The 57671-nt window shown below is 57.5% G+C and carries 44 protein-coding genes and 2 pseudogenes; 17 read left to right on the forward strand and 29 right to left on the reverse strand.

Translation table 11 applies throughout. From position 1 onward, the window contains the following. The 4 genes and pseudogenes from ACURWW_RS00005 to ACURWW_RS00020 all read left to right on the forward strand — a co-directional run. A partial coding sequence (locus tag ACURWW_RS00005; protein WP_445614955.1) for a hypothetical protein occupies nucleotides 1–634 on the forward strand: 634 nt, incomplete at its 5' end. Next, a pseudogene (locus ACURWW_RS00010) lies at nucleotides 627–1001 on the forward strand (TniQ family protein); the annotation flags it as partial. The gene ACURWW_RS00005 and the pseudogene ACURWW_RS00010, both read left to right, overlap by 8 nt. A gap of 120 nt (nucleotides 1002–1121) precedes the next feature. Next, nucleotides 1122–2231, forward strand: coding sequence for a hypothetical protein (locus tag ACURWW_RS00015; RefSeq protein WP_445615390.1), 1110 nt, complete (start codon nucleotides 1122–1124; stop codon nucleotides 2229–2231). Between the two features lie 52 nt (nucleotides 2232–2283). After that, the gene (locus ACURWW_RS00020; RefSeq protein ID WP_445614956.1) at nucleotides 2284–2703 is read left to right on the forward strand and encodes a hypothetical protein; all 420 of its coding nucleotides are present in this window, start codon (nucleotides 2284–2286) and stop codon (nucleotides 2701–2703) included. Nucleotides 2704–2806: 103 nt separating this feature from the next. On the opposite strand, the gene ACURWW_RS00025 is transcribed toward ACURWW_RS00020, so the two are convergent. Genes ACURWW_RS00025 through ACURWW_RS00045 form a run of 5 tightly spaced genes read right to left on the reverse strand, consistent with a single transcriptional unit; the run spans nucleotide 2807 to nucleotide 10699 of the window. Continuing rightward, complete coding sequence (locus ACURWW_RS00025) at nucleotides 2807–4147, reverse strand: APC family permease (protein ID WP_445614957.1); 1341 nt, start codon at nucleotides 4145–4147, stop codon at nucleotides 2807–2809. Between the two features lie 16 nt (nucleotides 4148–4163). Then, nucleotides 4164–4622, reverse strand: coding sequence for a hypothetical protein (locus tag ACURWW_RS00030; protein WP_445614958.1), 459 nt, complete (start codon nucleotides 4620–4622; stop codon nucleotides 4164–4166). A 40-nt stretch (nucleotides 4623–4662) separates the two neighbouring features. Then, nucleotides 4663–7830, reverse strand: coding sequence for an efflux RND transporter permease subunit (locus tag ACURWW_RS00035; protein WP_445614959.1), 3168 nt, complete (start codon nucleotides 7828–7830; stop codon nucleotides 4663–4665). Next, nucleotides 7827–9374, reverse strand: coding sequence for an efflux RND transporter periplasmic adaptor subunit (locus ACURWW_RS00040; protein ID WP_445614960.1), 1548 nt, complete (start codon nucleotides 9372–9374; stop codon nucleotides 7827–7829). The genes ACURWW_RS00035 and ACURWW_RS00040 overlap by 4 nt, the downstream gene beginning before the upstream one ends. Then, nucleotides 9371–10699: a TolC family protein gene (locus tag ACURWW_RS00045; RefSeq protein ID WP_445614961.1), complete on the reverse strand. Its 1329-nt coding sequence runs from the start codon at nucleotides 10697–10699 to the stop codon at nucleotides 9371–9373. Before ACURWW_RS00045 ends, ACURWW_RS00040 begins: the two co-directional genes overlap by 4 nt. 722 nt (nucleotides 10700–11421) lie before the next feature. On the opposite strand from ACURWW_RS00045, the gene ACURWW_RS00050 reads away from it, so the two are divergent. From ACURWW_RS00050 to ACURWW_RS00065, 4 genes are all read left to right on the forward strand, one after another. After that, nucleotides 11422–12690 (forward strand): hypothetical protein, encoded by a 1269-nt coding sequence (locus ACURWW_RS00050; protein ID WP_445614962.1) that lies wholly within the window; start codon nucleotides 11422–11424, stop codon nucleotides 12688–12690. Between the two features lie 189 nt (nucleotides 12691–12879). Continuing rightward, a complete protein-coding gene (locus ACURWW_RS00055) occupies nucleotides 12880–13668 on the forward strand; it encodes a MauE/DoxX family redox-associated membrane protein (RefSeq protein WP_445614963.1) in 789 nt (262 codons plus the stop codon). Nucleotides 13669–13758: 90 nt separating this feature from the next. After that, on the forward strand, nucleotides 13759–14313 hold the full coding sequence (locus tag ACURWW_RS00060) for a c-type cytochrome (RefSeq protein WP_445614964.1): 555 nt from the start codon (nucleotides 13759–13761) through the stop codon (nucleotides 14311–14313). A 41-nt stretch (nucleotides 14314–14354) separates the two neighbouring features. After that, nucleotides 14355–15254, forward strand: a complete 900-nt coding sequence (locus tag ACURWW_RS00065) for a DUF305 domain-containing protein (RefSeq protein ID WP_445615384.1) — start codon at nucleotides 14355–14357, stop codon at nucleotides 15252–15254. A 107-nt stretch (nucleotides 15255–15361) separates the two neighbouring features. Here ACURWW_RS00065 and ACURWW_RS00070 read toward each other — a convergent pair whose 3' ends face one another. Further along, nucleotides 15362–16135: a copper resistance protein B gene (locus ACURWW_RS00070; protein ID WP_445614965.1), complete on the reverse strand. Its 774-nt coding sequence runs from the start codon at nucleotides 16133–16135 to the stop codon at nucleotides 15362–15364. Next, a complete protein-coding gene (locus ACURWW_RS00075; RefSeq protein WP_445614966.1) occupies nucleotides 16132–17961 on the reverse strand; it encodes a copper resistance system multicopper oxidase in 1830 nt (609 codons plus the stop codon). Before ACURWW_RS00075 ends, ACURWW_RS00070 begins: the two co-directional genes overlap by 4 nt. 330 nt (nucleotides 17962–18291) lie before the next feature. Between ACURWW_RS00075 and ACURWW_RS00080 the strand changes: the two genes are divergently transcribed. The 4 genes from ACURWW_RS00080 to ACURWW_RS00095 all read left to right on the forward strand — a co-directional run bounded on the left by ACURWW_RS00080 (nucleotide 18292) and on the right by ACURWW_RS00095 (nucleotide 23056). Then, complete coding sequence (locus ACURWW_RS00080; protein ID WP_445614967.1) at nucleotides 18292–19752, forward strand: vitamin K epoxide reductase family protein; 1461 nt, start codon at nucleotides 18292–18294, stop codon at nucleotides 19750–19752. Nucleotides 19753–19817: 65 nt separating this feature from the next. Then, nucleotides 19818–20804 carry an SDR family oxidoreductase gene (locus ACURWW_RS00085; RefSeq protein ID WP_445614968.1) on the forward strand — a complete coding sequence of 329 codons (987 nt, stop codon included), beginning with the start codon at nucleotides 19818–19820 and terminating at the stop codon, nucleotides 20802–20804. 31 nt (nucleotides 20805–20835) lie between these two features. After that, complete coding sequence (locus ACURWW_RS00090) at nucleotides 20836–22641, forward strand: glycoside hydrolase family 15 protein (protein ID WP_445614969.1); 1806 nt, start codon at nucleotides 20836–20838, stop codon at nucleotides 22639–22641. A 76-nt stretch (nucleotides 22642–22717) separates the two neighbouring features. Further along, nucleotides 22718–23056, forward strand: a complete 339-nt coding sequence (locus tag ACURWW_RS00095; RefSeq protein ID WP_445614970.1) for a four-helix bundle copper-binding protein — start codon at nucleotides 22718–22720, stop codon at nucleotides 23054–23056. Between the two features lie 417 nt (nucleotides 23057–23473). Here ACURWW_RS00095 and ACURWW_RS00100 read toward each other — a convergent pair whose 3' ends face one another. The 3 genes from ACURWW_RS00100 to ACURWW_RS00110 are packed head-to-tail and all read right to left on the reverse strand — an operon-like array spanning nucleotide 23474 to nucleotide 29557. Further along, complete coding sequence (locus ACURWW_RS00100) at nucleotides 23474–25591, reverse strand: copper-translocating P-type ATPase (protein WP_445614971.1); 2118 nt, start codon at nucleotides 25589–25591, stop codon at nucleotides 23474–23476. A 49-nt stretch (nucleotides 25592–25640) separates the two neighbouring features. Continuing rightward, nucleotides 25641–26516: a universal stress protein gene (locus ACURWW_RS00105; RefSeq protein ID WP_445614972.1), complete on the reverse strand. Its 876-nt coding sequence runs from the start codon at nucleotides 26514–26516 to the stop codon at nucleotides 25641–25643. Continuing rightward, a complete protein-coding gene (locus ACURWW_RS00110) occupies nucleotides 26513–29557 on the reverse strand; it encodes a beta-phosphoglucomutase family hydrolase (protein WP_445614973.1) in 3045 nt (1014 codons plus the stop codon). The genes ACURWW_RS00105 and ACURWW_RS00110 overlap by 4 nt, the downstream gene beginning before the upstream one ends. Nucleotides 29558–29725: 168 nt before the next feature. On the opposite strand from ACURWW_RS00110, the gene ACURWW_RS00115 reads away from it, so the two are divergent. Both ACURWW_RS00115 and tal read left to right on the forward strand, forming a co-directional pair. Then, nucleotides 29726–32110 (forward strand): phosphoketolase family protein, encoded by a 2385-nt coding sequence (locus ACURWW_RS00115; RefSeq protein WP_445614974.1) that lies wholly within the window; start codon nucleotides 29726–29728, stop codon nucleotides 32108–32110. Nucleotides 32111–32137: 27 nt separating this feature from the next. Then, nucleotides 32138–33235 carry a transaldolase gene (tal, locus tag ACURWW_RS00120; RefSeq protein ID WP_445614975.1) on the forward strand — a complete coding sequence of 366 codons (1098 nt, stop codon included), beginning with the start codon at nucleotides 32138–32140 and terminating at the stop codon, nucleotides 33233–33235. 5 nt (nucleotides 33236–33240) lie between these two features. On the opposite strand, the gene ACURWW_RS00125 is transcribed toward tal, so the two are convergent. From ACURWW_RS00125 to ACURWW_RS00140, 4 genes are all read right to left on the reverse strand, one after another. Beyond that, nucleotides 33241–34332, reverse strand: a complete 1092-nt coding sequence (locus ACURWW_RS00125; protein ID WP_445614976.1) for an acetate/propionate family kinase — start codon at nucleotides 34330–34332, stop codon at nucleotides 33241–33243. 73 nt (nucleotides 34333–34405) lie between these two features. Beyond that, the gene (locus ACURWW_RS00130; protein WP_445614977.1) at nucleotides 34406–34681 is read right to left on the reverse strand and encodes a DUF5676 family membrane protein; all 276 of its coding nucleotides are present in this window, start codon (nucleotides 34679–34681) and stop codon (nucleotides 34406–34408) included. After that, on the reverse strand, nucleotides 34678–34884 hold the full coding sequence (locus tag ACURWW_RS00135) for a hypothetical protein (protein WP_445614978.1): 207 nt from the start codon (nucleotides 34882–34884) through the stop codon (nucleotides 34678–34680). Before ACURWW_RS00135 ends, ACURWW_RS00130 begins: the two co-directional genes overlap by 4 nt. 140 nt (nucleotides 34885–35024) lie before the next feature. After that, nucleotides 35025–35648, reverse strand: a complete 624-nt coding sequence (locus tag ACURWW_RS00140) for a methyltransferase family protein (RefSeq protein ID WP_445614979.1) — start codon at nucleotides 35646–35648, stop codon at nucleotides 35025–35027. 210 nt (nucleotides 35649–35858) lie between these two features. On the opposite strand from ACURWW_RS00140, the gene ACURWW_RS00145 reads away from it, so the two are divergent. Beyond that, nucleotides 35859–37544 carry a BCCT family transporter gene (locus ACURWW_RS00145; protein ID WP_445614980.1) on the forward strand — a complete coding sequence of 562 codons (1686 nt, stop codon included), beginning with the start codon at nucleotides 35859–35861 and terminating at the stop codon, nucleotides 37542–37544. Between the two features lie 92 nt (nucleotides 37545–37636). On the opposite strand, the gene glgP is transcribed toward ACURWW_RS00145, so the two are convergent. Next, nucleotides 37637–39313, reverse strand: a complete 1677-nt coding sequence (gene glgP / locus ACURWW_RS00150) for an alpha-glucan family phosphorylase (RefSeq protein ID WP_445614981.1) — start codon at nucleotides 39311–39313, stop codon at nucleotides 37637–37639. Nucleotides 39314–39930: 617 nt separating this feature from the next. On the opposite strand from glgP, the gene cls reads away from it, so the two are divergent. Continuing rightward, nucleotides 39931–41418 carry a cardiolipin synthase gene (cls, locus tag ACURWW_RS00155; protein ID WP_445614982.1) on the forward strand — a complete coding sequence of 496 codons (1488 nt, stop codon included), beginning with the start codon at nucleotides 39931–39933 and terminating at the stop codon, nucleotides 41416–41418. Between the two features lie 97 nt (nucleotides 41419–41515). Next, on the forward strand, nucleotides 41516–42169 hold the full coding sequence (locus ACURWW_RS00160; protein ID WP_445614983.1) for a DUF6629 family protein: 654 nt from the start codon (nucleotides 41516–41518) through the stop codon (nucleotides 42167–42169). Between the two features lie 50 nt (nucleotides 42170–42219). Here the strand turns inward: ACURWW_RS00160 and ACURWW_RS00165 are convergent, their stop codons facing one another. From ACURWW_RS00165 to ACURWW_RS00230, 14 genes and pseudogenes are all read right to left on the reverse strand, one after another. Beyond that, a complete protein-coding gene (locus tag ACURWW_RS00165; RefSeq protein ID WP_445614984.1) occupies nucleotides 42220–43323 on the reverse strand; it encodes an ABC transporter permease in 1104 nt (367 codons plus the stop codon). Then, entirely contained in the window at nucleotides 43323–44417 is a 1095-nt protein-coding gene (locus tag ACURWW_RS00170; protein ID WP_445614985.1) for an ABC transporter permease, read from the reverse strand. The genes ACURWW_RS00165 and ACURWW_RS00170 overlap by 1 nt, the downstream gene beginning before the upstream one ends. Beyond that, nucleotides 44414–46204 carry an ATP-binding cassette domain-containing protein gene (locus ACURWW_RS00175; protein ID WP_445614986.1) on the reverse strand — a complete coding sequence of 597 codons (1791 nt, stop codon included), beginning with the start codon at nucleotides 46202–46204 and terminating at the stop codon, nucleotides 44414–44416. The genes ACURWW_RS00170 and ACURWW_RS00175 overlap by 4 nt, the downstream gene beginning before the upstream one ends. Further along, nucleotides 46147–47106: an HlyD family secretion protein gene (locus ACURWW_RS00180; protein WP_445614987.1), complete on the reverse strand. Its 960-nt coding sequence runs from the start codon at nucleotides 47104–47106 to the stop codon at nucleotides 46147–46149. Before ACURWW_RS00180 ends, ACURWW_RS00175 begins: the two co-directional genes overlap by 58 nt. 18 nt (nucleotides 47107–47124) lie before the next feature. After that, nucleotides 47125–48480 carry an MBL fold metallo-hydrolase gene (locus ACURWW_RS00185; protein WP_445614988.1) on the reverse strand — a complete coding sequence of 452 codons (1356 nt, stop codon included), beginning with the start codon at nucleotides 48478–48480 and terminating at the stop codon, nucleotides 47125–47127. 4 nt (nucleotides 48481–48484) lie between these two features. Further along, entirely contained in the window at nucleotides 48485–49531 is a 1047-nt protein-coding gene (locus ACURWW_RS00190) for a ribose-phosphate diphosphokinase (protein WP_445614989.1), read from the reverse strand. Further along, a complete protein-coding gene (locus ACURWW_RS00195; protein ID WP_445614990.1) occupies nucleotides 49416–50936 on the reverse strand; it encodes a thymidine phosphorylase family protein in 1521 nt (506 codons plus the stop codon). Before ACURWW_RS00195 ends, ACURWW_RS00190 begins: the two co-directional genes overlap by 116 nt. Nucleotides 50937–51083: 147 nt before the next feature. After that, entirely contained in the window at nucleotides 51084–51533 is a 450-nt protein-coding gene (locus ACURWW_RS00200) for a hypothetical protein (RefSeq protein WP_445614991.1), read from the reverse strand. 16 nt (nucleotides 51534–51549) lie between these two features. Then, nucleotides 51550–51834 carry a methyltransferase family protein gene (locus ACURWW_RS00205; protein ID WP_445614992.1) on the reverse strand — a complete coding sequence of 95 codons (285 nt, stop codon included), beginning with the start codon at nucleotides 51832–51834 and terminating at the stop codon, nucleotides 51550–51552. Between the two features lie 27 nt (nucleotides 51835–51861). Beyond that, nucleotides 51862–52320, reverse strand: a complete 459-nt coding sequence (locus ACURWW_RS00210; RefSeq protein WP_445614993.1) for an ATPase — start codon at nucleotides 52318–52320, stop codon at nucleotides 51862–51864. 51 nt (nucleotides 52321–52371) lie between these two features. Next, a complete protein-coding gene (locus ACURWW_RS00215) occupies nucleotides 52372–54921 on the reverse strand; it encodes a heavy metal translocating P-type ATPase (protein ID WP_445614994.1) in 2550 nt (849 codons plus the stop codon). Between the two features lie 156 nt (nucleotides 54922–55077). Next, nucleotides 55078–55827, reverse strand: a complete 750-nt coding sequence (locus ACURWW_RS00220; protein WP_445614995.1) for a ZIP family metal transporter — start codon at nucleotides 55825–55827, stop codon at nucleotides 55078–55080. A gap of 34 nt (nucleotides 55828–55861) precedes the next feature. Further along, nucleotides 55862–56221 (reverse strand): annotated as a pseudogene (locus ACURWW_RS00225) (efflux RND transporter permease subunit); the annotation flags it as partial. 818 nt (nucleotides 56222–57039) lie between these two features. Next, nucleotides 57040–57528, reverse strand: coding sequence for a hypothetical protein (locus ACURWW_RS00230; RefSeq protein WP_445614996.1), 489 nt, complete (start codon nucleotides 57526–57528; stop codon nucleotides 57040–57042). Nucleotides 57529–57671: the final 143 nt, after the last annotated feature.

Here is a 57671-nt window from a genome sequence, read left to right on the forward strand (position 1 = left end):
TGCTGAGAAAAAAGTTGGATGCCCTCCGGGGAGAGGACAGCGGGGAAGATTAACCCCGGCCTCGGAGCGGCGACAGCCTCAACATGTGCTTCCCGAGCATTCGCATAGGCGCCTTCAGGAGAATCGGGACTTCTTCAAGTCCCTTCTCGATCAGTCGGGCGTACCCATGGTGTTCGTTGGCTTGCCGAAGTCATTGGGACTGCTGGAAACGCCGCGGCTCGACGCAGAGAAACGCTCGAAGAAGCGCCTAACTTTCTTAACCGGGCATGAGGAGGACCAGCTCAAGGATCGGACTTTGGCGGGCTTCAGAATGCGCCCGTATCCAGTCGATTCTGACGCGTGGAAGAAAGTGCTTCGTGCGTATCGAAGTGCCATGGATGTACCGTGTATCAACCTCTCGGAAGAGGAACTGGCGGTCCGGTGCTGGCTGGCGAGTTATGGACGGTTGTCCAACATTCTCGGCGAAGCAATTGAGATCACGGAGGGCGAAAGGGAAATCAGACTGAAGGATTTAGCGAAAGCCTATTCAAATAGCGAACCTGCGGATGAACGGAGGGGGAACCCATTTTTGATCTCTTCCCGCGAAGTGGAAAAGCAGCTTGGACAGATCCTGGAGGCCAAAGAACGTGCTTAACGTACTTCCTATTCGACCCTACCGCAGTTCCGATGAATGTATGGCCGGCTATGCCCTACGAATCGCTTCGCAAAACAGCTGGCCAAATCCCAAATCCATGTTTCGTGAGATGCGCCTAGGTCCATTCAGGCCTGATCCTCAGGATCAGGCGCAGCTAGCCTGGAAGCTCAGTGGCATTACCGGACACCCGGTTAGCCGGCTGACGAGAACTGATCGACTTGAACTGTTCGCATTCGAATTCGACAAGAACCGGTGCTTCCGACGCCTGGAAGCTGAAAAACCCAGAGTCTGCGTCGACTGCCTTCGGGAGAGCCCTTATCTTCGCCAATCCTGGCGGTTCTCAGGTTTGGACTACTGCGAAGCCCACGGGAAGAAGCTAACCCGCAGCTGTGGGCGCTGCGGCGAGTCATTCAGATGGGAGTCTCCCCTGCTCCACGCCGTGTGTACGTCGTGTAGTCACCCCCTAAGCCCAGAGCCGTCCACCCCTATGCCGCAGTACCTGCACTATTTGCGACGCCAGATCGGAAACGCCCAAACCCAGCGGCTCGCGGATCTCTTCCTGGCGGCCCAGCGTGTCTGCCGCCCCTATGATTCCCTGTTCGAATCACGGGAACGGCTGCCAGCCGGTGAAGACTGGAGCGATATCCTTGAGCAGGCGTACACGCTGCTGACGGATCCCGCTGTTTGGCACGGCTGGCGAAAAAGCTGCGAGTTCGAACGTGGACACCTGGCTGTTCTGGGGACGAATGCCGTCCTGTTCCCTCTCCTCACGCTCCGCGGCCAACTGAATTGCAAATGGCCCGCGGTAGACGCTCGGACTGCCGCTGTATCGAGATGCCAGTTCACGGAGCGGGCAGACTTTGCCTTCCGGCAACCTAGGCTTGCTGGCGCGGCAACCAATGAAGCACTCCGCTACCAGGTTGAGCGCCAGCATATGGCTGAGATCATCGGGCTGCCTGAGGGGTGTAGCGTCCAGACAGCGATGGACCGAGACCTGGTCAAACCGATCAAAGAAACTCGGATTTCCCGAGATGCGTTGTTCAATCTTGACGAATTGGCGAACAGTTTCGAGCCCAGGCCAATGGCCGGTGCTTCCGCTCGCCGTCTTCGCTGGGGGCAGTATGCTCACCTTCTCCCGCTTTTCGATGTCGACGCGATCGACCTGGCGAGATGGATCCAGGATGGTCGCCTTACCGGCTTCATGGACAGCCAGGCCGCGACGCTGTTGGAGGGCTTCGAACCGACGTTATCGTCTCTATACAAGAATCTGGTCAGATCCCTGAGGGCGAAGGCGGCCAATCGGTATACGCCCGAGCAATGGCGGGTTCTTTTCGGTATCTACAAAGGAGATCTGGTCGATCTGGTCGAGGCGATGAAGCCAGATCTGGATGTTGACAATCTCTTTACTGGGAAAGGCATGATCGAGGTCGAGAAGCGCTTCGTCGCGTTGCCTCGCTTTTGCAAAATGCACCTTGTCCGGCTGCCGCAAGCCCGCAAGGCCTTGCAAGCCAACGGAATCAGCCCAGTAGTAGGTAGAAACTTCTATAAGCGAAATCCAGAAACCCTGAAGGCACTACGAAAATGCCGGAAAAGCTAGTGATCTGGCCCATTCGGAAAACACCAGCGATCAAGCAACCGGGAGACTACGCATGAATCAATACACTTATACTTTGTTTTTATTCACACAAAAACAGTGTGCCGAACTGCAACCGGCCCCAAAACGAGTAGACGACGAGGTCAATCAACTGATGACTGACTTCATCAGGAAGCTTCACATCGAAAAGTCGACCAGTGTACAGTTTGCCTACGCACGCTTCCTGGAGGAACATTACAGGCTCGACTATCAGTGCTATGCGCCAAGTGAGTCGACGTTTCGCCGCCGGGCGAAAGCTTTGCAACAGGAAATCATCGAGGCTAGAAAGGCGCGTCGAGCGGCATACGCTGCCGCGAGATACAGACGGCGCGTTCGGTCCGGCGCTTTCCGCAGCCACTTCAGGGTAGATCCGCCCTGCACGCCTTCCGTGGGGTTTCGCCGTCGGCGCGAATTGAACAATTTCGTGGACACCTAATCTTCAACGACAAGGTGTACGTAGGAGTAGTACGCCAGATTTGCCTAGTCCCACGGGGCGTATCAGAGGGAGGCGGGGCGCTGGAACGCCCTGCCACAAGTCTTTAGTGCTGGTGCGCAGCCGATCGCTGGTCAGCGCGTCTGAGAAAAAAGAATTCCGCAACAAGAATGATGAACATCCCGGCTGCCGCGACGACCAGTACGAACCAGTCTGTCTGAGCCTTTACCCAAATGAATCCACCGAGCACCACAAGGTCGAGCACGATCGCTGTGAGCAGGATGCTGCCCTTCGCCTTTACTTCTTGTCGCAGGTGACGCCATACGCCCCAATGGATCGCAATATCCATGACCAGGTAGAAGACGATTCCGAGTGCCGCGATGCGGCTGAGGTCGAAAAACGCGGTTAACAGCAGCCCAAGCGCGACGGTGTAGACCAAGGTGTGCCGCTGGATGCTGCCGGGCATGCCGAAATGGCTGTGAGGAACAAGTTTCATTTCGGTGAGCATGGCCAGCATCCGGGACACCGCGAAAATACTGGCGATGATCCCACCGGCCGTGGCGATCATGGCAAGTACGACCGTGAACCACAATCCGTAGTCACCCACTGCGGGTCGGGCTGCGGCTGCGAGCGAATAATTCTTGGTGTCGATGATCTCCGGGATGCTCAGATTACTTGCCACCGCAAAACCAACCAGAGCGTAGATGACAACGCAAACGAGAATGGAGATAACAATTGCACGTCCCACGTTCCGGTGGGGATCGACCAGCTCCGAACCGCTGTTGGTGATGGTGGTAAAGCCTTTGAACGCGAGAATTCCGAGCGCGGTAGCCGCGAGAAAAGAACTGATGGGACCAGCTTCCCTGTGTTCTCCCAGGGTGCCAGTGAAGTCGGTGGCTATGCCCTCGGACACCCAGATGCCCGCAAGCCCGAAGACAATGATGCCTCCGATTTTGATCACTGCCATCCACCAGGCGACTTGCTCAATCACCCGGTTTCGCGCGAGGTTGATAAGGAAAGCCACGATCAGCAAAGCCACCCCGAGGATTGGAACCCAGTGACTACCGTCGTCGCCATCGAAAAGCTGCACCGTGTAGGCACCGAAGGTGCGGGCCAAAAAGCTCTGCGCAATAACCATGGAAAAGTACATCAGCAGCGCATGAAAGGCGGTTGGCAGGCTGTGGCCATAAGCCTTCGCCAGATACATGCCGATGCCGCCGGCCGAGGGATAGCTTTGGGACATTTTGACGTAAGAATAGGCACTGAAGGCAACCACCAGCGCAGCGGACAGAAATGCCAGCGGGAACAGTGACCCGGTCATCTGTGCCATCTGACCGGTCAAGGCGAAAATGCCGGCACCAATCATGACTCCCGTCCCCAGCGCCACTGCGCCCAGAAGGGTGAGACTATTCTTCCGGTACTGCGGACTGCGATCTGAACTCTCCACTTTCCCTCCTGTGCAACTACTCACTTGTATGGCGACGAAATTTCATCCTGATCAGGGCGAGCGAAATCAGGGGTACGAGAATCCACTGTACAAGAGGCAGCACTCCTGTTCCCAAAACTGGGAGCACCGGCATCATGTCGCTGTACTGCCAGCGGCCCCAGGTTTTGGTCGCCAAGTGTTCGAACACAATGGTTATGGCGATCCCAACAAACAGATAGACTGCCAGAGCCAAACGGGACGCTGCCGCGGGCCAACGCCAGTTTCGAGCAGCCAGCGCGGCCAGTGTGTAGGCCGCAAGCGCTATGTTCGCGTCACCGAACGCCGCCCTGGTACACAGCCAGACAGCCTCGGCGTGGCGAGCATCGGCCATTCCCCGATAGAAGAGTATTTGCCAGTTTTCCCATGCTACATGCAAGAAGAAATTAGCAGTCCAAAAAAACGTCAGGTCACCGATCGTGGTCGATCTCTTAAGCACCGCGTTTACTCTCCTCCACCGCTTACGATAAACGATGTTGTTAACTTGCGCGAACAGGCTGCCCGTCTTCTTCGTGCTCTGTTGCCGCTTCCTCGCCGAGCGAGCGCGATTTCCAGACGAAGTAAACGGCCGGCAACACCAACAAGGTCAGAACCAAGGCGCTGGACATGCCGCCCACCATGGGTGCTGCGATCCGGCTTACCACTTCCGATCCGGTGCCTGTTCCGAGCATCACAGGCAGCAGACCGGCGATCGTGGATATGGTCGTCATCATCACCGGTCTCACCCGCAATCCAGCGCCCTGTGTTACCGCGTGCAACAGATCAGAGCGCGTCATCGCCGCCCCGCTCTGCCTGATTCGTTTCCGCATCTCTTCGTAGGACTGGTTCAGATAGGTGAGCATGATGACTCCAATCTCCACCGCCACGCCCGCAAGTGCTATGAAACCAACACCGACGGCAACGGAAAAGTTGTAGCCGAGCAGGTACATCAGCCAGACAGCGCCCACCACTGCCAGGGGCAAGGTCCCGAGGATAATGGCGACCTCCGCAAAGCGGCGGAAATTCATGTAGAGCAAGACGATAATGATGGCCAGCGTGAGTGGGACGACATAGGTCAGCTTTTCCTTCGCACGAAGCATGTACTCGTACTGGCCGGACCAGGTAATCGAATAGCCAGGAGGCAACTCCAGTTCGCTGGCGACCACCTCGCGTGCCACCTTCACATAGCGACCTACATCCGTATTGATATCCACGAAGGTCCAGCCGTTGATGCGTGCGTTTTCGCTTTTGATAGCGGGCGGTCCACCTTCGATCACGATGCGGGCAACATCCGCCAGTGCGATGTGCTCGCCGTCCGGCGTCATCACCGGCAATTGTCCCAGCGCTTCCGGGGACTCACGGTATTCCTGCGGATAACGAATGTTGACGGGGTAGCGTTCCAAGCCTTCTACCGTCTGCGCCACATTCCTGCCGCCGATTGCCGCGGCGACTACTTGTTGGACGTCGTCCACATTGAGCCCGTAGCGCGCGGCCTTTGCCCGGTCGATGTCTACTTTGATGTAGCGGCCACCCGCTACACGTTCCGAGTAGACAGAAGCGGTGCCCGGCACATCTTCAAGGATATCTTCCAGCTGTTTGCCGATCTGTTCGATGGTTTTCAGTTCCGGCCCAGCCACCTTGATGCCCACTGGCGTCTTGATACCGGTGGCCAGCATATCGATGCGTGTTTTGATCGGCATCACCCAGGCATTGGTCAGCCCCGGGAACTTGACCAGCGCATCGAGCTCACTTTTCAGCTTTTCGGTGGTCATGCCTTCGCGCCATTCTTCACGGGGCTTAAGCTGTATGAATGTCTCCACCATCGTGAGCGGCGCCGGGTCGGTAGCGGTCTCGGCGCGGCCAATCTTGCCAAACACGGTTTCCACTTCGGGAACTGTACTGATCAGCTTGTCCGTTTGCTGCAGGAGTTCACGTGCCTCGCCGATGGACAATCCCGGATAAGTGGTTGGCATGTACATCAGATCACCTTCGTCGAGCGGCGGGATAAACTCGCTCCCGATTCGGGTGGCGGGCCACAATCCGACCAACAGAATGCCCGCCGCCAAGGCCAGGGTTGTTTTCGGGTAACGAAGTACCTTGTCCAATACTGGCCGGTAGCTTCTGATCAAAAGACGATTTACCGGGTTCTTGCTCTCCGGAAGAATCTTGCCGCGAATAAAGTAGCCCATCAAAACGGGCACAAGCGTTACGGCAAGGGCCGCACTGGCGGCCATGGCATAGGTCTTGGTGAAGGCCAGCGGCGAAAACATCCGCCCTTCCTGTGCTTCCAGAGCAAAAACCGGTATAAAACTTACGGTGATGATCAGCAGGCTGAAGAACAGGGCCGGTCCTACCTCGCTCGCCGACTTGGCAACCACCTCCCACCGGTTGGCGGCAGTCAGCGGGGTACGTTCCATGTGCTTGTGAAGGTTTTCAATCATCACGATGGCGCCATCGATCATGGCACCGATGGCGATCGCGATGCCGCCCAAAGACATGATGTTGGCATTGATCCCCTGCCAGTGCATCACGATGAATGCCACCAAGATCCCCACAGGGAGACTAACCATTGCCACCAGCGATGATCGCACGTGAAATAGAAAGATCACGCAAACCAGTGCCACGATTGCAAGCTCTTCCAGTAAGCTCTTCCAGAGATTGGTGACTGCGCTACTAATCAGATCCGAACGATCGTAGACGGTGACCACTTCCACGCCGTCGGGCAAGCCGGCCTTGAGTTTTTCCAGCTTTGCCTTGACACCATCAATGGTTTCCTGGGCGTTCTCGCCAAAGCGCATCACAACGATGCCGCCCACTACTTCGCCTTCACCATTGAGTTCGGCGATGCCGCGGCGCATTTGTGGTCCAACCACGACGTCCGCAACATCCTTCAGTAACAACGGCGTTCCGTTCTGGTTTTGGCCTAGCGGAATATTTTCGAGATCTTCGATCCCTTCCAGATACCCGCTGGCGCGCACCATGTATTCCGCTTCCGCCATTTCGATGACGGACGCTCCCACTTCCTGATTACCCCGCTCGATAGCTTGCTGAATGTGCGTCAACGGAATGTGAAAAGCGCGCAGTTTTTCGGGATCCACATTGACTTGGTATTGCTTGACCATGCCGCCCAGCGCCGCCACTTCGGACACCCCGGGAACCGTCTGTAACTCGTACTTCAGAAACCAATCTTGAATACTGCGCAACTGACTCAGGTCGTGCTGACCGCTGCGGTCCACCAGCGCATAAAGATAAACCCAGCCAACGCCGGTCGCATCGGGACCCAGCTGCGGTCTGGCACTGGCCGGTAGGGTGGGCGCCACCTGAGATAGGTATTCCAACACGCGCGAACGCGCCCAATATGCGTCCGTGTCTTCGTCAAAGATGACGTAGACGTAGGAATCGCCAAAGAACGAGTAGCCCCGCACCGTCACCGCTCCCGGCACGGATAACATCGCCGTGGTGAGCGGGTAGGTAACCTGGTCCTCCACTACCTGGGGTGCCTGCCCCGGATAACTGGTTTTGATGATCACCTGCACATCCGACAAGTCGGGTATGGCGTCGATGGGGGTATTGCGCACTGAGTAAATGCCGACCCCGACCAGAATCAGGGTGGCGAGCAGAACGAAGAAACGATTGTCAACGGACCAGCGAATAAGAGCTCCAATCATTGATGCGCTCCATGTTCATGGTCCGCGTGATCACGTCCGGATATGGGTTCCGACGGCTGCGGATGAACTTCTGCGTCGGTGTCGGATTTGGGGCGTACCGCAGTTACCAGGTAATCACCCTCCCCAACTTGGAACAGTTGCACTTCCACGCGCGCACCAGTAGTGAGTAGTGCCGGATCCACATCCTCGCTCAGGCTGAAGTCCATCACCATCGCCGGCCATTCCCATTGCGGGATGGCTTCATGGGCAAGAGTGACCATGCTGTGCTCAGGCATCGCACTCTCGACTTTGGCTGCGACCCAGATACTTTGCTTTTGATCGGCTGCAAGTGGCTCCGAATCGTCGTGGTCCATGCGTTGAAAATCCGAACTCTTGCTGGATTCGGAATCGATAAGAAACTGCGCCGAGGTTACGATCCGGTCGCCCTCCTCCAGTCCGGCCAGGATTTCCACCTGCCGACCCACTATCCGGCCAACCTCGACGTTGACGGACTTGAATTTCCCCTCTCCGCGGGCCAGTACCACGCGGGAGTCGCTGCCCGTGCGAATCAGTGCCTCTCGGGGGATCAACAGCACGGAGTCCTTGTGGCGGCCAGCAATGGAGAGTTGCGCAAACATGCCGGGCTTCAGTGCGTGATCGGCATTATCCATGCGAACCCGTATCTGCGCAGTCCGGGTCTCCGGGCTGATGCTCGGATAGATGTAGTCCACCTCGCCATGCCACTCGCGGCTTGGAATGTAATCCAATTCCATGATGACGGGATCGCCTTCATTAACCAAAGGGAGTTGGCGCTCGAAGACTTCGCCGGCCACCCATACTTGGTCTAGAACGCCGATGGACATCAGTCGGTCACTGGGCTTGACGAAGCTTCCCTCGCGCACCTGCAGATCACTGACGACGCCGGTCTTCGGTGCATAAACCGTGATGTTTTGCAGCACCTGGCGATTCTTGCGCAATGCCTCGATGGTCTGCTGCGGCACCCGGAGTGCTTGCAGCCGCTCGGTTGCGCCCTTGATCAATCCTTCGTTCCCCCGGTTGAGGGCGAGCACCAGTTCCTCTTGGGCATTGACCAGAGTGGGTGAATAGAGGGTGTACAGCGGATCGCCCTCGCTGACCGGGTCTCCTTCCGCCGTGACGTATAGTTTCTCGATCCAGCCTTCAACCCGCGGATCGAGGTTTAGCAGCTGATCCTGATCATACTGGATGTAGCCGACGGTTTTGACGCGGGACGTCAGCTCCCCTCGTTTAACCGTCGCGGTCCGGACGCCCAGGTTGTTCACCACATCGGGGGATATTTTCACGAGGCCTGGCTCCTGCTCTTCTTCGTAAACCGGAACCAAATCCATCCCCATGGGGGACTTGCCCGGTTTGTCCCGTCGGTAGTTGGCGTCCATGGGAGCAACCCAATAGAGCGGTTCACGTTCGCTTTTCGCCGTCGCACCCTGTTCGTCCCCCGAACCCAGGGTGCCTATCACTAAGGTGCCGACAACGCCCGCTGCGATTCCAGCGGTTACGAGCAAGAGGTGTTTGCCTGACATTTTCATTTCGGTTCACCTGTTATTTCCGACCCGGCGCCCAGCTCCTGTGGAGCTTGGGCGAGCAGGTAATTAAGCTGGGCGATGGTTTTCAACTCGGCGACTCTGATGGCGAGCGCCTCGATCTTTGCGTTAAGTTCGGCGATTCGTGCGCGCACGGCCTCGGCAAAATCGCCGGCGTCATGGTTGTAAGCGGACAGTGCGGCCTCGGCCTGGTCCTGCATTTGTGGCAGTAGTTGCTCGCGGTACAGTGATTCTCGTTGTTGCAGCCGCTGTAGCTGGACGATTGCGCCGTCCAGCTCGGCACCGAGTCTCCTCAGCAGCAGCGTGCGTTCGGTTTTGATGGCCTCGGTGCGGGAGACGGCCGCGCTCACTTCTTTGTCCTGCTTGTTTTCGGTGAAAAGCGGCAAGTCTATGTTGACGCCCACGGACAAGAGATCCGAACGCTCGTTACCCAGTGGGTCTTCATCCCGGTAGCCGTATTGTGCGCTCAGCCCCCATTCGGGTTTGTAAGCCTGTTCGGCCAACTCGATGCCTGTCGCCACCGATGCGATCTCTTGTTCCAAAGCGGCCACCGCGGGGTGTTGTACCAAGACGTTCTTCCAGTGGCCTTTGCCATCGTTATGGGCGGGCAATTCTGTGGCGACTTCGAGCACAGGCAAGTCGGGTTCTACCGCGAGTACGGCAGACTCGCCGATCCACTCGCTTAGTTGTCTTTGGGCAATCTCCTGTTCCTGCTGCAAGGCAGTGAGCCGATCATCCAGTCGGGTAAGCTCCAGTTGTGCGCGGATCACGTCCTGTTGGCGGACTTGGGCATGGGCCGATCCATAACTTGCCTCCGCGACATCAACCAGCTGCTCGAAGAGAGCCCGGTCGGATTCGATCAGGTGGATGCTTTGCTGGGCGCGCAGCACTTCCAGCCAAAGCTGAGTGACCGTTGCAGTCACGCGCGCCTTGCGATCGATCCTGAGGAAAGGCTGTTGCCGGGCGAGCTCCCGCTTCTGCTCTTTCGCCAACGCGCGGCTTTCGCCACGGGGGAAGGCCTGGCTGACACCGATTGTGGCCTGAGTCATGGCTTCCCGTCCGAAGTCCCAGTCGTCGGTGGGGAAATTGGAGAGGCCAAGAGACAGCCGGGGGTTCGGAAGCGCGGCTGCCGCAGTTGCCTCGTCAAGTAAAGCGGCTTGCCTGTGGCGGCTTCCCGCTAGCCAGGGGTCTGCTGCGATGGCTCCGGTAATGGCATCTTGCAGTGAAAGTGTCTGCTCCTGGCCGTAAACCATCCCAGGCATCAGCAATAGCACACACGCAATGGCGTCAAAATATTTCGAAAATCTCATTGATTTGCTCGCAATCGTCCAGGGCTTTCTGCGCGAACTGAGCCCGAAAGAGCTTCAGCGTGCAGAATGGCTGAATGATTTCGCGCGCTTCTGGGCTCGGCTACGTTTCCCGGGCGCTCAACGGCGAAATGACAAACGACAGACGGATCTGTCGTGTACTAGCGAACTATTGGAGGGCGGAAGAAAGAATGACCGGTCCTGGTCGGCGACTGGGGGGCGGCATTTGAATAAAGGGCCGAAGGAACCGGCGCGGGGAAGAAAGCGGAAGTTACCGCAGCAACCGGGCTGCAGTGACCGTCAGGACAGCCATCCATATCCGAGCAGTGTTGGCCCTGACAGTGGCTGCTCTGACTGTGGGAACGCACCTCATCCATGCCCGTGTCGTCATGGCTGTGCATATTTTGCATCTGACGGGTAAAACCGGATTCCGTGCCAGGCTTCTCATCCGGGCCAGCAGGCATCATCTCTGCGAATGCTTGGCCGAGCCAGACAGTCAGCAGAATAAAAAACAGACATTTGCGGACGCGAGGAGTAAGCACGGTCGTACCAGTCGTATCAGGTTCAAGGCAGAATAGCAGAGCAGCGCCTCAATTGACAAGTTCAGCTTTGCCCGGAATTGGACAGCTCGATGGCAGCTTGTTCCCCTGGTTTTTCTTTGGGCTGCACCTCGCCCCGGGATCGCTTTAGACTGGGCGATGCCACCATCCAGTGTGAGGATAGGTATGACACAGAAGTCCAAAGAACCAAGCGCCGCCGAACGGCTAAACCAATTTTGCGCCTGCCGGACCATCGACCGACCTGCGCTCGACTATGCGCTGGCTCAGGAATTCGGCGGTGCCGACGCAATCCTGAGCAGTCCGCTCTGGCAGCAGGCCTTCGCGAGCTCAGCGGTGTTTCTTCCTCAATCCGACCTCGAACAGATGCGATCCGTTGTCAGGGCACTGGAAGCCGCGGCGGCATTGCCCGCCTATCGCGAGGCGGTGCTAAGCTGGGCACCGTCGAGCGCCGACATGGACCCCGGTCCGGCTGGCGCCTTCATGGGCTACGATTTTCATCTGGAGCCGGACGGTCCGCGCCTGATTGAGATCAACACCAACGCGGGTGGCGCATTCCTCAACGCGGTCCTGGCGCGTGCCCAGAAACAATGCTGCCATCCGCAGCCGGAGGACGGGCTGACCGATAGCTTTGAAGAGTCCGTGATCCGTATGTTTGAAGATGAATGGCGCCTGCAACGCGGCAGCGGCCGTCCTCAAACCATCGCCATCGTTGATAACGAGCCCGCCTCTCAGTATCTGTATCCCGAGTTCCGGCTGGCTAAGCGTGTTTTCGAGCGGCACGGGTTTGAAGCCATGATCCTCGACCCTGCTCAGCTTATTGTCGAAGGTGGGCAGCTCCTGACGAAAGACAGTCGCCAGCGAATTGATCTGGTTTACAACCGGCTCGTGGACTTCGGACTCGAACATTCTGCGCACGCGGCAGTGCGGCAGGCGTGGCTGGAAGGCTTCGCCGTGATCACCCCGAATCCTCGCGTTCATGCCCTGCTGGCGGATAAGCGCAACATGTCACTGCTTTCCGACGCGAGTATCCTGAAAAACTGGGGCCTGGACGAAACTGCCGCCCAGCGGATTGCACGCACCGTTCCGCGCACCCGGCTGGTTTCGCCCGAGCATAAAGATGAGCTCTGGAGCCAACGCAAATCACTTTTCTTTAAGCCTGCCGCCGGTCACGGCAGCAAAGGCGTTTATCGAGGCAGCAAGCTGACGAAGGCGACCTTCGAATTCATCTTGCAGGATGATTACATCGCTCAAAGCTTTGTACCGCCATCCGAGCGCGTTGTCCTTGTCGACGGCGAACCAACAACTTTGAAAGTCGATGTCCGCCTCTATACCTATGGCAGCGAAGTGCTGCTGATGGCAGCGAGGCTCTATCAGGGGCAGACTACCAATTTTCGCACTGAAGGCGGCGGCTTCGCTCCCGTTTTTACAATCTAGGCTCTGGCTGCAGTCTCGAGCGGCTGGAACGACTTTCGCAGCCTGAAAGATGAGATTTGCGCAGCCGGGCGGACGTGGCAGAAATCACAGAGGGGCTGGGGTCGCGTTTTCCCGCCTTCGCTGATCCATGCCTGCAAAGCAGATTAGCAATGGACGTGCTGTTCCGATTATGAAGTGAGGTGAATAATCATGGCCCAGGAAGCCCGCGTGTCCAACAACAAGGCGAAGCTGTACCGCATGGTCATGGAAGAACATACCTGCCCCTATGGCCTGAAAGCGAAGGATCTTCTGCGCCGAGAGGGATTCGAGGTCGAGGACCACTGGCTAAGGTCCCGCGAAGAAACCGAAAGCTTCAAAGTTGAACATGGAGTGAAAACAACCCCGCAGGTGTTTATCAGCGGCGAGCGAGTGGGTGGCTACGACGACCTGCGCCGCCATTTCGGCAAGTCCGTGCCCGACCCGAATGCGACGAGTTATAAGCCGGTCATCGCACTGTTTAGCACGACATTTTTGATGGCGCTTGCCGCGAGTCTGGCGGTCTATGGATCGCCCTTCACGGTGCGAGCTATCGAGTGGTTTATCGCCTTCAGCATGGCGATCCTCGCAATGTTGAAACTGCAGAACGTCGAGAGCTTCTCAAGCATGTTTCTAAACTATGACTTACTGGCGAAACGCTGGGTGCCCTACTCTTACATATACGCGTTTGCGGAGGGACTCGCCGGCATACTGATGATAGCGGGGATTCTGATGTGGTTGTCGGTCCCCGTAGCTTTATTTATAGGCACCGTTGGCGCAGTCTCTGTCTTCAAAGCTGTATACATAGATCGGCGCGAGTTGAAATGTGCCTGTGTCGGTGGATCCAGCAATGTCCCTCTCGGTTTTGTGTCGCTCACAGAGAACCTGATGATGATCGCTATGGCTATCTGGATGACGCTCGGCGCACTGGGGCTGATGGCGGGGGCAAGCCACACTCCCTGAGCAATGACCCGTGCAGCCTGTATTCCGAAACTCACGACACCGCTTAGTGTCCTCAATTGAACATGGAGCGGGCTTGCGGAGGAAATCGCAATGGAAAAGACAGGGAAGCTACTACTTAAAGGAGTGCTCGCCGGCGTCGTTGGCGTTCTCTTTGTTTTTGTGATCGTCGCTCTGATCGTCGTCTATTCCGGGGCATATAACGTCGCTGCTACCGAGGAACACACGTCGGTTGTCCGCTGGGCCTTCACCACTACCCTTCACAACTCCGTAGAGGCCCGTGCTGCGAACTTTGAGGCACCCTCTCCCGCCACCGAAAGCATGATCGCCACTGGTGCCCGCGAGTATAAATCCATGTGTGAACACTGCCACGGCGGGCCCGCTATCGAGCGCGCCGGGTGGGCTACCGGCATGCGCCCAACTCCCCCGAAGCTTGTGGACGCGGCATCGCACTGGGAGGTCAACGAAGTCTTCTGGATCGTCAAGCACGGCATAAAGATGGCGGGTATGCCGGCGTTCGGGCCGGACCACGATGGCCAGACCCTGTGGTCCATCGCCGCATTCGTCAAGCAGCTACCGGGGATGACTGAGGAGCAGTACGCCGCTTTCGAAGCCGAGGGGTCGGGCGAGCACTCTCATTCCCATTAGAAACTTCACGACTCGTCGAAAAGGAGGTCACCGACGTGCACATGTCCTACTGGCGTTTTGCCGCAATGATCGCGACGTCCACGGGCGTCATGTTCGGGCTGATGTACCTGAACACCTATGCTTTCGAGCACGTGATGTGGAGCGAAACACGCTTCTGGATGGCGTTCGTGATGGGTGCCACGATGGCGGTGATCATGCTCAGCTACATGCTCAACATGTATCAGAGCAAACCCGTGAATCTGGGCATTTACGTCGGCAGTATCATTGTCTTCGGTGGCGCGCTCTGGCTCGTTCGCAGCCAGGCGACCATTGATCAGGTGGAGTACATGGAGGCAATGGTGCCGCACCACTCCATTGCCATCATGACCAGTGAGCGAGCGCAAATCGAAGATCCGCGCGTGCGCAAACTTGCTGACGAGATCATCGAAGCACAACGCCGGGAAATCTCTGAGATGAAGTACCTGGTGGCAGTGCTGAGTGAAAATGATGGAGGCAATCCACAGATGATGGAGGCGCCGCTCCCGGAAGTCGTTCCACCCGAGGAAGCTCTGCGCAGCCCCAACCTCGCTGAGACGGACCCCGCTTCGATGGACGAAGCGGAGATCGAAAAGGTCATCCCGCGCGGCCCCAGCTGCGGTTTCGCCTATACAGCCGAGGGCAAGCCCATCTTTAAAACCGGCCTGACCGAGGCGACCGCCGTAGCAGTGGTCAAGATTCACGGCCGGCTTGTACAGCTTCGCTCCGAAGCAGTAGCGAGCTTTGAAGAGCTCATCAATGGCGGCAGTTTCCATGCCGGGCCCATCCGCGTGACAGTTGGTCCTGTGCGCGGCAAATCACCCGAGGAACTCGATGGCTCGCGCCGCTGGCCCGCCAACATGATGTTTGATCTCGAACAGGGACTCAAAGTGGGCTATCGCGGATGGTACACCTGCGAACAGTGATGATGAGTGACTCTACTGCATATACTACGTCGGCATGACCGGGTATGGAGACAGTGGCGAGAAAGATGTGACAGCAAATAATAATCCCAGCGACTTCGGCCGCGTGGTCAAAACCATAACCTCAGCCCAAGCAATACAAACTTTCCTTCTGTGTCCTCGCCTTCGGCCTCGGCAAGATCAGCCGTATCGCCCAATTTGCGCTTCCACGAGAAGCCGATATAGGGCGCGAACTCCCGGCGAATTTCGTAACGAAGGCGCAGCCCCAACGCGACCTCGTTAAAGCCATTCCCGATGCCCAGATCCTCGACCTCACTTGCCGACAATCCGGTTTCGATACGTGGTTGCAGGACAAGTCGCTGGGTGAACGAGATGTCGTACTCCGCTTCCAGTTCGGCGGTGAAGTCACCGTCCTCGCTAAGGTAGCCGGTTGCCTCCACTTCAAACCAGTACAGGCCAAGTCCCTGTACACCGAGGGCAAGATGATTGAGAGAGTCGCCTTCCGAGGAAAAATCGTGGCGGATGCCGGCTTGCAGGTGCCAGTAGGGGCTTATTCTTCTGGCATACAAGGCTTCGACGTTGCCTTCGCTGCCGCCGCTCACCACGTCTTCGCCTTCGCTCTTCAGCCACAGGCGGTTCCAGTCGCCACCGAGCCAGGCCTGAGCATCCCAGACGCGTAGTTCTTCATCATCGTCCCACAGGTATTCGGCGCGATCGATGAGGCCGAAGGCAATCAGGGGCGTATCGTCTATCGTCGCCGGCCACTGCGGCGGCGGTAAAGGGAATGGACGCGCTGGCTCGCTGTGCTGTTGCGAGGCAGCCACATTGGTGAAGAAAAATAATGCGGCGCAGGAAGCCGGCACGGTGATTCTTTTGACGATCATTCCCCCTCCCGCTGTGGCAAGCCGATGTTGACGGCGTGCATCATGCCGGCGTCCATGTGATAGAGAAGGTGGCAGTGAAATGCCCAGTTGCCCGGCTCGTCGGCGGTCACATCAAAGGACAGGCGTTCCGCCGCTTTCACACTGATGGTGTGTTTACGCGGCTTGTAGGCGCCGGCGCCATTTTCTATCTCCATGAAAACGCCGTGCAGGTGCATGGGGTGTTCCATCATCGTATCGTTCACCAGCGTGAAGCGAACGCGCTCGCCATAGTCGAGGTAAATAGGTTCGTCGAGTTCGGAAAACTTTTTGCCATCGAAACCCCACATGAAGGCTTCCATATTACCGGTGAGATGGATTTCGATTTCACGCCCGGGGGGACGCGGGTCGCTGGTGGGCGTCAGACTTTCTAGGTCCGTGTACACCAACACCCGGTGATCCACATCTTCCAAGCCGGTGCCCCGTTCGCCAAGGCGATATCGCTGTACGGTAGCGACTGATGCATTTGCGGGGCCGTGGGTGTCCGGGCCATGACGTGCGACCACGGGACCGGCCTTTTCCATGCCGAGCATGGCGCCGGCATGTTCGCCTCCAGGCATCGCATTGTGCGCTTCCGACTCCGGGTGCGGCACAGCGGCGTGTTTGCCATGCGCTTCCTTGCTAGTGCCGACGGCACCGGGCGTTTTCATCTCTTGCATATCCATCGCTCCCATGGACATACCCATGTCCACCATGGAGCGCAGGGGCCGCTCCCGCAGCGCTGGAATGGACGCTGTCATTCCCGGGCGCGGCGCCAGTGTGCCGCGTCCAAAGCCACTTCTGTCCATGGATTCGGTGAAGATCGTGTAGGCCTTGTCTGCCTGAGGCTCCACAATGACGTCATAGGTCTCCGCCACCGCGATTTGGAACTCATCAATGGTAACTGACTGAACGTTTTGTCCATCCGCCTGTACGACGGTCATGGGCAAGCCCGGGATGCGGACGTTGAAGAATGTTCCGGCTGCACCATTGATGAATCTGAGTCTGACCTTTTCGCCGGGCCTGAATAGTCCAGTCCAGTTGTCTTCGGGCGCCAGTCCGTTGACCAGGAAGGTATAGGTGTAGCCGGTGACGTCCATGATGTCCGTGGGCGACATGCGCATGCGGGCCCACGCGAGGCGATCGTCCAGTGTCGCGGACCAACCGTGTTCACGGATGTCTTTAACGAGGTCTTCAATCGTGCGTTGCTGGAAGTTGTAATAGTCCGCCTGCTTCTTCAGGTGTTCCAGAACTTCATAGGGGTTTTCGAAAGTCCAGTCCGACAGAAACACCACGTAGTCGCGATCATAGTCAAAGGGATCCGGTTCTTGTGGATCGATGATCAGCGGACCATAGTGTCCCAACTGTTCCTGCAAGCCCTGGTGACTGTGATACCAGTAGGTCCCATTCTGGCGTACGTCGAATTCGTAGGTAAATGTTTCCCCCGGTGCGATTCCCGAAAAGCTCAGGCCTGCGACCCCATCCATTCCGGGTGGCACCAGCAGGCCGTGCCAGTGAATGGTGGTTAGTTCATCCAGGTGGTTGGTCACCCGCAGCACGGCGCTTTCGCCCTCTCGAAAGCGCAACAGCGGGCCGGGGACTGTGCCATTCACGGTCAACGCATGGCCGATGCGACCTGCAACTTCGAAGGGCGTTTCCCGGATTTCAAGGTCAACCCCTTCCGGCTTGACATTGAGAACACTCCCTGAGCCAGCTGGCGCCGCGTATGCGGGCGCCAAGGAACGCAGCCCGAACAGCAGTCCCGATGCACCAAGTAGCCGCATAAACTCCCGTCGGTTCAGCGTTTTCACAGCTCCCTCTCTTCTGCGGATGCTCCGGCGGCAACGTGCCACCGCTGTTTGCCTGCCCCCTGCCCCGTCAGCGCAGGCGGAATCCTGTGGCTCGGACTCAATTCGACCTTCGCGAAGGCCATGAGTTTTCCGCCGGCAACCTTTGAGGTCTCGACGAGTCGCATTATTAACTTACCGGTGCGGTTTCAACGCGGCTTCCGCGGGTCCGGCGAACTGTATCAACGATTTTCGCCTGCACCTTTTGGCAGGAAGGAAATTCGCGAGGATACTGCCGCAGGGAAGCGAGGCAATTTCGCCTAACCCGGGTGTAAAGCGACAAGGGACTGCTGTATGGAAAATCGTGGAGAATACCTGCGGCAAGGCGACATGAAAGCCGGCATGTCCATGGACGAACACATGATGATGATGGAAAAGCGCCGACTGGCTACGCTGTGGTGCCACTTCGCCAATGCGGCACTGGGGCTATGGCTACTCAGTGCTCCTTTCATTTTCGGCTATTTCACGATCGAACCTAGCGACTTTGACTTGCCACGCCTGGCGAGCGAAAGGAGCTTGCCGGACGTGGCTACCCGCAGCCTCTTGATGGCTTGGAGCGATGTCATTTCCGGTGCATTGATCGTGCTGTTCTCGGTGATGAGCCTGAAACGCGTCAGCTGGGCGCAGTGGGCGAACACAGCGATGGGCATTTGGTTGATGTCCGCACCGCTGCTGTTCTGGACTCCCTCCCCGGCCGCCTACGGTACCGGCTTGCTGGTGGGTGGACTGGTGGTAACCTTTTCCGTGCTGGTGCCGATGATGCCGGGCATGAGCATGGAAGGCATGATGCAAAAAGCGGCCATGCCACCGGGTTGGGACTACAACCCCTCGACCTGGCTACAGCGGTTGCCCATCGCCTTTCTGGCACTGATCGGGATTATTCTCGCTCGCTACCTGGCGGCCTACCAGCTCGGCCATACAGAAAATGCCTGGGACCCTTTCTTTGGCATCGAGCCGAACGGGACGGAAAGAATCATCACCTCGGATATGTCGAAGGCTTGGCCAGTGTCGGACGCCGGGGTCGGCGTGCTTGCGTACATGCTGGAGTTGCTGATGGCTGTAATGGGTGACGCCCGCCGCTGGCGAACCATGCCCTGGATGGTGGCCGGGTTTGGCGTAGTGGTGGTGCCGCTTGGTGTCGTCAGCATTTTCTTCATCATCGCCCAGCCTATCGTAATCGGCACCTGGTGCACGCTGTGCCTTGTCCAGGCCCTGGCGATGCTGATTATGATGCCCTATTCCCTCGATGAACTGGTCGCCATGGGACAATTTCTGAAGGACGCCAAAGCTCGAGGCAAGCCGTTGTGGCGCACCTTCTTCAAAGGCGACGCCATGTCCGGCGCGACGGAGGGCACGGAGGCGGAGTTCGAAGGAAGTACGAAACAGATGATGCACAAGGGCTTGCGTGGCGTTACGCCCTTGCCTTCCCTCCTCGCGCTGTGTGCAATTGGCGTATGGCTTATGTTCACCCGCCTGATCTTCGGCACCGAAGGTTCGCTCGCCGACAGTGACCACTTGATGGGCTCTCTGGTTATCACCATATCCGTTCTGGCAATGGCGGAAGTGGCCCGCACACTACGGCTGCTCAATACTGTCATTGGCCTTTGGCTTATCGCCGCTCCCTGGCTGCTGACAGGAGGCAGTCTGGCTGCCGGTATTGGTGGTGTGATCGCCGGTGCTTTAGTCATCGGCTTGAGCCTGCCAGCAGGGAAGATCCACTATCGTTACGCTGGCTGGAACAAACTGATCTGGTGAAGCCCCAAGCACGGTGGGGTTTTACCGGTAACTGATACTGACATTCGGGTACAGGGAGAGACTGCATGCAGGTCGTCGCAGTGACCGGCGCTTCGGCCGGGATCGGAAGGGCCATCGCCAAAGCCTTTGCCCGTGAAGGCGCGCGAGTCGGCCTGATTGCCCGCAGCGCAAGCGCACTGAACGAGGTGCATGCAGAGATCAAGATGGCCGGTGGCGAAGCTCTGGCGCTGCCTTGCGACGTGAGTGACCGGCAAGCGGTGGAATCCGCCACGGACCGAATCGAAAAAGAACTGGGCGAGATCGATATCTGGGTCAACTGCGCCATGCTCACGGTTTTTTCGCGCGCGGTGGACATCGAGCCAGACGAATACCGGCGGGTGACGGACGTAACCTACCACGGCTATGTGCACGGCACGACGGCGGCACTCAAGCGCATGACCCCGCGCAACAGGGGGCACATCATTCAGGTGGGCTCAGCCCTCTCCTACCGCTCGATTCCTCTGCAGTCCGCCTATTGTGGGGCAAAGCATGCGGTGCGCGGCTTTTCCGATTCGCTGCGTTCGGAGCTGATACATGAAGGTATCCAGGTCGAGGTTTCCATGGTCCAGCTACCCGCCTTCAATACACCCCAGTTCCTGTGGGGCCGCAGCCATTTGGATCAGAAGCCGCAACCTCTGCCGCCCATCCACGGCCCGGCCCTGGCGGCGGAGGCGATTGTGTGGACGGCGAAGAACCCGCAGCGGGAAGTGTGGGTGGGCTGGCCCAGCTGGCAAGCGATCCTGGGCAATAAGTTACTGCCCGGCTTTTTGGACCGCTACATGGCCAAGAAAGCCTGGGAGGGCCAGTTTACGGGGGAGAAAGCACCTCCCCACAGCCCAGACAATCTCTTTCAAACAATTGACGCTCTGCACAGCGAGCAAGGCCCGTTTTCGGACCGCTCCATCAGCCGCAAGCCCATACTCTGGCATGTCAAAAACCAGAACTTCTGGGTGAATGGCGCTGGCTTTCTATTGCTGCTCGCTGTCTTCCTTCTAGGCCTGGTCCTCGGGTGAAAACTACGGCATTTGTATGCATACGGCTGGAATGAACAAGTCTCGAAGCATCAACTGCAACTATCCGCCTATCGGTTCCCTTGGGGCCATTGGCGACGGTCATTCACTGGCACTGCTGGCGAGCGATGGCACGGTTGAATGGTTCTGTCCGGAGCGGTTTGATGCACCTCCGTTATTCTGGTCATTGTTGGACCGTAACGCCGGTGGTTACCTCCGGGTCGGGGCGCAAGAGCTCACGGCCTCTTGCATGAGCTACCACGCCGAGACTGCCGTGCTGAACTTCGAATGGCGAACGGAGACCGGCTCTGCACGAGCCTGTGTATGCATGGAATGGCCCGGCGACCAGGGCCGGCAGCGAATGCTCTGGAAAATTACTGGTGTCGAGGGTACCACCGAAATCGGCATCGATTTGTGCCCGCGCCCCGATTTTGGCAGGGCAGCTTGCCGTATGGCCGTGGATCTTAACCGCGCCGACATTGCCACCGAGCAATATGCCCTGTCGTTTCGGAGCTCTGCAGCTCTCTCCCAAGTGGGCGAGCGGATCGTCGGATGCCACGAAGTTCGCACCGGCGACACTGCCGTGTTCTGCCTGGAGCTGGTGCGGCAACCGGCGCAAGATGTGAACCCCCCGTTTCGGTTGGTTGAAACGGCCATCGAAAGTACAGTCAAGGCTTGGGAGGGATGGGTCGCGGGCATACGCTGGGGTGGATCCTATCGCGACGACATCGTCCGTAGCGCTATCACACTCAAGCTGCTCATCTATGAACCCACCGGGGCGATGGTCGCCGCCGGTACGACGGGGCTCCCGGAAGAAATCGGTGGGGTACGCAATTGGGACTACCGTTACACATGGTTTCGGGACGCCGGCATGGTAATGGACAGCCTTTACGCAATCGGATGCGAACGAGAAGCCCAGCGCTGGGCAGCATGGATGCAGGAGGTTGTTGTAGCGCATGGGATGCCTCTACAGGTCCGCTACACGGTCGACCGCCAACCCGCAGCTACGGAAGTGATTATTTCGGGCGCCGAGGGCTACCGAGGTTCCGCTCCGGTTCGCGTCGGAAATGCCGCGGCCGAGCAGTTCCAACTCGACATATACGGCGAATTGCTCGAATGCGTGTTCATCTGCGACACCATGGACGACGATACCATGCGGCGCCATTGGGACCACCTCCACCAAGCCGCAGATTTCATCGCCTCCCACTGGCAGGAAGCGGATAAGGGCATTTGGGAAGTGCGAAGCGCTGCCAGGCACCTGGTGCATTCAAAAGCCGCTGCATGGGCGGGCCTGCAACGTGCTCTGTGGATGCAGGCGAAACACAATCTCAAAGGGAACGTAAATGCCTGGCGCAAGGCGGCAGACAGTATCAAGGCCCAGGTTCTCGAGCGCGGCGTGAGCAGTGACGGCAAGCGCTTCATTCGCGCCTATGGCGACCCTCGCCCAGACGCCAGCCTTTTGTTACTTGCGCGTTTTGGAATTGTTGACGGTTGTGATCAGCGTTTTCGAAACACGGTCCGCGCCGTTCAGGAACAACTCCGTATGGGCGATGCCGATTCGGGTCTCATCAGGCGGTACCCTGCTGACTTGGACGACGGATTGCCAGGCACAGAAGGCGCGTTTGTTATCTGTGGCTTCTGGCTGGTTGATGCGCTATCAAGGATGGGACGCCACGACCACGCAAGTTCGATCTTCAGGCAGCTGCTGTCCCTACAAGGATCTTGTGGCCTGTATGCCGAGGAACTTGATCCGAGAACCAAGCAGCACTTGGGCAATTTCCCTCAGGCTTTTTCGCACGTCGGTCTGATCAATGCGGCACTGCAGCTGGAGTCTCGATAGACTCTGCGCACCAAGGGGTTCAGGGGATTTCTGGACAGCGCACGAAGTCCGAAACCCAATCAAGCAAGGAGTAGCCATGACAGATCCATATCAGCAGCAGCGAGACCAACATCACCATGTCATCATCAATTGCTTCCATCTCTGCCAGCAGTGTGGCGCCGAGTGTGCCGAACAGGGAGAACAATCGTTAGCCGAGTGCACCAAGCTATGCTACGCCTGCGCCGATACCTGCCTGTATTGCCTCAAGCTGCTAAATAGCAGAGTGGCGCAGTACAAGATCGCCTGCAGGGCGTGCGCCGAGTTTTGCGAGGCCTGTGAAGCTGAATGCCGAAAAGCAGGCGGCGACCTCATGCGGCGCTGTGCCGAAGCCTGTCGCGAGTGTGCCGATTTGTGTCGCAAAATGGCGGCTAGCTAAGGGCGCGTTTAGCAGCGGACCACACGAAATATATCGTCGAAGACGGATCTGGTGGCCTGACGATATCCGTACCCAATGAAAGCGGCTGAAGGTGACTTTCACCTGCCCTCGCACACCGCTGATGCTGCCTTCTTGCGGTTCTTCAGTTCTTTAGGTCCTGTTTACTGGTCTGGGGCCTGATGTTCGATCATCAGCCAAATATCGTTTTGCATATGTTCTTGCATGGTTGTTTCTGCATCGCTTAGTCATTCGTCCTTGTATACGCTGGTACAAGAGCGGCAGCGGTGCTCAACAGCAGGGCGCAGCTGCCGACTGCAGGAAAGTCGTCGATCGATCCGTGCCGGTGCCGGACATTCCGTGGTTCCTGCGTTCCTGCCCTTACGAATCGCCCTGGATGACTTCCTGCCGCTTGTAGGCTCATCTCACCGCTTCAACTGGTTGTCGCCCGAGCAAACGGGCGTTGATCGCAACAATCACCGTACTGGCGGACATGAGTACAGCACCCACCGCAGGCGTCAACAATATCCCCCACGCTGCAGCCGCGCCGGCGGCGAGTGGAATGGCGAACGCGTTGTAACCGGTTGCCCAGAAAAGGTTCTGGACCATTTTCCGGTAAGTAGCACGGGCGAGTCCGACAATAGCGACTACATCGCGTGGATCGCTGCGCACCAGAACAACGTCGGCGGACTCGACGGCGACATCCGTCCCTGCACCGATAGCGATGCCCAGATCCGACTCCACCAATGCCGGCGCGTCATTAACCCCATCACCCACCATGGCGACACGTAAGCCTCGGCTTTTTACTTCTCTGATCTTGTCCGCCTTTTGTTCTGGCAATACCTCGGCGAAGTAATCGTCGAGCCCCAGTTCACGCGCAACGCTCTCTGCCACGGCCTTGGAATCGCCGGTCAGCATCATGCATTGGATGCCCATTTCCTTGAGCTTGTCGATAGCGGCGCGGGACTCGGCTCTGACCACGTCCGCCAGCGCAATGGCCGCCATCACTTCGCCGTCCACCAGAAGGAACACGAGGGTTTTTCCGCCACCAATTTTCCGTGCAGCTTCATCTGGATCGAAACCCTGCTCGCGGACATAACCTGGGCTGACCACCTTCACATCCCGTCCGCCGATCCGGGCCTGCGCACCGCGCCCGGTTATGTTTTTGAAGTCGGTCACCGCCGGCGTTTGCAACTGCCGGTCCTTTGCGGCTCGGACCACGCCTTTGGCGATGGGGTGTTCGGAATGGCTCTCAAGAGCCGCCGCCAGCCGCAGTGACTCCTCCTCGTCCATTTCGCCGAAGGTGAGGATATCGGCGACGCCGAATCGGCCTTCGGTCAGCGTGCCGGTCTTATCAAAAACCACCGCCTGCAGTTCGCGGGCGCGCTCAAAGGAAGCGCGTTCCCGAATCAGCAGTCCATGGCTTGCCGACATGCTGGTGCTGACTGCCACCACCAAAGGAACTGCCAGTCCGAGTGCATGGGGACAGGCGATCACCATGACCGTTACAGCCCGGGCAATGGCAAACTGCACCCCCCCGTCCAAAAACAACCAGACGCCGAAAGTGAGCGCACCACCGCCCAGGGCAATGACGGTCAACCAGACGGCGGCGCGGTTGGCGAGATCTTGGGTGCGAGAACGGGACTCCTGGGAACGGCGCACCATCTCCATCACTTGCGAAAGGTAGGTATCATCGCCGGTCTTTCGTATTTCCAGGGTAAATGCTCCTTCGCCATTCACAGATCCGGCAATCACCTCGGCGCCCGCGCTCTTTTCCACCGGCTTGGATTCGCCAGTCAACATCGATTCATCGAGGGAGGTCTGGCCGTCGATGATCACACCGTCGGTGGGCACGCGCTCACCGGGTTTTACTAAAACGCGGTCGCCTCGCTTGAGCTCGGTGACGGGGATGTCCTCGGTCGAACCGTCATCACGCAAGCGGTGCGCTTCAGAAGGCAAGAGTCTCACAAGCGCCTCTAACGCACCGGATGCGCCCATGACTGACCGCATCTCCACCCAGTGACCAAGCAGCATTACGTCGATTAGGGTTGCCAGCTCCCAGTAAAACCCCATGCCGGGGAAGCCAAAGGTAACCGCAACCGAGTAAAAAAATGCTGCGCTTATCGCCACGGCAATCAGCAGCATCATTCCGGGGCGGCGACGCACGATTTCGTTGAAGGCGCCTTTCAGGAAGGGCCAGCCGCCGTAGAAATAGATGACGCCTGACAGTCCGAACAGTGCGTAGCGGTCGCCAGGGAAGGCGACGGGCGTATCCAGAGCAAACAGTCCCCACAGCCCGTCGGAAAGAGCGAGTACCGGAATCGTGATGAGCAGGGAAACCCAGAAGCGGCGACGAAAGTCCGCTACCATCATCGCGTGATGGTCGTGGGAGGCATGATCGCCGTGCCCCTTGTGACCAGCGCCCTCACCATGCCGATCGTGATGCCCGGCATGCCCCTGCACTTTGGCCGCCTCGGCGGCCTGGATCTGCGGGTGTGGTTTTTTTTGTTCAAGCTCGTCTTCTTTTTTTTGATCCATGGATACTTCCTTTCAACGCTTGGATTTGGGAGCGGCTCTCTGGAGTAAATTACTCCAGCGCTTCACCCACCTTCAACGCAAATTCCGGCGGCTGCTCTGACTTCAGTAACAAAACGGGCTTTGCACAGCGTTGCAATAGCTGCGTAAGGATACGGGCCCGGCCTGGGGCAAGGTGGCCGTGCCAGCCAATCGCCAGAACATCGATATCTCTTTTGCGGATGATCTTGACCAATTCCTCAGCGATATCGCCCCGGCAAAGCGCCACATCCTCAACGAGGCAGCGACACTCTGCAGGACTGCATTGCATCGAAGCTCGATTCACCATCGCCTCAAGCCGACCTGCGTATTCGTGGTAGGGCGAATCAGCGTACTCCGTTTCCGCCAGGTATCCGTAGTCACCGCCATCCACAACATGAGCCACATGCACTGCCAAACCCAGGGGCTGGGCGAGGCGAATGGCCAGAGTCAGCACCTGGTCCGCTTCCACCTCTCCGCTGATGGGCACCAGCAGAGAACGCCAGGGCAACTTTTCATGGAATGCGGGAGGCAGCAGCAACACAGGCACTTCGCAGTCGATGATGACAGTGCGGGTAACATGGCCGAGCGGAGTTACGTTGTCCTCCCTGCCATTGGCGCTCTGGCCCTGCGCGGACATGACAATCAGATCCACCCGAAGCTCCTGTACAGCCTGGAGAATCGCCTGTTCCGGATAGCTTGCAGATTGATGAAGGGTGATATGCGACCAGTGTTGCCTCGGAATTTTCAAGTCCATCAAAGCCTGTCGCGAAGGCAGTGCTTCTGTGCCAGCTCGGAGCAGGTGCAGTTTTGCATCAAGCTTGTCCGCAAGCCAGACGGCGCTACCCAAGCTTTTTGCCGCGTGTGCCGAGCCGTCGAGTGGCACCAGAATGGAAGTGACTATGCTCATCGACTTACCTCCACGCGGTGGGATCGACCTCGCCAGTAAATGGTAAATGCAAGGTGACGCCAGCGTTGCGGCAGCCGCCGTGCGGCACTATCACCGACGATAGGCTGCTCCGCGTTCCATAAAGGGCTTTCAAACGGCCGGTCCGGGAGTTTTTCAAGCTCGTCATTCAATTCTCTATGTTCGGTGGGAGAAGATTTTGCGAATGAAACGCCAAGAAAGCCCCACAGCAAAGCCTGCCAGGTGCCACCCATCGCCGCTGGATGGACGCCAAGTGAACTGTTGTGCATCACATTGGAGAGATCGAGAAAAAGGCTTTGCCGCCAATAGTGCTCCGCCGCTTCCTGGCGCCCCAGGCGGGCGGCGATGGCCGCGTGTATGGAGGGTGACAGGCTCGAGCCGTGGTCGGTTATCGGCTCGTAAAAGTCGTAATTGGCTGCCAGCACATCGGGCGGAAAGCATTCCGGAAACAGGTGCAGGAGCATGAGGACGTCCGCCTGTTTAATCAGCTTCAGACGGTTGATTTCCTCCCAGTCGAATAACCGGCTGATGGGTGCCTTGAATCGCTCTTCCGCTGGTAATGGATAATCCGCCAGCTCAAAAAATCCTTCGAATTGTTCGATGATCCCATTCTTATTCGGCTGAGGACGGTGGAGCCTGTCCAGCAAATGTCGCCAGGCCTGAAGCTCCGATTCCGCGAGCGCTATTCGGTTAACCAGCTCGGCGTGGCGGGATGGGTGTTTTCGCCACAGCCAGTTCACCGCTCGACACGCATTGACCAGATTGAACCAGGCCATCCAGTTGGTGTAGGCATTGTCATCCACGGAGTGGTGATACTCGTCAGGGCCGACCACGCCGCGCAGGTGATAGCGGTTGTTCTCTTCGACGCAGCGGCTGTGCCAGAAGCGGGCTGTTTCAGCAAACACCTCTACCCCGGTTTCTGCCATGAACGCCTCGTCGCCGGTTGCCTCCCAGTAGCGCCATAGACCATAGGCCACATCGGCGGTGACATGAAGTTGTTGCGTACCCGTGTAAATGGGTATTTCTTTCCGGGTGGTGCGCAAGATGATTTTTCGCGGCGTCACGTCTTCGCCGCTGGCGGTGGATTCCCAGGCGTAGCATGCGCCGACATGGCCCAGCTCCCTGGCACGTAGTCGGGCACCGTCAAGTGTGTGGTAGCGGTATGAAAGAAGGCTGCGCGCCAACAGTGGTTGGCTATGAAGGTAAAACGGCAACATGAAAATCTCCACGTCCCAGAAGACATGGCCTTCATAGGCCCGCCCCGTCAGGGCCCGGGCACCGACTGACACCTTGCCGTCATTGGCGGCTGCACCAGTAAGGTGATATACGTGAAAACGCAACGCCTGCACCACCGCGGGAGCACCAACAATTTCGATATCGGCACTTTGCCAGATTTTTTGCCACGCTCGACGGTACGCAGCCATCAACTGATCGAAACTGTCCCAAGAGAAGGTCTTCAGCGTTTCCAAGGCAGCGTCCAACGGATTATCGCAGTCCCTGCTGGTATAGATCACAACAAAGCGGCGAAACGCCAACGGCTCACCAATGCGGCCCGCGAGCCGCCAGTCCGTGCCCTCCTCACTGTCACCCTGGTGCAAGGTTCTCGAGGCAACGCAAACACAAAGGTCGGAACCTGTCGTGCGATAACATTGGATCTCCATTCCTTGGCGGATTTGGACCGGCGACGCCCGCAGGTGGGGATGGCGGTCGGCAAGGTGCGGGGTCAGCAAGGAGGTGTTGAGGTGGATGTTGCTGGAATGATTGTCCGCGCAGAGTATGAATTCATGCGCGAGTACATGTCGGTTCGCTAGTGAAGCAAAACGCTGGCTGCCGATGGACGTTTCCCGCCCGTCACCAGTGTTAAAAGTTGTCTCGTGTCGGACCACTGCATTGTGCATGTCAAGGAGACGACGGTTACGTCGCCATCGGTTGTCGGCCTGCGTGAGTTCTTCGCCATCGACATCAACGGACAGACGAAAAGGAAAAGGTAGTGAAACGAGCTCCGCGTATTTGCTTTCCCGTTCTTCGGTCATGAACTCTGCTTCGGAGTATGGTCGGCTGGGATGTTTACTGGCGTAAATCCCCGCCACAAACAGATCACCCTGCGAATTGGGCAGTGGAATATCCGGCGCGCCCCGGACGCCCATGTATCCGTTGGCGACGGTGTACATGCTTTCCAGATCCGGTTCCCGGGACGGATCAAAGCCAATCTGCTCTATAAACCAGGCTTCCTGCTGTCGCCGCTCTTCCACCCGGCTCGCCAGTTCGGCGGGATCAAGCTCCGCGAGGTCGGACACCACAACATCGGCCCCGTGGCGGGCCAGCGCTTCGGCCTTGCCGCCGTGATCCACCCCGACAGTGAGAGCGAAGCCGCCTCCCTGCCCGGCCTGAACCCCCACAATTGCGTCTTCCACGATGATTGCTCTCGCAGGATTCACACCCAGTCGCCGCGCACACGCGAGAAAGGCGTCCGGGCTTGGCTTGCCAGTCAGACCCAATTCGTGAATGTCGATTCCATCCAGAACGGCGTCGAAAAGAGAGGTGAGTCCGGCTGAGGCTAGCACTTGACGACCGTGTCGACTGGAGGTGGCAACCGCGGTTTGGATGCCGGCTTCACGGAGTGCGCGGATCAGCTGCAGAGCACCCTCGAAAACCTGCACGCCCCGGCTGTGGAGCTGCTTTTCGAACAGCGCATCCTTACGTTTGCCAAGCCCATACACAGTCTCGACCGTTTCCGGGTCGGCGGGCTCGCCTTCGGGCGTCTCTATTCCCCTGGCGTGCAGAAACGCGCGTGCACCCGCATGGCGGGGCTTTCCGTCCACGTAACCAAAATAGTCGTGCTCAATATCGAAGGGTCGGCGCGCCTCGGCGGGCAACTCCGGATGCTGCTGCAGAAATTGATCGAACAAAGACTTCCATGCCATGGCATGAAGATCAGCGGTGCGGGTGATCACACCGTCCATATCAAAGATTACGGCGTCATAGGACCAGATGGCCGAAGTAGGTTCGGCTGAGTCGCCCATATCGACAACATCCTTATTGCGGCATTAGCGCACGATGGATGCAGAGGCATCCGACCGATTCGAATCATTTGTGACCACAATACCCAGACTACGATCCTATGCTTGATGTATATCAAGCGATGCGGGCAAAATACCCGTTACAGTCCTCCTGACTAGGAAAGTACCGATATGCATCAGGCAAGCAGTGCGACAAACTCGCTCTCGACTGAAGAAGTCGAACGACTCAACGCCCACTGGCGGGCAGCCAATTACCTTTCAGTCGGACAGATTTATCTGCTGGGCAATCCGCTGCTGAAAGAACCGCTCAAGGCGGACCACATAAAACCGCGTTTGTTGGGCCACTGGGGCACTACGCCCGGCCTCAACTTCATCTATACGCACTTGAACCGCGCGATCAAAAACCACGATCTGGACTGCATCTACATCGCCGGCCCTGGCCACGGTGGACCCGCTCTGGTAGCCAATACCTGGCTTGAAGGAAGTTATAGCGAGGTCTACCCGGAAGTGCCGCAAGATGGCGACGGCATGCAGCGCTTGTTCAAGCAGTTTTCCTTTCCCGGCGGCGTTCCCAGCCACGTGGGACCGCAGACCCCCGGCTCTATTCACGAAGGTGGGGAGTTGGGCTATTCCCTCTCGCACGCCTACGGTGCGGTTCTTGATAACCCCGAGCTGATTGCGGCCTGTGTGATAGGCGACGGCGAAGCCGAAACGGGACCGTTAGCCACTGCGTGGCACTCCAACAAGTTCCTGAATCCAGCTGTGGATGGCGCCGTTCTTCCGATTCTTCATCTGAACGGCTACAAGATCGCCAACCCTACGGTGCTGGCGCGCATCAGCCGCGAAGAGTTGGAAAGCCTATTGATAGGCTACGGGTATCAGCCCTATTTCGTGGAAGGATCCGAGCCGGCCGCCATGCACCAGGTTATGGCGGCCACACTTGAACGGGTTGTGGGGGAAGTACGCAGCATTCAGGCGACGGCGCGTCAAGGTAATCACAGCCGACCACGCTGGCCGATGATCGTTTTGGTCAGCCCCAAGGGTTGGACCGGACCTCACGAGGTGGATGGCAAACTGACCGAAGGCACCTGGCGTTCCCATCAGGTTCCGTTAACGGATTTCAACAGCAAGCCCGAGCATATCGGCTTGCTGGAAGAGTGGCTGCGCAGTTACGGGCCCGAGGAGCTGTTTGACCAAGGCGGTCGTCCTTTGCCCGTGGTGACGGCCTGCGTACCAGAAGGGAAACGGCGCATGGGGGCCAACCCGCATGCCAATGGCGGTTTGCTGCTGAAAAATTTACGATTGCCCGACTATCAGGACTACGCCGTGGATGTGCCGAAACCGGGTGCAGTGCTGGCCGAAGCCACCCGGGAATTGGGCAAGTTTCTGCGCGACGTAATGAACCGCAATCGCGACAGTCAGAATTTTCGCGTTTTCGGCCCCGACGAAACCGCTTCCAATCGCCTAACCGCACTCTTCGATGAAACGGACCGGGTGTGGATGGCCGACCGGGAGGAAAGCGACGAGCATCTGGCAAGCCAGGGCCGAGTCATGGAGATCCTGAGTGAGCACACCTGCCAGGGTTGGCTGGAAGGCTACCTGCTCACCGGCCGGCATGGATTCTTTTCCTGTTACGAGGCCTTCATCCACATCGTGGATTCCATGTTCAACCAGCATGCAAAATGGCTCAAGGTCTGCAAAAGCGAAATCCCGTGGCGCCGCCCCATTGCATCCCTGAATTACCTGCTTACCTCTCATGTCTGGCGGCAGGACCACAATGGTTTCTCCCACCAGGACCCGGGCTTCATCGATCATGTCGTTAACAAAAAGGCGGACGTGATTCGCGTCTATTTGCCACCCGATGCTAATACGCTTTTGTACGTGGCCGACCGCTGTCTGCGTTCACGGGACTTCGTCAACGTCATTGTGGCGGGAAAACAAATGCAGGCTCAGTGGTTCGACATGGATAGCGCTAACAAACATTGCAAGGCCGGGATTGGCATTCTTCCCTGGGCCAGTAACGATCAGGGAAGCGAACCGGATGTAGTAATGGCCTGCGCCGGCGATGTGCCCACCATGGAAACGCTGGCAGCCGTGGACCTGCTGCGGCAGCATCTTCCCGATCTCAAGGTTCGTGTCGTCAACGTCGTGGATCTGATGACACTGCAACCCAAGGAAGAACACCCTGTGGGGCTATCCGATCGGGATTTCGACAGTCTGTTTACCAGCGACAAACCGATCATTTTCGCTTACCACGGCTATCCCTGGCTGATTCACCGTCTGACCTACCGCCGCACCAACCACGGCAACCTCCACGTGCGTGGCTACAAGGAAGAAGGTACAACCACAACACCGTTCGACATGGCTATTCGCAACGACATTGACCGATTTCATCTCGTCGCCGATGTGATCGATCGCGTGCCCTCTCTTGGCTATACAGCCGCCTATGTGAAGCAAATGGTGCGGGACAAACTGATCGATCACCGCGAGTACATCACGGAATTCGGTGAGGACCCGCCCGAAATTCGCAACTGGCAGTGGAAGCAGCCGGAGTAAGTCGACGGACTGCAAAGGAGCAGTGGCATGACTCATCCACTTAAACAACTTTCGGCACTCGGTCAAAGCGTCTGGCTCGATGACTTGCAGCGGCAGTATCTGCAGGACGGCACGATCGCCGGACTGGTACGGGACGACTGGCTTGCGGGGCTAACCTCAAATCCCGCCATCTTCGAACGGGCGATCGACAGGACCGACGTTTACGACACGGCTATCGAAAGGTTGGCACGGCAGGGTCAAAGTGCTACAGATATTTACGAGCATTTGGTGGTGGAAGATCTTCGGGACGCGGCCGACCTGTTGATGTCGGTCTATGAAGAAAGTGGTGGAAAGGATGGGTATGTCTGTCTGGAAGTATCCCCGTATCTGGCTAATGACAGCCACGCCACGATCAGTGAGGGAGAGCACCTCTGGGCGCGCGTAAATAAGCCCAACCTGATGATAAAGGTGCCTGGAACCCGTGCCGGTCTGGCGGCCATTCGTGCACTGACGGCGGAAGGTATTAACGTCAATGTGACACTACTCTTCAGTCCGGAGCGCTACGGTGAAGTGGCCGATGCCTACTGGTCGGGTCTCGAAGATCGTCTGGCAGACGGTCAATCCGTGAAGGGCATTGCCTCGGTCGCCAGCTTTTTCCTGAGCCGAATTGATGTGAAGGTCGACCGCATTCTTGACCAGAAAGGCTTAGCTGAGTTGCGGGGAACCGCCGCCGTGACCGCAGCCGCCCACGCCTACGCGCGCTATCAAGAAAGACTGCAAGCCCCCCGCTGGGAAAAACTGGGCGCGGCGGGCGCCAGGACTCAGCGATTGCTGTGGGCCAGCACCGGCGGTAAGGACCCCCGCTACAGTGAGCTCAAGTACGTCGAGGAACTCATTGCCCCCGGCACAGTAACCACCCTTCCCCTTGGTACACTGCTCGCCTTTCGCAACCACGGTAAGGCTGAACCCAGCCTAAAACGTGCCATCGAAGAGGCCGACCAACGATCCGCCGCCCTGACTGCTGCGAACATCGATATGGAAGGTGTGGCCATGGAGTTGGAACAGGAGGGAATCCAGAAATTCGTTGCGCCCTTTGACAAGCTGATGGCCCGCATTGATCGATCCTGCGATCAATTACTGTCCTGACCGGCTCAGAGGCCAGCGAGGAGTTCCCGACAGGCTTTCAGCATCTGACATTCTTCTCTGCCGGGCGCCACCATGCAAAAGACTGCGGATTCGTCCGTGCTGATTCGCTCTTCGTATACAGTGCTTTCGTTGCGTCGTCGGTCGATGCGAATACCAAGATGCTCCAGTCCGTCCACCAGACGGCCACGCAAGATCGCCGAGTGTTCGGCAATGCCGCCACTCATGACGATGCCATCAAGTCCCCCGAGCACTGCGTAGTAGGCGCCCAGGGTCTTACGCACCCGAAAGCAAAACAGGTCGATGGCCAATTGGGCGTCTTCCGATTCACTCTTCAGCAAATCGGCCATGTTTTTGCTCTCGCCTGACACTCCCAGCCAGCCAGAGTCCTGGTTCAGGACTCGGTCGGTTTCGTCCGGTGACCAGCCCTCCCGCCGCTGCAGCCAGGTCAGCAAACCCGGATCCACATCGCCGCTGCGGGTGCTCATCAATAAGCCTTCGTTGGGTGTAAAGCCCATCGTCGTGTCCACTGGTTTTCCATTCAAAATGGCGGCCATGGAACAGCCAGAACCCAGTTGCATGGTAACCAGTCGGCCACTAGCCCGCTTGCTGGTTTGCGCCCACGTTGCTGCCATGCCTTGATGCGCAAAACCGTGAAAGCCGAAGCGTCGCAGTTTGTGCTTCTCGCTTAGCGCATGTGGCAGGCCATAAGACTGGGCCACTTTGGGCAAGTCCCGAAAAAAAGCCGTATCGAAAACCGCGACGACCGTGGCGGCTGGGTGCGCCTCGAGCAGTAATCGAATACAAAGGAGGCTGTTGTGATTGTGTATGGGCGCCAGTTTCTCAAGAGCCTTGAGGTGTTTGAGGCTGGATTCGTTTACCGGAGTCGGCTCGAGGTAATCCGATCCGCCGTGAACAAAGCGAACGATAAACCGATGGCAGTGGCTTCGCTCAGCCACATTCCGTACCATTGCCTTAAGCTTTTCCACCGAGGTGTTACCCACTTCCGTGGCCACATCACTTTCGATAGATGCGAAGCGCGCCCATTTGATCGTTGCGCTACCTGGGTTCAGTACCAATATTTTCTCTGGTCCCGTCATAATCTACTGCTTCCCACCCGCCGTGAGCTTCGACTTAATGGATCGAATTGAGTCCGAACGGAGACCAGCTTGTCTATCGTTTGCTTGACGAAACGTTGTAAATAGCCGCAATGCTGGCGCCTATCAGCCATCCCAAAACAAAAGTCTGAACAATCCCCATTGCCGCCTCTGACAGGGGCACGTCGTGACGAATGATCGTACTCACGTCCAGCCCGTGCAGCAGGCTATTGAAATAGCGAACGGTTGTCGCTTCGCCGGTAAACCACATCACCAACATGCAGCCCAGGTAAAGCAAGGCCATCGTCGTGCCAACCGCAAATCCCAGTCTCCTGACCCCAATTATATTCATGAAGACTCCTTGTCTTTATGGTGTCCATCCGTGCCGTGCCCACCCTTGCCGTGCCCACCCATCATCAGTAAATGGCAGCCGAACATCAGAATGATAAAAATCCACAGTACCACGCCACTATCTACACCAAGTAAGGGCAGGACGAATATCAGCAATAGCGGCAATAAACAACCGACGAGCATCATAATCGTATGCTTGTTCACTTATCTTCTCCTCTTGTCCTGCCCATCATCAACTCTCGTTGCTTCATCGGTTTGCCTGTGACGGCGCCGTGTATACCAGGCCACCAACACGAAGACCAACAGAAGTGCGATGCCGCTCATCAAAGTCAGGCCTTGTGGGTTCATTCGAAACTCCTTGACTGTTGTCCGTCGCGTCGGGGGATAAACATGGGGACGCAGCGCTGATATTGCCGGTATTCGTCTCCGAACTTGGCCAGCATCTGCTTCTCTTCCTTGCGCGCCAGAAAAGTATAGGCGGCAACGATAATCGGAAAGGCAACTACCGACAGTAGGGTTGGCCAGTGGACGACGCCTTCGCCGAAGACTATCAAAAAAAGCCCGCTATACTGTGGATGACGCATTCGTGCATAGATACCATCGGTCATCAGCGTGTCGGAGCGGCGCGCCTGGTGAATTCTTCGCCACCCGTCAGCTACCAGGGTTGCGCCGACAAAAACGATACTATACCCGAGTAGCATGGCGACGATGTGTGCCGTTGGCGTGCCGAAGAGCTGTGCCCAGAGATTGCCACCCTCGCCCCACGCCAGATCCAGCCCGAAGAAGCGCGCAAGAAAATAGATGGTCAGAGGGAAACCATACATCTCCGCATAGAAGGCGATAATAAACGCTTGTAACACACCCGCACGGGTCCACTCTTTCCAACTGTCCGGTGCCAAATAACGATACATCAACCACGAAATGATCACTGTGACGATGACCGCCAGCCCCCACATTCCCACATGCATTGCTTGTCTCCCGTCTGATGCGCCAAAGCGACTGGTATACCGTTTGGAGGCTACAACAAGGAAGTCAGAAACACCAGCCAGTTTCACAAGGCCAGACGGGCCTTTGCGCTGGATCTGGATCGGCAGGGTAAGCCCCTTGCCTCCCCCGTGTTATAGTCAAGCTCGTCGGTAGTGGGCAGGGCAAATTCAGGAGGATACAAAGAACATACGATGCGTCGATTATCTGCTATTGCAAAAAATGTGTTGGGGGACGTGGGCTCCGTTTTCTATCTCTCATCGGTTTTGGTTGCGCTGTTTGTGGCGGCAGCCGCTATACAGCCCGAGGCAGTGGAACAGGGAGCACAGCGGATACTGGACGTCACCGCGACCAATGTCGGCTGGATGTACCTTCTGTCCACCAGCGGCTTCGTCGTGTTTGCATTGCTGGTGGCGGGTTCAAGGTTTGGCAGCTTACGGCTGGGTCCCGACGGCGAGCCTCCAGAGTTTTCCTACGCGAGTTGGCTTGCCATGATTTTCTCCGGCGGGATGGGCGTCGGGCTCGTGTTCTGGGGCGTTGCCGAACCCATGATGCACTTCAATGAACCTCCGTTGGGTATTGGAACCCCCCGCAGCGCCGAAGCGGCCCAGGCGGGATTGCGCTATGCGTTTTTCCACTGGGGACTTCACCAGTGGGCCAGCTTTACACTGGTCGGCCTTGCCATCGCCTATGTCCGCTTCCGGCACAACAGCTACGGTTTGATCAGTGAAACCTTGCGCCCCCTTCTCGGACACCGGGTGGATCAAGGCTGGGGGAAGGCCATCGACATCCTCGCGGTGGTATCGACAACATTCGGCGTCGCCACCACGCTGGGACTGGGTGCCCTGCAAATCAACAGCGGCTTGTCCCGAGTGGCCGATATTCCCTACGGCGTGCTCTCACAGTTCGCAATCATTGCCGTGGTCGGCGCACTCTTCATGGCGTCCGCCATGACCCCACTGGACAAAGGCATCCGCCATCTCAGCAATGCCAATATGCTACTGGCTTCCGCGCTGCTTCTCTTTGTCCTCCTATTTGGACCAACGGCGTTTATTCTCAGCGAGATGACTCAAACTCTGGGCGAGTATCTGGGGAACATCATCGAAATGAGCTTAATGACCACACCCCACTCCGAGAACCAGTGGGTGGCGGAATGGACGATGTTCTACTGGGCCTGGGGCTTGAGTTGGGCGCCCTTTGTGGGCAGCTTTATCGCCCGCATTTCGCGGGGGCGGACCATCCGCGAATTTGTATTGGGCGTGATGATTGTGCCGGTTGTACTGAGCATGCTCTGGTTTTCGTCCTTCGGCGGTTCTGCCATTCACTTCGAACTGAGTGGGCAGGCCGGTATCGCCGATGCTGTCGCCCGAGAGGCTCCCGCAGGCTTGTACGTCTTACTGGACCAACTCCCTTGGAGTACCCTTCTATCGGTTGCGGCCACCTTGCTGGTGGCCATGTTTGTCATCACCTCCGCCGATTCCGCCACCTTTGTGCTCGGCATGTTCACTTCAAAAGGCGTGCTCAACCCGACGCGTTTCGTCCGGATTCTTTGGGGCTGCTTGCAGCTATCGGTGGCCGCGGTGCTGCTACTCAGCGGCGGCCTGGAGGGGCTGCGCACTGTGTCCATTATCGCTGCATTTCCCTTTATGCTGGTGATGCTGTTAATGACCTTCGCACTATACAAGGATCTGTCGCTGGAGTTTCAGCGGCGCGAACAAAAAACACTGCTGCTCGAAAGCCGGATCGAGCGCTTGTTGCTACGCGAATCCGAGCGCGAAGCCGAACAAGCCGTGGAAGAAGAGGTTCATCCGAGCGCGCCTGAAGAGGCGGTCAAGCAAAAAGCGGATGTGTCAAAATACCCTGACCCTCAGTCCACATAAACACCTGCCCCCTCAGTAGGCAACGGCTGAGCTCGCGTTCTCGCAACCACTTCGTCATCGCCCCTATTCGGTCAGGGGTTCACTTGGCACACCTAACGCAGATAAGCCTCACTCGCATAACGGCGCATCATGCGCTGACTATTAAAGCGAGGGCCGATTTTGCTTATGGCCTCCTTCATCATCCAGGTCCAATGTCGACGATCATCAAAGTATAGTGGCAGTACCACGTGATCCAGCTTTTCATATAGAGCTTCAGCGTCGTCATCGCCGCTGATGGCCCAGCCGGTCACTCCCTCCGTACAGCCTTCAACCCACCAGCCGTCCATTGTGCTCAGATTTAACACGCCGTTTAGGGCCGCTTTCATACCGCTGGTACCCGATGCTTCGTGGGGAGGCAACGGAGTGTTCAGCCATACGTCGGCACCTGCCACCAACTTCTGCGCGATAGCCATTTCGTAGTTCGGCACGAAGGCCATTGGGATCGCTTCGCGCAGGCTGTGCATGTGCTGATGGATTTTCTCAATCGCAGCTTTACCTCCGCTATCGCGCGGGTGGGCTTTGCCTGCCATTACCAATTGGAAAGGCTGAGCACTGGCCATAGCCCTCAGGCGGTCGAGGTCGCTGAATATCAGGTCCGGGCGCTTGTAGCCGGTCATCCGTCTAGCGAAGACGATCAGTGGCAAGTCCGGTCGCAATTCTACCCCCGTTCGCCGTTGAACTTCAGCAATCAACTCAGCCTTCGCGGTTTCGTGGGCCGACCAAATGGCATCATCCGGTAGCCGGTCGACCCCCGCCAGTTGCTCGGGATCGTGTCCCCAGTCCGGGGCCATGTCCTGATACAAACGCGCGAATGCAGGGTGAACCCAGGTAGGAGGATGGACACCATTAGTAATGGACCGGATTGCATAGCCGGGGAACATTTGCCGTGCGGTCTCGGCGTGGCGGATTGCAACCCCGTTGACATATCCGCTCAAGTTAAGCGCCAGACGCGTCATATTGAGGCAGTCGTCGCCCGCTACGAGCTGCAGCTGTTGTCGCTCCATAAGTTCGTTCAGCAGGGGCATCGCTGTGTCGTAGTCGAACCGGTCGTGGCCCGCCTCAACCGGTGTATGCGTCGTGAAGACGCACTGTTCGCGAACCCGCTCGCCGTCATAGTGCAGTCCTTCTGAGGGGCCACCGCCTCGCTTGGGAAAGCGCTGCAACAGCGCGGCAGGGAGCAAGGCGGCATGCCCCTCGTTCAGGTGATAAGTCTCAATCGTAAATCCCAGTGCGTGGAGTATTCGCTGGCCGCCAATGCCGAGCACAATTTCCTGTCGCAGGCGATAAACTTCGTCGCCACCATACAAGCGACCCGTGATCTGGCGGTCGGCCGGATGGTTATGCGCAAGCTCGGTATCGAGGAGTAATACCGGCACTGCATGGCCCAAGGGACAGGTGACTACATACAGCCATGGTTGTATCCAAACGGCTCTCCCCTCAATCCGGACCGCCACCATTGCATCCAGAGCGGTCGCCCAGTCCGCGGGTTCCCACGGATCGGGCTGGTCCACTTGCCGACCTTTGGCGTCGATTACCTGGCGCAAGTATCCGTTGCGGCTGACCAGCGTGATAAAGACAACGGGCAAGGCCAGATCGGCACAGGAGCGAACCGTATCCCCCGCCAGGATGCCGAGCCCGCCCGCGTAGGTATGCATTTCCGGACGAAGTGCAATCTCCATCGAGAAGTAGGCCACACGTGTACGTGGCAGGAACTTGGGTAGTGTTGCCATCAGTTCTCCATCTGGATCCTGAACGTTGTCACGGCGGTATGCCTTTGAAAATAGTACGGATTATATGTGAGCGATGTCCTGCAATGTTGACGCAGATCAAACCCCATGAGTTTCCGTGCAGTCCTTGTAGAGTACCCTCTCCAGACCGGACATCTTGAAAGATGTTGCTTTTTTGCCCAGGTAAAATGAAGGCGATGGCCGTGAAACCGAGTGTCATTTACGCGACTTCGAATGGTAGACCGCTTCGGCTATGGCATTGGCAATGCCCCTGTTGCCCGGCTTTCTGCGGGAAAAATCGGCCTCGAGGCCGATACACTCGCCTTGCATACCGGTCTTGCAACAGCCACCTGGCCTGGCAATCGCCGCTACTGCCCCGCTGTGGGGCTGGTTCACAAGTCACCCGCTTGTGCTGAATCGACCGGCAATAGCAGTCCTATCCGTCTTCGCCGTCACCTACTCTAAACGATTACATCGGTACAGCAACCCAGGGCTTTCCCCAGGTCAAGCAAGACAAATGGCGCCTGCGGGTTGAGAATGGTCTGCTTTGCAGCTGTAGTGCACGAGAATCAGGGCTGTTAAACTGAAGCACCTGGCGCAAGAGAAGGCGAACCAGATCCTTGGACGCCCCCATGAATACGAGTAGCCCATCGACCAATTCTGAATCAGAAAAATGCCGGCGGAAGCGCCGGCGCCGGCTGGTTGCCGCATTTATAGTAGTGGCTCATCTTGCTGGCTTCAGCTCATCAATTGATGCTTTGATCTCAACCCGAACTGCCCAGGGCGCTGTCGCCTGGATCGTGAGTCTCAATACCCTGCCCTATGTAGCCGTGCCGGCGTATTGGATATTCGGTCGCACCAAGTTCGAGGGCTATACAATAGCCCGGCAGACCGAGGACTCTGAACTGGCGATGGCCCTGAGCAAAGAGATCACCGAACTGCACTCGTATCAGCTGCCCGACACGTACGAGTACAAGGACCTCCGGGCGGTGCAGGCGCTGGCCAAACTGCCGTTTGTGAGGGGCAACGACCTGGAGTTACTGGTGAATGGAGAAGCGATTTTCGACAGTATCTTCCGTGGCATCAAGTCGGCTCGCAAGTACATCCTGGCCCAATCCTACATTATCCGCGACGACGAAATCGGTCGGGAATTTCAAAAGCTGCTGATCGACCGCGCCCGCGCGGGCATCGACGTCTATCTCCTTTACGACGAAATCGGCAGTTACGGTCTCCCTCAGCGCTATGTTGATGAACTGGTCGCGGCGGGAGTCAAGGTGCACAGCTTTCATTCCACCCGCGGTTCGGGTAACCGCTTTCAGGTTAACTTTCGCAACCACCGCAAAGTAATCATTGTAGATGGCGAAACAGGTTGGATTGGCGGTGCCAACATCGGTGATGAATATGTAAATAGTGCCGGTTCCAGCGGCTGGCGGGACACTCAGGTCAAGATCACCGGCCCGGCGGCGCTAGAGTTACAACTTTCCTTCGTCGAGGATTGGCATTGGGCCACCAACAGTATTCTCGATTTGCCCTGGCAGCCGATGCCGTCGGGGCAAGGCAATACGCCCGTGTTGGTACTGCCCTCGGGGCCGGCGGACAGGTTCGATACCGCGAGTCTGATGGTGCAGCAGGCGATTCACTCAGCCACTGATCGGATCTGGATCTCCAGCCCGTACTTTGTGCCCGACGAAGGGGTGCAAGGCATGCTGAAACTGGCTGCGCTCGGCGGAGTCGATGTTCGCATCCTCATCCCGGAAACGCCGGACAGCCGCCTCGCCTACTATGCGGCATACGCTTTTATCGGTAACCTCATGGAGGCTGGCGTTAAAATCTACCGCTACCAGAATGGTTTCCTGCATGGAAAATCCTTTGTGGTGGACGACGTTGGTGCGGCTGTCGGCACCGTCAACCTGGATAACCGCTCTTTCAGGCTCAACTTCGAAAGCACGGCCATTGTCCTGGACGAGGCATTTGCAGTGGAAGTAGAAAACATGTTCCTACGGGACTTTCGCCGCTCGAGGCTCATGACCCGGCAAGGTTTGAACGAGAAGCCGCTTTGGTTCCACGTTCTCTCCAGGGGGGCCTACTTGTTTGCTCCTGTACTTTAGGGCCACGTAATCATGGCCCTTCTCCGACCTGTGATCGTCCAAATTGCAGACGTTTGTATAATTGGCAATTGAAGCCAGCCATCACGGGGAAACCAAAATGTGCTTTTCAGCAACCGCGAGTTTTACTGCCGGCGCCGCGCTTTCAGTTTTCGGTGCCGCAACCCTAAGGAAGACCCGAAGACCAGCCGACCTTGCGTTTGCGGCGATTCCCTTGCTGTTCGGTGTCCAACAGATTATCGAAGGGTTTCTGTGGCTCTCGTTTCTTTACGAGCGCGAATCACTGAATGTCGTCACCACCTATGCCTTTACCGTGTTCTCCCACGTACTGTGGCCGATTTTCATACCGCTCGCCGTCGGCATAATGGAGCCCTCTGTGCGGCGTCGACAGTTGATCTGGCTGTTTTTGCTAATGGGTCTCGCGGTGGGCTTCTATTTGCTTTACTTGATCATCCGATTTCCTCTGACTTCTGAAGTCAGGGAACATATCGTGTACGTTTCCCCGCATTTTTACGAACTGCCGATGATGTTGCTCTATTTGGCAGCCACTTGCGTGAGTTGCTTTTTTTCCAGCTATCCCATTGTCCGGGTTTTTGGGGCCGCGGCCCTAGCGCTATTTGCCATTTCAATCTGGTTCTATACGGAGGCCTTTTTCTCCGTATGGTGCTTTTTCGCGGCCCTGTTGAGCTTTATCATTTACCTGCACTTTCGGTCCGCGGACAGGGCGCAAGGCAGGACAGCGTCCACGGCGTAGCGCGGGAGGCTGGAATCAGTTGCATTTATTGCTTGGAACTCCCAGTCGGACTACTTCCCTTGTCGGTGAAAGCTCCATGCCGCCATTGCAAACAGCGGTGCCCCGATGGCCAGCAGTGACAATGCCTGCGGCCAGAGGTTCTCAATGCCGGCCCCTTTCAGAAAGATGCCCAGAATAACGTCCATATAGTGGCGCAAGGGACTGGCCATCGAGGCGGTTTGCAATACCTCTGGCATGCTTTCAACCGGTGCCAGGGTGCCGGATAAAAACAGTAGCGGGAAAAGACCGAAGAAGGACAGCAATAATGCCTGTTGCAAGCTGCGACTCACGCTGGCGACAAATACCCCGATAGCAACGGCGCTGAGCAGGAACAGAGCGGTGAGCCCTAGAAACAAAAGCAGACTGCCCCGCAGGGGCACGTCAAACCAGCGGGCGATGAGCAGGCTGGGAAAAACCGCCAGCAGGCCCATGCCGATGGTGGGTAGCGTTTTGGCAACAAACAACTCGCCCGTCGTGATCGGCGTTACGCGTAACTGTTCGATGGTGCCCGATTCTTTTTCCCGCACGATGGAAGCGGCCGGGTAAATGACCCCGACCATCAGGGCGGCAAGTGCCACCATGGACAGGACCATGAACGACGTTTGGCTCTGGTCCGGGTTGTACCAGACGCGGGTCACTGGATCGACGCCAAGCTGTGCAGGCGGTTCGCTATCGAGAGCCGTCTCGAAATCGGCAACGATTTGCAGTGCATAACCGCGAGCCTGAGCCGCGAGATTGGAGTTGCTACCGTCCAATAGAATTTGTAAGTCGGCCTGCTCCGCGCGGGTGATCGTCCGCTGAAAGTCCTCGGGAATAATCAAGGCAAGGCGCGCATTGCCGTCTTGCAGCCAGCGCGCCGCCGTCGTGACATTCGATGGCTCACCCGCAAATTCGACAACGTCCGTGGCCAGGAAGCGTTGGATCAGTTCACGACTCGCCGTACTGCGATCCTGGTCGACGATGGCAAGCGGCACGTCGTTCACGTCGAAGGACAAGGCCACGGTGCATATCACCACTTCCACGGTGTACAACCACAGGATGAGCACCAGCATCACCCGGTCGCGTAGTAGCTGAATGAATTCCTTGGCCAGCAGTCCCCGCAGGCGCACTCCCATTACGCCACCTTCTTGCGAAAGCGCCAACTGGCGATAATGAAAACCGTCAGCGCGTAAGCGAACAGCAGCAAGACAGAGGGCCACAGTTCCGGTAAGCCACTACCCTGCAGAACCACGCCTCGCGAGAAGTCCACAAAATACTGGGCCGGGAAAATTCGGGTGTACAGTTGTAGCGCATAGGGCATGGTGAAAATGGGAAACAGGAAGCCGGAAAACAGGAAGGACGGCATCATGGTGACAATCAAAGCCAGCAACATGGCTACCACCTGACTGCTGGTGACGGTTGATACCAGCAGTCCGATGCTCACCGTGCAAAACACGTAGATCAGCCCTACTCCAAGCAGTAGTCCCAAGCTGCCGCGCAGCGGAACCTCGAACCAGAGAAAACCAACGGCAACTACCATGGTGATTTGCAGAAATGCGATGAAGGCATAGGGGATCAGCTTTCCGGCGATAAACTCCGACGGCCGCAAGGGCGAGGCGAAGATTTGCTGAATGGAACCACTTTGCTTTTCGCGTGTAATTGCCAAGGCGGTGAGCAAGGGCGGGAAGGCCATGAGTATTACGCCGAACAAGCCGGGCACGATGTAGTTAACGCTTTTCATGGAGGGGTTGTACCAGACGCGGGTCTGCACCTCGATTCGGGGCGGCGTGTTTTGCCCGTAGCTGCTGATGATGGCGTCCGCATAGGAGGCGACGAGATTGGCCGTGGCAGAGTAGCTGCCATCCACCAGCACTTGCACCGGCGCCCCGCTCCCGCGGGCCAGCCGCTCGCCGAAGTCCGGCGGCATGATCAGCGCGAGCTTGATGCGGCCGTTCTGCAAAGCTTCTTCCATCGCGGCATCGCTGGTAAAGCGCTGCTCCACCTGGAAATAACCGCTGGCAACGAAGCGCTCCACCAGGCCCCGGCTGGCAACCGAGCCGTCCCGGTCCAAGACGCCCAAGGCTACATCGTCCACATCCAGGGAGATGGCGTACCCAAACAGAAACAGCATGACCAGTGGCATCAACAGTGCCACGGCCACGGTGATCGGGTCGCGAAGAATTTCCCGTGTTTCCTTGGTGATCACGGCGATGACAGGACTGCTCTTCACTGGCTGCCTCCCGCTCGTTCAATATGGGCGAGGAAAATGTCCTCCACGGACTCGAGCCGCTGGTTGGGAAAGCCTTGGCGCAAGCGGTCCAGATCGCCAGCAGCGATCAGGCGGCCGCGATGCATCAGCCCGAGGCGGTTGCAGTAGGCGGCTTCCTCGAGATAATGGGTTGTCACCACGATAGTCATGCCGCCACGGGCAAGCTTGCGGATCAGACGCCAGAAACGAAAACGCGCCAGGGGATCGATGCCTGACGTGGGCTCGTCGAGAAACAGCACGGAGGGTTGGTGTAACAGGCTGGATGCCAGCGCCACACCTTGGCGCACGGCGCCGGACAAGCTGCCTACCAGCTCTCCTTGGCGCTCCGATAATCCGGCCAGTACGGAGGCGTCTCCGATGGCGCGACGGGCCCGCTCACCCGCGAGTCCATAAGCACTGGCAAAAAATGCAAGATTTTCAGCGACACTTAGGTCGGGATACAGAGAAAAACGTTGGGACATGTAGCCGATCCTGTGCCGCAGCAGTCGCTCGCCGGTTTCGACTCCAGCCACTTGTGCGCGGCCTGCCGTGGGCGGAAGCAGTCCGCAGAGCATGCGAATCAGCGTCGTTTTACCGGCACCGTTGGCACCCAAAAGACCGAAGACTTCGCCCGCATTTATGTCGATAGAAACGGCATCGACGGCGACGAAATCGCCGAAGCGTCGGGTTAGATTCTGGGTGCTGATCGCAGCTGTTTTCTCGGCAAGTGCCGGGTCATGGGTCGCGGCGACTGGGTTTTCGCTATGTTGTTGTTCGACTATCTGGCGATCGCCACTGATGATCGCGAACACATCCTCCATTCGCGCTTCGCTCGGCGCCAGTGTGCCGACTTCCTCCAGTTGCCTTTTCAGTCCCAGTGGAAAGTCGGCAGGCGTGCGAAGTGTGAAACGAATCTGATCACTCAGCCACTGAAAACTCATGACCTCATCCGCAGCGGATAGTATCGTGTCTATCGTCTCCGGGGCATCGCCACGAATGCTAAACACTTGGTTGGCGGCACGCTCGCGCAGAACTGCCGGCGCACCACTGGCGAGCAAGCCACCCTGATTTAGAAACAAAACGCGATCGCAGCGCTCCGCTTCGTCCATATAGGACGTGGCCAGAACAATGGTTGTCCCCTGCTGGCGAAGATCCTCAAGCATGAGCCAAAGCTGGCGCCGGGATAATGGATCCACGCCCAGACCAGGTTCGTCCAGCAACAGCAGATCGGGTTCGTGGATCAAATTGCAACAAAGCGCCAGCTTCTTGCGCATGCCGCCCGATAAATCTCCTTCCCGCCTATTGGGGAAATCCTGCAGACCGGCCATTTCAAGCAGGGGACCCCGACGCTCCGCAAAGCTTTGGTCGGACAATCCTCGAATCTTGGCGGCGAAATGGAGGTTTTCCGCCACAGTCAGTCGCTCGTAAAGCGTAAAGCCCTGGGCCATGTAACCGATGCGTGAAGTCACCTGGTCCGCCTGGCGCACGCTGTCAAAGCCGAGCACCTGACAGCTGCCGGCGCTGGGATCCAAAATGGCGGCGAGCATTTGCAACAAGGTGGTTTTACCGGCGCCGTCCGGCCCCACCACACCGACGACTTCGCCGGCTTGAACACGCAAGTCCAGATCGCGTAAGGCCCAGCGCCTGTCGAAGCGGCGCGACAAACCCTTGGCTTCGATGACGACTCTGCTGGCAGTCTCCGGGGGCATTTTTATTGCGGCACGAACAAAGGGTCGGGCCAGCCAGCGTCCGGGTCCCAGAGTATCCATGCATCGGCTGGCATGCCGGGTTTCAAAATTCCTTCTGGATTGTCCACGCCGAGGGTGACACCGAAGACCAGCCGTACCCGCTCTTCCGGCATATGGATGTCGCGCGGTGTAAATTGAGCGCTTTGGTCAATCCGTGCCACCCGCGCTTCAAACAAGTGCTCCGGATAGGCATCCACACGGACCCGGGCCGGTGCTCCCAGCTTGATCTTGCCAATCTCCCTTTCGGCAACAAAAGCCTTCACCCTGGCGTCGCTCAGATCCACCAGAATTGCCACGGACTGCCCCGGTTGGACGAATTCGCCTCGCTCGACCCCTTTGATCGCTATGGTGCCATCCCGTGGTGCCCGAACCGTGGTTTTCTGCAAGCGGTTCCCCAGCAGATCCAGTTCCCGTTCCGCCGCGTCGATGCGTGCATCCGTGGCTCGAAGCGTCGCTTCCAGCGCCGCCACTTGCCCCTTGGCTTCCTGAAACAGGTTGTCCGCTTGCTCCATTTGGCGAGGCGAAACCGAACCCTGCTCCCGAAGCTTGCGAACACGCGATACTTCCGCTTCAGCCGTTGTTAGGTGGTGGCGTGCCACTGCCAATTCGTTTCCAATTTGAGCCTTTTCCTGCCCGAGGGCCGCGACTTGCGCGCGGGTACGGGCAATCTGCAATTGCATGTCGGTCGGGTCCAGCCTGACCAGCAACTCGCCTGCCGCTACTGCTTGTCCTTCGACCAGGGCACTTTCGACCACTTGGCCCGCCACCTCCGTCGCGATGCGTACTTCGGTGGCTTCAACCCGGCCATTGGCATAGATCAGCTGCGCAGGCAGCGGCGGGCTCTGAAGCGATTCATAAAGCAGGTAGGAACCGCCTGCCAGAGCAAGCAGGACACCCGCCGTCCACAACCAGGTTGTGCGCACGTTCTACTCCTTTTCAGCTTATAAATGCAGGACGCTGCGATAGCCCGCCACCTCGACATGGGGCGTGATGGACTGGCGCAAAACGTCACGTTGGCTGTCCAGCGCTTCCGGATCGCCGTGTACCAAATGGATATGGGTGCGTTTATCCACTGCCGAGTCTTTCAGCCACTGCTCGATGTCAGCATAATCACCGTGCCCGGACAGGCCGCGAATCTCCCGCACATCCGCCTTCACCTTCACCCATTCACCGTGGATTCGCACATGATCCGCGCCCGCCAGCATTTTTGCACCACGGGTGCCGCCTGCCTGGTAGCCAGCAAACATCAGCGTGGTGCGATGATCGCCGAGGAGGCGCTTCATGTGATGGAGAATGCGCCCGCCGGTGGCCATTCCACTGCCGGCGATGATGATGTGCGGATAACGAATATCGGCGAGTGCCTTGGATTCGTCGACCGTGCGGGTGTAGGTCACTTTCTCACACATTTGCTGGCACTGCCGATCAGTCAATTTGTGCTGGTCTTGAAAATCGCAATAGATTCCAGAAACGTTGATGGCCATCGGGCTATCGAGATAGATCGGCAGTTGCGGTATGCGTCCATCGCCCATCAGCGTCGCCAACATATGTTGCAGGGCCTGTGCCCGCCCGACCGCGAAGCTGGGAATCAGCAGTGCCCCGCTCTTGGCCACACTGTCATTGACCACCTGGGCCAGCTCACTGGCGGGATCGGTGGACTCGTGGCGGCGATTGCCGTAGGTGGATTCCAGAAACAAATAGTCGAGCGCAGGCAGGGGTTGGGGTGCTCGCATCAAAATGTCGTCCGGCTGGCCCACATCCCCGGAAAAACCCACCGTTTTTCCTTCGCCCCTAATGATGATGCTGGCAGCGCCGAGAATATGCCCTGCCGGCTGAAAGGTGATGTCCAGATCACCCACTTGCAAATGTTCGCCAAACTGAAGGCCTTCAAAAAGTGTGAGACTCGCTTCGGCAGTGGCCTGGTCGTAAAGCGCCTCGGGTTTTTCATGCTTGCTCAGATGATGCCGGGCCAGATAGGCGGCGTCTTCTTCCTGGATGTGGCCGCTGTCCGGCAGCAATATGCCGCATAAAGCACGACTGGCCGCGTGGGTGAAGACCGGTCCGCGATAACCCTGTTTGTACAGACGCGGAATGTAGCCGCTGTGGTCCAGGTGCGCGTGAGTCAACAGGACCGCATCCAGCGAATCTCGATCCACCGGTAGTGTCTCCCAGTTTCGTTCGCGCAGCCATTTGAAACCTTGAAAAAGTCCGCAGTCCACCAACACGCGGGTAGTTTTCGTTTCCACGAGAAATTTAGAGCCAGTGACGGTTTCGGCACCACCAAGAAAGGTTATTCGCATGACTTTACTCCGAGGGGGTTTGCAAAAGTTGCTGGATAGCGGGCACAAGCAGATCGCTGATGTCGATGAGGTTGGAAGAATGGGGAATCGTGTTGGTTGTTGCCAGGGTCCGAAGACCCGATTGCATTAATACGGAATCGATGCCGTCGGCGAAAATGCCGTGCACCGCGGCGCACTCAAGCTGCTTGACGCCCTGTGCTTGCAGCGCCTGCAGACACTTGAGCACTGTATGGCCGCTGGAGATAACGTCGTCGATGATTACGGCGGTTCGCTGAGTGTCCTTGCCCAGATTCGGCAGTTCGACCACCACATCCCGGTCACCGTAGCGCTGCTTTTCGCCGATCACGAAGGGGTGGCCGCTGTAGCGCGCAATGTTGGCAACCCACTGTTCGCTCTCGGCATCCGGGCCAACCAGTAACAGGTCCGTCCGCGACTTCAGCCATTCCGCTAACGCCGGCGCGCCTTGCACGACCCGGCTGGGAACGGAATAGATTTGATCCAGGGATTCGTAGCGGTGAAGATGAGGATCAACCGTAACAAGCCAGTCCATATGCGCCGAAAGACTGCGTGCAAAAAGGCGCGAAGTTACTGCCTCGCCCGCCACGAATCGACGGTCTTGACGCATGTAGCAGAGGTAGGGAGCTACCAGCCCCACGCTTGCCGCGCCGAGTTCGCGCAATGTATCCAACATAAACAGCAAGGGCAGATACTTCCCGTTCGGATGGGAAAGGTCCGCCAGCACCACACAATGCCTACTGCGGACATCACTGGTAATATCCAAATAGGTTTCGCCGTCGGGAAACTGCCGGCTGGCAAACTCGCCTTTTTCGGCTCGCAGCTTTTGAACCAAACTGGCCTCAAGCGGGTGAGTTTGAAGGGAAAATATCAGTGGTGAGTCTTGAGCATTTATCTTCACGCGGGAGAACTCGTTTTGGTTATTCGATAGTAAACATATCGGGATTGCTGTGGTAGAAATCCAAGGCGTAGTCCCTCTCGCCCCGACTTTCGCTGAACAGGGTAAACAAAGCCTGACTTGCTGTGAGGTAATCACCCACCTCCGCGTGCAGACGCAAGCCCGCAGCGAGATCAAAGGGCGCACCTGCCAGTTTGGCCAGTCTCGCCAGACGCCGGTTATCGATGCGGGTCAGGATTCCCGCTCGCGCTGCTTCAACGGTGTGCGAGTAGCGGGCATTACCCAGTGACTTCAAGCCGCCCTGGGCCGCCGTTATGCGCTGAAACTGTTGCCAGGCGGCGCCACTTTCCAACAGGCCGGTCGCTTTGATCAGGCCATGCTCCGGGCCCAGTTGATCGGCCTGATCAAATACCTGCGCGGCTATCGACAAGGCTCGCGTCCGCAAGTCCATGGGTGCATCTTCGTGATTCTGCAGGACTGCAAGCAGGTCTCGCGCTTCCTCCACCGGGCCGATGCCACGCCCCACTGGCTTGCTGCCATCGGTCAATACACACCGCACATGAATTCCGCAGGCGCTGCCCACACGGTCAAACAGCGAAGCCAGCAGGTCGGCATCGACGTCGCTGCGCATCTTTGCCGTGTCGCCCACTGGGATATCGATGACCACGTGGGTGGCGCCCGCGGCAATCTTCTTGGACAAGACCGACGCAATGAGCTGCCCTTCCCCATCCAGATCCAATGCCCGTTCAATTCGGATTAATACATCATCCGCGGGACTCAGGTTGACCGCCCCACCCCAAGCGAGGCAGGCGCCCGTCTCACGCACGACTTCTTGAATCTCATCCAGAGAAAGGTTAACGCGGGTAAGGGCTTCCATCGTATCGGCCGTGCCCGCTGGCGAGGTTATAGCGCGGGAAGAGGTTTTTGGCATCACCAGTCCGCCAGCGCTAACAATAGAAACCACCAAGGGTGTGGTGCGGTTGCCCGGCAGCCCGCCGATACAATGCTTGTCAAAAATGCGTTTCTCGCCCGGCCATTCCAGACGCTTGCCGCAGTTAACCATGGCCTGGGTGAGATAAGTGATTTCGTCGACGGTGAGACGAGTCCCGGCGCAACCGCTGACAAAGCCGGCGATTTCAATATCGCTGTACCGGTGTGCGCTGATGTCTTCAACGATATCCTGAAATTCGGCAGCACTGAGGTCGTGGCCGAAGATTTTTTTGCGCACCGCGCTCAGGGACTGCACCACGGGTGCGTGGCGTACCACCACCTCGTCACCATTTTCTATTCCCAGGCGGGAAAAAGCGATTTTGGAAAAGCCGACATGGTCGGCCGCCAATGCCACTTCATCGACGACGTTCAGGGTCGCGATGATTTCTTTCCCGCCACTGGCAATGGCGACTCGTGAGCTGGCGCTAAACCCTTCGGCGAGACAGACATGGCAATCCGACCGCATGTAGACGACAGGCTCCTGGTGGGTATCGATTCCCATGTCCAGCGCTTTTAGAACACCAGGCGCCTCGGATGAAGACTTGCTTTGCATCGAACGATGCCCCTTGTTTTCGCTTGTGGTTCGGGGCTAGCTGGCGAGCCAATTGGCTCTATTTTCCTGCCGCAAGTTCGCGGCCATTCCTTGGAGCGATATGGTCGGCCCCGCCCCAATAATCGGGCCGATTATCGAACCTGTCGTTTACTGATCCTGCGCTTGGTGCTCCATCATCTGCCCCATCATCATCTGCATCATTTGCATATGTTCTTGCATGTTCTCCATATGATTCTGCATCATTTCCATTCTTTCTTCCCTGCTCATGTTCTTCATGTCCTGCATCTTTTGCTGATTGTCGCCATGGCCCTGCATCATTCCGCCGTGCATCATCTGCATGCCCTCCTGCATGGCTTGCATGTGTTGCTCCATAAGTTCCTGTCGCTCTTGCGGGTCTTCGGTGGCCTTGATCTTCTGCATGGTTTGCTGCATCTTCTGCATGTGATCCTGCATCTTCATCATGTTTTCATGATTCATCATTCCACCCATCTGCCCCTGGGCAGTAGATGGTTTATCGCTCCCGTGGTCATGGTTTTGAGCGAGCGCCATGGGTGAAGCGATGAGGAAAACTAATGCACTCAATAGGTAAGCTTTCATATCCGACTCCTTGGTTTTACCGGTTGTGGGCGGTGGGTGAAGGTTTATTGATGTCATTGGCAATTGCGGGGATGAATGCCGGCGTTCTTCGCCTGTACTCCTCGTAGGCTGCTCCGAAAACAGTCAGCGTCTGTACCTCCTCCCGCTTGGCCAGCCGACTATAGACGACCACCAATATGGGAAACATGACGAGATTCAATAGCGTGGGCCACTGCAAGAGGAAACCAAACATCGTGGCCACTGCGATCAGACCTAGGGCCGCCAGGCTGCGCGGATTGCGGCTAAACAGCGAAGTGTTCATTAGTTTCTGAAGCTCTCGTATGGAAGGTTACAGATCGTTGAGGCGATTGGCTTGCTGTGCCAGGAGCATGGTCTCGTGCTCTTCCATCGTGAGCAGGTTCTCAACCAGTTCCCTGGCTCTCGGCGTGTCCATTCTCCCCTGTAAATAGCGATAGAGGTCGATGATCTGATTGTGAGTATCAAAAATACTCGCACTTATCTCATCGAAGTTCATCTGTGCGTAAGGTGCCGAGCACATCTTGTGCGGGTCGACGGGGGTGTGGCCCAGATAATCGTACACCCACGTGTGCAAGGCACCGGCGTTTGCTTCTTTTTCAAAGCGATCCACGGTTTGGGCAAGCACCTTTTCGTGCTCGGCAAGGTATTCCAGCAGCCACTTGGCACGTTGTTCTTCCTGCTTGGTACTGCAATGCTTGAAGCATTCGGCCAAGTGCTTGTGAGTTTTGCGGGTCCATTCAATAAGGTCTTGAAGCGTTTCAATTTTCATTCAGTAAACTCCATGTCGGTTCAGTGGATCAGGTGACGAGGCAGGTAACACTCAAGCGCCATAAGCTTCCGCCGGGGATGTAATCGATTTCGGATCTGAGGTCATTTCAGGCGATCCAGCGAATTGTCGCTTCAGCAACAGGGAGTTACCGATCACCGACAGAGAGCTGGCCGTCATCGCGACAACCCCGATCATCGGGTGCAAAAGACCCACCGCTGCGATCGGAATTGCGGCAGCGTTGTAGGCGCTGGCCCAGATGAGGTTCTGAACAATTTTTCTGAAAGTGGCTTTCGACAGCGCCATGGCTTCCACTACCCCAGTCAGTTCTCCACGCACCAGCGTAACGTCTGCCGCTTCGATGGCAACATCCGCGCCGGCGCCGATGGCGATGCCCACGTTGGCTTGCTTCAGGGCTGGTGCGTCATTGATTCCGTCGCCAACCATGGCCACGTGATTGCCATAGCGCGACTGGAGTTCCCGGACGGCGTCCACTTTGCCTTCCGGCAAGACTCCAGCCTGAACTTCATCAATTCCCACTTCCTCGGCCACCGCGCGCGCCGCCCGCTCGTTGTCACCGGTAATCATCACCACGTGCAGGCCGAGCTCGTGCATGCCGCGGATCGCCGCCTTGGATTCTTCCTTGATCGTGTCCGCTACTGCGACAATGCCGAGAGCGCGACGATCGCCGGCCACGATCACTGCCGTTCGACCGCGCGACTCGAGTTCCTGCAGCTGCGCATCGAGTTCAGCCAAGCCATCGACTCCCTCTTCTTCCAACAGACGACGATTCCCGATAAGAACAGTGCGTCCATTAACACTGCCGGATACGCCCCGCGCACCGGTTGAGCGGAAACCGCTGACTTCCCGCGGCTCGATCTTGCGCTCGCGGGCTCCGTCAACGATGGCTCGCGCAATAGGATGTTCGGAGGCGTTTTCAACTGTAGCGGCAAGCTCTAGCAGGTCGTTCTCGTCAATGCCGCTAGCCGCAACCACCTCGGTAAGACGCGGTTCACCTCGGGTGATCGTCCCGGTTTTATCCAGCACCATGACCTTGATGTCCTTGAAGGTCTGAATGGCTTCCCCGGAGCGAATCAGGATGCCCCGCTCCGCGCCGAGGCCCGAGCCCACCATCAAAGCTGTCGGCGTGGCCAGACCCAGTGCGCAGGGGCAGGCAATCACCAGCACGGCGACTGCAGCGAGAATGGCGATAACGGGAATACTTGCATCAGGATCCACCCAGGGCAGGAAGTCAGCGCCCCAAGACAGGATCGGTCTGAGGCTGTCGCCGGCCAGCAGCCAAACGATCAGGCTGCCAAGCGAGACGATCAACACCAAGGGTACGAAACGTCCCGTCATGCGATCAGCGAATTCCTGAATCGGCACCCGCGAGCCCTGGGCCTGTTCCACCAGGCGAATCACCTGGGAAAGGAAGGTATCACCGCCAACCCGCGTGGCACGTACGCGCAAACGACCTTCCTTGTTGATGGTGGCGCCGATGACGCTGTCCCCGCTTTGCTTGTAAACCGGAACCGACTCGCCCGTGGCAATGGACTCGTCGAGATGGCTTTCGCCGTCCACGATCTCGCCGTCGGTGGGAATCTTGTCGCCGGGGCGAATGACCATTACATCGCCCGGGCGCAGGTCTTTCACCGAAATCTCCACTTCACTGCCATCGCGTTCAACCCGCGCTGTTTTCGCGCCTAGTGTGAGCAGACGGCGGATAGCTTGCGAGGCACGCCCCTTGGCTTTCGCTTCGAGATAGCGGCCGAGCAGGTGGAAGGTCATGATGGTGGCGGCCATTTCAATGAAAGAGGTCATCGGGTAAATGAAACCCGCCAGACCAATGAAGTAAGGCGGCAGGCTGCCCATGGAAATCAGCACATCCATATTGAAGGTGCGATTGGTCAACGACCGCCAGGCGGCTTTGTGGGTGGCGGCACCGCCATAGAGAAAGACCACCGGAAAAGCCAGCAAGGCGACAATGGCCAAATAACCCGGAATCGCAAACCAGAACATTTCCACCATCATCAGAATCATGATCAGCGTGGTGGGAACAGCCGCAATCCAGAGGCGCTTCCAGGCCTGCTGAAAGTAGGCTTCCTCGATCTCCGCGTCTGCGCTTCTATCGTCCTCACCTTCGGTGCTGAACCGGGCCACGTCGTAACCCGCCCCTTCCACAGCCTGTTTGAGCTGATTGGGGTTGGGACCGTCTCCCTCGACGATCACTTCCACCCTGTGGTTGGCGATACTGGTATCCACCGCCTTCACGCCGGGCAGCCGCTGCAAGCTGGTGCGCACTATGCCTGCGCAATGGTCGGATCCCATGCCGGGGACGATCAACTCCACCCGGCGGCTTTCGTGCGCGCCTTTGGTGGCAGCAACCTCGTAGCCTGCCTTTTCCACCGCACTACGGATCACGTTGGCATCCAGATCGCCTGCCGCATAGTCCACCTCCACGCGGTGGGCGGCGATGTTGGTGCGCACATCCCGCACGCTGGGAATCCGTTTGAGCGAGCTGCTGATAATCCCGGCACAATGGTCGCTACCCATTCCCGGGACGATGAGCTGAGTGGTTTCCAACGCCTGGTGAGATTGGTTCATCTATGTTCCCTCGAGAACTGGTTGAGGCCGCAATTGGATCTACTCACAGGTTGCCTGAATCCGGCGCGCTTTATCTTGTTGCAGGTCAAGTGTCTGGCGAATAGAGACCCAATTGTTACCAATCTGACGTAGGGGACCGCTGAAGATCGTTGGGGATTAGCTCTGTCTCACCAGGCCACCGAGACCTGCCGAAACAAGAACAAAAAGGGAGAAGCCGCTGGCGAATGCCAGCACGGACCAATGGGTGTCTTCCGCGTTTTCGTGGGCTTCACTGAGCATGTCTTCCACTGCGGCGACTGCCAGCAAGCCACCTGCAAAAACCAGTACGGAGAACTGCCATGTTTCGCTCTGCTCTCTGAGCAGGTAGTAAGCCAGAACGGCGGCGAACAGTACCGGCACGGCGAAGAAGGCCGACAACGATAAGCGTTTTGCGCGAGAAAGATTGCTATCTTTCATGTTGGCGATGGTGGCGTAACCCTCCGGGACATCTGCCAGCACCTGCCCCGTCGCCAATACCAGCGCAAGTGAGAACGAGACCACTGAGCCAGTGCCGATGAGAATCCCGTCGGTAAACAGATCCACGCTGACGGCGACGTAGATCATCCACATTCCCTTGCCACTTCCGTGCGTCGCTCTGGACTGCAGGGACTCGACTCCCCGTTCGATGAGAACGTAAGTGGCCGCGCCGAGCAGAAAAGCCAAGGCGATAATCCAGGCGGCTATGCGCTCCAGCGCTTCGGGCATGATCTCCACGGCGATGACCGCGATGATAATCCCGGCGGCGCCATGCAGGGCTCGATTTAGCCAGCGTAGCGGGGTATGGCTGAACTCCGCCAACAGCCCGCCAGCGAAATTGCCGGCGGCAGGTAACGCCGCCAGCAGCAAGACCGTCCAAATGCTTTCCATGCCAAATATTCCTTAGCAGCCGATATTTACAGTCTCAAGGCAAGGATTCTGCCGCTTTCAGTCCTTCAGCTTCCTCGGGCCGACGATCTTTCGCGTGGGCCAATTGGTAGAGCAAGGGCAAAACCAGCAAGGTCAGGATCGTGGAAGAGATGATCCCACCGATAACCACGGTCGCCAACGGCCGTTGCACCTCCGCTCCGGTGCCGGTATTAAGGGCCATGGGCACGAACCCGAGGCTGGCCACCAGAGCTGTCATCAAGACCGGGCGCAAACGTATCAGGGCGCCTTCGACAACAGAGGTCGTCAACTCCCCGCTACTGCGCCAGCGCTCACGGATAAATGACAGCATGACAAGGCCGTTCAGCACCGCCACGCCTGAAAGCGCAATGAAGCCACGGCGGCATAATCGACGTTCATTCTTCCCCAGAAAAGGGAACTACATTTGTAGTCCAACTGCCGCGGTTCTATGCCCGGCAGTCAGCGATGAGCGGACGGCATTTTGATGCCGGGCCCTCCGCCTTGGCTAGGCACGCCTAGATTTGCTCTTCTCGGAAAGTCCCCAGCGAATGAGTCCCCAAAGCACCACCGCAAAAACAAGGGTGGGGCACCAGAGACGCGAGCATTAGCGTCGGGCCCTTGTTCAGACCTTGGTAAAAATCATTGAAAATGAGAACGTTGGATAGCGTGAGAATGAATTTATCCATTTACAATCAACGGGTTATCCCAACCTAAACTTCAATTCCAACTTGCGTGTCGATCTTTGAGCTACTTTTTCTCGAGCCCGCCAAAGATTTCTCTCAAGATGCATTCACAACTCTCCAAGAAGCAGTCGATCTGTTGCGTCAGCGCCTGTAATGGGTATTCACGTGTAGCCACTTGCGTGGATTACCACGTCTGGCTCGACCGATCCAGCGGGCAGTACCGCTAGTTTTACTGCCCGGATTAAGACCAGTCCTTTTGCGCCAGGCGTCTGGGATACCCGCCCCTTTTAGGTTGGCTGGTCTCATTAAAAAGTCATATAGAGCCGTAGCGCTCCAAATGTGGAATTTTTGCCTCAGTCTGAATGTAATGCTTGAACGGTAATGGTGGTAACGAATGCGCGAGTGGCGTTGCAGCTAGGATTTCACCTACCTGGTCGGCAAATCGCATAGGCCGCCAGCCTGCCGCCATGGGCCACACAAAATAGAACTCATTAGGTCGGGGGGCTAAGTCTCAGTGAAGCCATTTTTTTAGAATGATTCTCTCTACGAGTTCATCCCTGAAAAACCAGCATACCAGGCCATCAGAATAGGTATTTGCCTTAATGTCCGTTGCGTACCCAGACCTATTGCTATATACGGCCGCATCGCCACTTTCAACGGCATCAATCATTAGCTTGTATGCTTCGCCCCAAAAGTAGGATTCTTCGAGGATGAGGGGCTGGAGGATATCAGTGTGCTGGGTTAGTGGCGCCTCACCGAGAATCAATTGAGTGGCCACTAGGCGCCTCTTTTCATAATGCGCCTCCAAAAATGACGCCGGTATAAAAACGACGTACTCTCCATCGAGCCGATAATAGTAGTGAGGTTCGCTGAGCTTGGCTTTCACCTGATAATGCGTGGTATCGGTCAGATCCGCTTCGCGCTCTTGGAGGCAACCCGCACTCCCGTAGGACGGCATTGAAACAATGATGATCGCAACGACAATAATGGTCCGCAGCATGCATCCCCCACCTCTTCGGTTGTTTCAAATGGTGGTGGGCCTCGAGCCCGCCTCCATAAGCTAGATGCTAAAAATCACAAATCATCAGGCGAACCGCCGCAGATAGCTCCGACTCCCACAACATCAGACGCGGTGCAGTACCA

It is taken from the genome of Gilvimarinus sp. F26214L (genome assembly GCF_054401055.1).

What these genes read in the sequence shown, in the direction of transcription:
- ACURWW_RS00055 (WP_445614963.1), top strand. Translation starts at nt 12,880, where the DNA reads ATGGCCCAGGAAGCCCGCGTGTCCAACAACAAGGCGAAGCTGTACCGC.
- ACURWW_RS00110 (WP_445614973.1), bottom strand. Translation starts at nt 29,557, where the DNA reads ATGGGCGACTCAGCCGAACCTACTTCGGCCATCTGGTCCTATGACGCC.
- ACURWW_RS00065 (WP_445615384.1), top strand. Translation starts at nt 14,355, where the DNA reads ATGTCCTACTGGCGTTTTGCCGCAATGATCGCGACGTCCACGGGCGTC.
- ACURWW_RS00220 (WP_445614995.1), bottom strand. Translation starts at nt 55,827, where the DNA reads ATGGAAAGCATTTGGACGGTCTTGCTGCTGGCGGCGTTACCTGCCGCC.
- ACURWW_RS00175 (WP_445614986.1), bottom strand. Translation starts at nt 46,204, where the DNA reads ATGGATACTCTGGGACCCGGACGCTGGCTGGCCCGACCCTTTGTTCGT.
- ACURWW_RS00205 (WP_445614992.1), bottom strand. Translation starts at nt 51,834, where the DNA reads ATGAACACTTCGCTGTTTAGCCGCAATCCGCGCAGCCTGGCGGCCCTA.
- tal (WP_445614975.1), top strand. Translation starts at nt 32,138, where the DNA reads ATGACTCATCCACTTAAACAACTTTCGGCACTCGGTCAAAGCGTCTGG.
- ACURWW_RS00080 (WP_445614967.1), top strand. Translation starts at nt 18,292, where the DNA reads ATGGAAAATCGTGGAGAATACCTGCGGCAAGGCGACATGAAAGCCGGC.
- ACURWW_RS00125 (WP_445614976.1), bottom strand. Translation starts at nt 34,332, where the DNA reads ATGACGGGACCAGAGAAAATATTGGTACTGAACCCAGGTAGCGCAACG.
- ACURWW_RS00200 (WP_445614991.1), bottom strand. Translation starts at nt 51,533, where the DNA reads ATGAAAGCTTACCTATTGAGTGCATTAGTTTTCCTCATCGCTTCACCC.
- ACURWW_RS00100 (WP_445614971.1), bottom strand. Translation starts at nt 25,591, where the DNA reads ATGGATCAAAAAAAAGAAGACGAGCTTGAACAAAAAAAACCACACCCG.
- ACURWW_RS00085 (WP_445614968.1), top strand. Translation starts at nt 19,818, where the DNA reads ATGCAGGTCGTCGCAGTGACCGGCGCTTCGGCCGGGATCGGAAGGGCC.
- ACURWW_RS00060 (WP_445614964.1), top strand. Translation starts at nt 13,759, where the DNA reads ATGGAAAAGACAGGGAAGCTACTACTTAAAGGAGTGCTCGCCGGCGTC.
- ACURWW_RS00070 (WP_445614965.1), bottom strand. Translation starts at nt 16,135, where the DNA reads ATGATCGTCAAAAGAATCACCGTGCCGGCTTCCTGCGCCGCATTATTT.
- ACURWW_RS00050 (WP_445614962.1), top strand. Translation starts at nt 11,422, where the DNA reads ATGACACAGAAGTCCAAAGAACCAAGCGCCGCCGAACGGCTAAACCAA.
- ACURWW_RS00020 (WP_445614956.1), top strand. Translation starts at nt 2,284, where the DNA reads ATGAATCAATACACTTATACTTTGTTTTTATTCACACAAAAACAGTGT.
- ACURWW_RS00115 (WP_445614974.1), top strand. Translation starts at nt 29,726, where the DNA reads ATGCATCAGGCAAGCAGTGCGACAAACTCGCTCTCGACTGAAGAAGTC.
- ACURWW_RS00035 (WP_445614959.1), bottom strand. Translation starts at nt 7,830, where the DNA reads ATGATTGGAGCTCTTATTCGCTGGTCCGTTGACAATCGTTTCTTCGTT.
- ACURWW_RS00090 (WP_445614969.1), top strand. Translation starts at nt 20,836, where the DNA reads ATGAACAAGTCTCGAAGCATCAACTGCAACTATCCGCCTATCGGTTCC.
- ACURWW_RS00130 (WP_445614977.1), bottom strand. Translation starts at nt 34,681, where the DNA reads ATGAATATAATTGGGGTCAGGAGACTGGGATTTGCGGTTGGCACGACG.
- ACURWW_RS00015 (WP_445615390.1), top strand. Translation starts at nt 1,122, where the DNA reads ATGCCGCAGTACCTGCACTATTTGCGACGCCAGATCGGAAACGCCCAA.
- ACURWW_RS00040 (WP_445614960.1), bottom strand. Translation starts at nt 9,374, where the DNA reads ATGAAAATGTCAGGCAAACACCTCTTGCTCGTAACCGCTGGAATCGCA.
- ACURWW_RS00185 (WP_445614988.1), bottom strand. Translation starts at nt 48,480, where the DNA reads ATGCGAATAACCTTTCTTGGTGGTGCCGAAACCGTCACTGGCTCTAAA.
- glgP (WP_445614981.1), bottom strand. Translation starts at nt 39,313, where the DNA reads ATGGCAACACTACCCAAGTTCCTGCCACGTACACGTGTGGCCTACTTC.
- ACURWW_RS00140 (WP_445614979.1), bottom strand. Translation starts at nt 35,648, where the DNA reads ATGCATGTGGGAATGTGGGGGCTGGCGGTCATCGTCACAGTGATCATT.
- ACURWW_RS00210 (WP_445614993.1), bottom strand. Translation starts at nt 52,320, where the DNA reads ATGAAAATTGAAACGCTTCAAGACCTTATTGAATGGACCCGCAAAACT.
- ACURWW_RS00195 (WP_445614990.1), bottom strand. Translation starts at nt 50,936, where the DNA reads ATGCAAAGCAAGTCTTCATCCGAGGCGCCTGGTGTTCTAAAAGCGCTG.
- ACURWW_RS00165 (WP_445614984.1), bottom strand. Translation starts at nt 43,323, where the DNA reads ATGGGAGTGCGCCTGCGGGGACTGCTGGCCAAGGAATTCATTCAGCTA.
- ACURWW_RS00230 (WP_445614996.1), bottom strand. Translation starts at nt 57,528, where the DNA reads ATGCTGCGGACCATTATTGTCGTTGCGATCATCATTGTTTCAATGCCG.
- ACURWW_RS00215 (WP_445614994.1), bottom strand. Translation starts at nt 54,921, where the DNA reads ATGAACCAATCTCACCAGGCGTTGGAAACCACTCAGCTCATCGTCCCG.
- ACURWW_RS00105 (WP_445614972.1), bottom strand. Translation starts at nt 26,516, where the DNA reads ATGAGCATAGTCACTTCCATTCTGGTGCCACTCGACGGCTCGGCACAC.
- ACURWW_RS00045 (WP_445614961.1), bottom strand. Translation starts at nt 10,699, where the DNA reads ATGAGATTTTCGAAATATTTTGACGCCATTGCGTGTGTGCTATTGCTG.
- ACURWW_RS00145 (WP_445614980.1), top strand. Translation starts at nt 35,859, where the DNA reads ATGCGTCGATTATCTGCTATTGCAAAAAATGTGTTGGGGGACGTGGGC.
- ACURWW_RS00160 (WP_445614983.1), top strand. Translation starts at nt 41,516, where the DNA reads ATGTGCTTTTCAGCAACCGCGAGTTTTACTGCCGGCGCCGCGCTTTCA.
- ACURWW_RS00095 (WP_445614970.1), top strand. Translation starts at nt 22,718, where the DNA reads ATGACAGATCCATATCAGCAGCAGCGAGACCAACATCACCATGTCATC.